Origin of the sequence: Microcoleus sp. AT9b-C3 (genome assembly GCF_036705485.1) — a bacterium.
In the GTDB taxonomy this organism is placed as follows: domain Bacteria; phylum Cyanobacteriota; class Cyanobacteriia; order Cyanobacteriales; family Microcoleaceae; genus Microcoleus.
In genome coordinates this window covers 227,581-283,102 of sequence record NZ_JAUBUR010000003.1, presented here as the reverse complement: position 1 = coordinate 283,102, position 55,522 = coordinate 227,581, and the positions used below count along the sequence as shown (strand labels likewise).

The window sequence follows — 55,522 nt, the reverse complement described above, 5'->3', positions numbered from 1 at the left end:
TCTAGTACGTAACCCCGATCGGCAATTTGCAGTGCTAAATTGGCGTTTTGCTCGACTAAGAGGATTGTAACGCCTGTTGAGCGGAGGTTTTGAATAATTGCAAAAATTTCTTTGACGATCGCAGGTGCTAAGCCTAAACTGGGTTCGTCTAATAATAGCAGCTTCGGGCGACTCATCAGAGCGCGGGCGATCGCCAACATTTGCTGTTCCCCGCCGCTGAGGGTTCCTGCTAGCTGGCGCCGCCTTTCTGCTAGGCGCGGAAATATCTCAAATTGGCGCTCTAAATCTGCTTTTACTGCCGCCGAGTCCGATCGAATATAGGCCCCCAATTCCAAGTTAGTTAACACCGTTTGCTGCGCCAAAACCCGCCGCCCTTCTGGACTGTGGGCGATTCCCAATTTCACAACTTCGTGAGCTTGGCGGCGGCTAATATCGCGTCCGCTATAAATAATTTGTCCTTGTCGCAAATTAACTATTTTAGAAATAGCTCTCAATGTGGTACTTTTGCCCGCACCGTTGGCACCGATGAGACTGACAACCTCGCCCCCATTAATCGTGAGATTAATATTTTGTATGGCTTGAATTCCCCCATAACTTACAGAAACATTTTTGAGTTCTAAGAGGATGTTTTGGGTTGTTTTGGGTGGGCTATGTTGCATTTTTTGTGACTTGATTTTTGATGACCAAACTGTCTCTTTTCCAGCAGTCCTCCAGGGGTTGAAACCTGGCTCATAGCTGAATTCCTGTTAAGAGGGCTGGAAGATTCATTTAAGGCTAACTATTAATTTTACTCGTTCCCCGCCTGAGCCGGGAAACATTTACAATTTCTACGTTTCATCTCCCAAATAAGCCTCAATTACCGCCGGGTCATTCCTCACAACAGCAGGTTCTCCCAAAGCAATAAGCTGACCGAAATGCAAGACGGCAATTCGATCGCACAATCCCATAACTAGCGGTACATGATGCTCGATCAATATTACAGTTAAATTGAATTGTTGGCGCACTTCTCGGATAAATTCGCTTAATTTGTGCTTTTCATTCGGATTCATGCCCGCAGCCGGTTCATCTAACAGCAATATTTGCGGTTCTAGGGCTAAAGCGCGGGCAATTTCTAAGCGCCTCTGGTCGCCGTAGGGCAAGTTTTTGGCTTGTTCGCCCGCGCGATCGCCCAATCCGACTAAATCCAACAATTCTAAGGCTTTCCGCTGGGTTTTGCGTTCCATTGCGTTAGATTCTGGCAAGCCGAAAATCCCCGCCAGCACCGATAAAACGGGATTGTGCGATCGACTGTGGATGTGTCGGGCGATCGCCACGTTGTCCAAAGCAGAAAGTTCCCCAAACAAGCGAATATTTTGAAAAGTTCTGGCAATACCTTTATTGGCAATTTGATAAGGTCGCAGTTTAGAAATATTTTCGTTTTGATAAATTAGATTGCCACTCGAAGCAGGTATCAGTCCAGTCATTAGATTAAATAGAGTTGTCTTGCCCGCGCCGTTAGGGCCGATCAATCCAAATATCTCGTGTTTTTCAACTGTAAAAGATACGTCGTTTACAGCAATTAAACCACCAAAGCGGCGAGTTAACCCTTGTGCTTCTAAGATGGAATTGCTTTTTGAGATGGTAAGGGGTTCGGAAATCACAAAAAACTCTATAAAATCGGCAATATCATTATGCCTCAAATTGGTATTTTAATAAATAGCCTCCCGCCTTTTAATCTTTTACTGATTACCAATTACCCATTATTAATTACTAGGCATCTAGCTGATTCAACGGAAAACCGCTATAATATTACAATTGCCGTACCGCTTCAATCTCCTCAAGCCGTCTCGCCTGGGTAATCTTATGACGATGTACGTACCGGATTCGCAGCCTTCGCAAACAAAAGTCCTCCCTACGATGTATGATTTACCCAGTGAAGACCCGGAGGAACCCGGTTTGCCTGACGAATTCCACGAGTTTCAACCCGAACTGCTGCGTTTAACCTGTCGCCCCGCCAACCACCCGCCAGAACAAATATTTATAGCCACAGACCTCAATCTCTACTACGATTCTAACCATCTCAATTGGTACAAAAGACCTGATTGGTTTGTCGTATTGGGGGTTCCGAGATTCTATCGAGGTGACGAATTGCGCCTCAGCTACGTGATGTGGCAAGAAAATGTCAGTCCTCTGGTAGTAGTAGAACTGCTGTCACCTGGAACTGAAGATGAGGATTTAGGAATTACAGAAGAAGCAGGAAATAAACCGCCTACTAAGTGGCGAGTTTACGAACAGATTTTGCAGATTCCTTACTACTTTGTTTTCACTCGGTACAACAATCATTTGAGAATATTTCGCTTGATTGGCAATCGTTACCGCGAACAAGTTTTAACCGAACCCAGATTCTGGATACCGGAATTAGAATTAGGTATAGGTTTGTGGGAAGGTTGTTATCAAGGTTGTTCGAGATTGTGGCTGCGTTGGTACGATGTCAGTGGCGATTGGGTTCAGACTCCAGAGGAGTTTGAAAGGCAGCGAGCTGAATTAGAAAGTCAGCGGGCAGAATCAGAAAGTCAGCGAGCAAATCGATTAGCCGAGCGCCTCACAGCAATGGGCATTAATCCAGAGGAGCTGTAAAATTAAATAGCAGCATGAAATTGTGCAAGCTGCAAGCGCTGTCGATAAAAACTTATTAACTAAAAATAAATTATGCCTGAATCTACCTCATTGCGCGATCGCTACCTAGCCCTAATCGACAAAATTGTCGAAATCACCCTCAAAGGTCAAATTCGCTCTAAAGAACAAGTTTATCAAATGCTGGTGCAAGACATTAGCACCGGTACTGGGGAAATCTTTGAACGCTGTTTCGGCGAACGCCTTGATGCCGCCGAAAATCAAGTCAGAAATGAAAAAGACGAAATCAAACAAGCAAAGGCAAATCGCACCCTCCGAGCTCTCAAAACCATCCAAGGAGAATGGGAACGCTGGCAGAAAGATAACCGCGTCGATCGCGCAATTGCATCCTCAATCCAACAAATCGTTACCGCCGAATCTAACGCCCGCCTCCTGGCATTATTGCAAGTAATCGATCCGAATAAAGAACATCCGCTGACTCTCGCTCAATTGCAGCAATTGGCCAAATCTCTGCACCAACAAATGCTGCAAACTGCCAATCCCGAAACCGAACAAGATTTGCAGCAAATAACCGCCGGCATCGCCAAAGGTTTGGAATCTTGGCAGCGTTTGGAACCGGAACTTGTGGGCTGGATTTATCAGCCGCAGCAGCTAGGATTTGCCGGTAGTCCCGAACAAAATGGGCCTTGGGCTTTTTGGGCCAAAAAAGTTAACAGTCCCTTTCCCCAAGCTCTTTTGAATACTATTGCGCTAGGTGAATCTGTAGTTCAATTCGCCGCCCAGCAATCGAATTTAGATTTAGGCATATTGGTGGAAGCGGCGATTATTTTGCAGTGCTTGCAGCGGGCGTTGGCGACATGGTTTGACAAGCAAGTTTACGATTCCAAAGTGTCAACAAAAGCTTCAATTTCTACTTACATTACTTTTGCGGTAATTTGGAGTCAGCTAGCTAGTGGGTTTAATAATTCTACCAAGAGCGGTGAGCAGTTGGCCAATGCTTGTTTTCAAGTAACTTTGCAAATTTTGCGCGCTTTTTCTCAGCGAGAATATTTTCCGCTTTACGGGGGAATTTTTGCTTCATTTGATGGTAAAGCCCTGCGACATACTTTGGATTATTTAGACGAACCGCTGCGGCGAGTTGAAGGCACTCAAGCGAAAGCTCGGATTCTGACGCTTTTGGGTTATTCGATGCAGGCGGCTGGGGCCTACGAGCGAGCGCTCTTGCTGCACAAGCAAGCGCTGGAAATTGCCCGTACCGAAGGAGACAAAGCTTGCGAAGTAGCCAATCTCAATCACATCAGCCGTAACTATGTTGCTCAAAAAAATTATCAGGAAGCGATTAATTACAGCCAGCGGGCTTTAATTATGGCACGACAAGCGGGAGAAAGGCAAGGCGAGGCAAATGCTCTGGCTAATTTGGGTTACAGTGAAGTGTTTCAAGCGCGGCAGTTGGAGGAGGTGGAACCGGAGGTTTACGAGAGTGCGATCGGTTATTTGGAACAAGGTTTGTTGCTATCGGAAAAATTGGGAGACAGGCAAAGTCAAGCTTTTTGTTCCAGCAGTCTCGGTATTGCTAAAATCGCCCTAGAAAATGCTGAATCTGCGATCGAATATTTGCTCAAAGGTTGGCAAGCAGCTCAATTCTCAGGGGATTTATATTTGCAAGGTTTGAATTTGGCTTACTTGGCTCAAGCTTATTACAGAATCAACTCACTAGAAAAAGCGATATTTGCGGGCAGTTTGGGGATGTATACTTTGGAGCAAATTGGTGCGATGGAGTGGCGTCAATCGGCTGGTTTGTTGACAATTTTGCGCGGTCAAATGGGGGCGGAATCTTTTAAAGAATCTTTGGCGAAAAGTCGAGCGAATATCATTCCGGCGATCGGTGTTGACGGCTACGATTACATCCCGGAGTTGCTGGAAAAATATCAGCAATCTATTTAAATCTTTGTGCAACAGGCGGGAAAGCCTGTTGCTGAGAGGGTTTAAGGTGTAAGTTCTAACTCACCGAAAATCACCGTTATCAATCAGTCTTTCATGAACGGGCTCTCCTGCCCACCCCACAACCAAATTTAAGTCTTTGTGGAACAGGCAAGATGCCTGTTCCTGGATGTTTTTATGCACCCCAACCTCCAAATAATTAATGCTCAACTATCACCGGTGTGCCAACTGCCACTTTCTCAAATAAAGCCTGTGCGTCTTTATCAAACATTCTGACGCAGCCGTGAGAAGCCGCCCCCCCGATCGACTCTGGATTCGGAGTACCATGAAAACCAATCACATTCTTGCCATCCGTCCAAAACCCCATCCACCTACTCCCTAATGGATTGTCTGGCCCCGCAGGAATAAGTTCTCCTGTCCAAGGATTTTGCCAAACTGGATCTTTGATCATTTGCATAACTTTAAAATTGCCTGTAGGAGTTTCCCAGCCACCTTTTCCCACAGCAACCGGGAAACTGGTTTGCACCTTATTTTGTCGGTAAACATAGACGCGGCGTTCTCGCAATTTCAGGACTAAACGCACTTCCTCAATAGGATTTACCGCAGGCTTTGGTTCCTGGGGAATATAACGAAATGGTTCTCCCAGGGGCGGCAGTTCTGGGGTTCCGAGATTCGGCAATTGTGTCTCGGATGTGGGCCGCTGCGCTGCGATCGCACTATTACTTGAACTAGCCACCACTTCGGCAGTCGCCTGCTGCTGTAGGCCGACCGACAGCGCGGCTGCACTCAAGCTCAGTACAATTAACTTGTCAAACAAAAATTTGCTCTTCACCATTGTTTTATTCGCTAAACTCCTCACCAGCAGTTCCTACAAAGTTCCTATCTAATTATCCGCCAACCGCACCCGATCAGAAAAATTTTGAGATGGCTTTTTGACGGCCACAGCGCTGCACAGTTTTTAGTTGAAACTCCACCACTGATAATTTGTAACTCTACACAAAGCTTAGGCAATAATACTACGAAAAAAACAAGCTTTTTATAAGCGGCTCAGTGGAGTTACGCAATAGAATGTCGTGAGAAAACCCGGTTTATGCGTAAATATTGCCCGAAAATGATTAAATTTCACCTCCGACTAATTTGATTTTTTAGCCATGACCGACTGGCGATTGAGTATTTAAACTATGGCGCTGCTGTATCCGGCAACCACAATCTGTCTTTGGGTAGAGTTCCGCCCAGCAACAGTTAGGTTGGCGGAAAAAAACTGCTAAGGTCGATCGAATAAACTCAATATATCACGGCAACACTCTAGAGATCCAAACCGCTGAACTTGTTGTAAATCGGGAACTTATGATGTAAAATTTAGTCTTTCAATACTTGTTCGATAATCTTTTTTTGAGATTGTCCTAAATTTCCTACTCTGGGGATTAAACTGGATTAGGTATAGAGGTTGGGGCTTCCGTGCAGCGGAAGCAAACCCGACCCTGAATAGCAGTTAATGTGAGGTTTCAATGCGTCTTCAGAAGATCAAATTATTGACAGGTGCAACACTGTCGGTGCTAATTTCGGCGGTCTCAGTGCATCCGGCGATGGCTAACCCTGCAACTCAAATAGCCCAAACGCAGACCACCACAACCGCAAACACTCGAACCATTGTCGGTTTTGTCAAAGATATTGTTGGTGACGTAGTAACTATTCGCGAAGAAAACGCGCCGTACAGGACTCTCAGGATTCAAAGATGCGTCCTGAGAATTATTGGCCTAGTACCGGGAATGAAAGTCAGAGCCACAGTCGCCGGATCTCAGATACAAAATATCGCGGTGATCCCCGATTATAAGGTTGTAGCCACAACGGTTGCTCGTCCCGCAACCCCAGCACCGGCACCGCGTCCGGCTCCCGAACCGCCACCGCGTCCGGCTCCTCGTCCGGCTCCGGCTCCGGCTCCGGTTCCGGCTCCGCGTCCGATTCCGGCTCCGGCTCCCCGTCCGGCTCCTGTGAGAGGGCTTTGGTAGACCTAGGTTATACCATTTTCGATTTTTGATTTTTGATTAGAGAATTGGGAATGACCAAAAGCAATGTGGTCACCAGTCGCGTGATTCATTCGTGGATCGAGAAAAAAGCTCGAATCCGGATCGCAAGCCCTCGGAGTTATCAGTGGCGTCGCTTTCTTCAATCTAAAATCTAAAATCTAAAATCTAAAATCGATTGACTGATCGAGCTCAAGGTTTGGAGCACTAGCCTACACTTGCATTCTTTTTTGCAACTGGTATCAGTAAATGGAATTAAGCCACCGCCGGGGCGGTGGCTTAGCTGTTTAATAGCAGTTAGAATAATAGAATTGTCCCGCAATTGTTGAGAAATCGCTGCTATGTATTACCTGCGTTTCTTGCTGCTAATTCTGCTGTTGCCGATGATTGGGTGCGATCGAGCTACAGATGCGATCGCGCCTGCTGTGGGCGACAACGGCCCAGTGTCGCAAATTCCCTCCCGTGCACCCCTGGCAAATGTTGGGACCAATCAAATTGTACCGACCAAACCGCTGTCGCCGCAGCCAATCCGCATTGTTGCAACTACTTTGCCGCAGCCAGGAGCCAGCGAAAGCGCCTCAAAACCTCCTCAAGTAGTACCGATTCCCGCATCGCCAGTGCTGCAAGTCCCTCCTGGCTTTGTCGTTAACGTTTTTGCTGACAATTTAGACGCTCCCCGATGGCTGGCTTTGACGCCGACAGGCGATGTTTTGGTAACAGAAACCCGGCAGAATCGGATTACACTGTTGCGAGATACCAACCGCGACGGGGTTGCTGAGGTTCGCAAGACTTTTGCAAGTGCCCAAAACGGGTTAAATATTCCCTTTGGCATGGCTTTTGCCGATCGCTATTTTTTCCTCGGAAATACCGCTGAAGTCCGCCGATTTCCCTACACAAAAGGGCAGGAACAATTAACTGGTACTGGTCAAAAAATTGCCGATTTACCGGGCGGCGGCTACAACCAACACTGGACGCGAAATGTTGTCGTTTCCCCCGACAATAGCAAGCTTTTCGTATCAGTTGGCTCGCAGTCTAATGCCGATGTCGAACCGCTGCCGAGGGCGTCTGTTCAAGTGATGAATTTGGACGGCAAGAACCAGCAAATTTTTGCTTCCGGTTTGCGAAATCCGGTGGGATTGGATTTTCACCCAAAAACAAATCAACTCTACACGACGGTCAACGAACGCGACGGTTTGGGAGATGATTTGGTGCCGGATTACTTAACAAGAATTCGTCAAGGCGAGTTTTACGGCTGGCCTTACACTTATTTTAAGCCGAATTTGCTCGACCCGCGCCACTCCAGAAATGGCAATAGCGATCGACCTGATTTGGCGGCTAAAACATTAATGCCAGACGTGCTGTTTCAGGCGCATTCGGCGGCTTTGGGGCTTCAGTTTTACGACGGCAAAACGTTTCCTAAAAGATTTCTCAACGGGGCGTTTGTGGCGTTTCGCGGCAGTTGGAACCGGAACGCAGGAACTGGTTATAAAATCGTGTTTGTACCTTTTAATGCGGCGAACGGACGCCCTCAAGGTTATTATGAGGATTTTCTGACTGGTTTTCTCACAGATCCGTCGGGCCCGACAACTTGGGGGAGGCCTGTTGGTTTGCTGGTTTTACCTGACGGGAGTTTGCTGTTTACTGAGGAAGCGAATAACCGGATTTATCGAGTGCAGTATCGCGGCTGAGGATTGGGCGATTGATAAATTCTTCACCCTGGTATACTTTTTGTTGAATCAAGAATTTATCTTCTTTTCTAATTTCACTATTCAATTTTGATAGTCGTTGGGTTGCGGCGGGTTTTGTAGAGAGATTGTCTGCTGTTGGTTCTGATTGCGGCCTAAAACTGCCTCTACAAGCCTCGAATATATCAGAACGATCGAGATTTTGCGATCGCGCTTTAAAATCCCGAACCGGGTTGTTTGAGAAATTCCGCTTCTTCGGGGGTTGTTTCGCGTCCGAGAATTTCATTGCGGTGGGGAAATCTCCCAAAACGCTCGATTATTTCCAAATGCTGCAGCGCGTATTTAAGGACTGAATCGCTGTCTGGTTCGCCGCTGAGTTGGCGAAATAGTTCGACAGATTTTTGCTGGTTTTCTAAGTTTTCGCTGTGTTGAAAAGGGAGATAAATAAACAATTTTTGTACAGTCAGCAATTCGCGCTCGAATTTATTATTAACAGCGTATTCAGCGGTGGCTAAAGCTTTGCTGTCTGTGGCGAATGCTTGGGGCGTTCCGCGAAACATATTACGCGGAAATTGATCGAGCAGTAGAATTAATGCGAGGCAATTTTCGGGGGAATCTTGCCATGAGTCGAGTTTACCGGATGCGGCGAGTTCGTATTGGGGGAGAAATCGCGATCGCACTTCTGCATCAAAATCCGCATCTTTTTCAAACCATTTCTTGTGGACTTTGCCAAACTCAGGAGAGTGCGATCGACCAAACCAAAAATCTAAAACTTCCTTCATTAGCAATCTAGTATGCGATTGATTGTTGATTAAAGCTTCTGTGTCTGTAGTTGCACAAAATGCGCTATCTGTCCAACTACAAACCCCAGCGATTAATGATTAGCAATGATGACTTAGGAACCTTTGTTGTCCGGTGCTTAAAGTTACAAACTAGCCAACAGTCTGTCCCAAGTTGTGCCTCCCACAACTCCGTCTACAGGAATATGAGCTTGCCGCTGAAATCTTTTCACTGCATCTTCGGTTGTCGGGCCGAAAACGCCATCAATTACGATCGGGTGTCGGGAGAAGTCCCGCGCGTTCAATAACTTTTGCAGTCTCTTCACATCTTCGCCTTTCGAGCCGCATTTTAAAATCCTTTTATGGTGTCTCACTGCTGGTCGATGGCAATCATCAGTGTAGCAAGCTGCGGAACCCGCTGCAGAGTTTGCTCTACTTGTGCCCGTCAAAACTAATAGGGCGAGAACTGCTAGTAAATAATAAAAAGTCTGTGATCCGGCCATACTTTCCCTGTTAATTTTTCAAGCGTTTTTTGCAAGTTTGACCTGCGAAAAACGGGTATCGTCTTCCCGACTCAAGTCGTGGATTATCCAAAAATTTTAGATTAAAGTTCAAACTCCCCGATTCATCTGTGGAGTCAATCTAAAATCTAAAATCTAAAATCTAAAATCGACTGACGATGCTTCTTAGCTCCCAGCTTACAAGAGATAGGACTGTAGGTGTAGAACGTGTTTAAGTTATTAAATTTTCGATCCTTCGTAAGTTACATCGTGCGGACTTCAGTCCTCCGAATTTTGGCGAATAAAGAAGGACTAAAGTCGAGATATTGCAAGCGAGGATTTCCCTGTTTGCAGTTTCACAAAGAGCGAGTCACAGCACAACTGCAAGCAGTATTTAAAGCTAAGAAGAAGCAAAGATTCTGTCCCAAGTTTTGCCTCCCACAACTCCGTCTACATGAAGGTGAGCTTGCCGCTGAAATCGCTTCACAGCTTTTTGAGTTGTCGGGCCGAACACGCCATCAACTACGATCGGGTGTGGGGACAAGCCCCGCGCGTTCAACAACTTTTGCAGTTTCTTCACATCTGCCCCTCTCGATCCGTGTTTTAAAATCCTTTTGTGGTGTCTGACTTCGGGTTCGTGGCAATCATTAGTGGGGCAAATAGTGCTGCCCGCTGTATAGTTTGCTGCATTGGCGCCAGTCAAAACTAATAAGCCCAGAACTGCAAGTAAATAATAAAAAGTCTGCGGCGAAGGCTTAGGCTTAGGCGGAGGCGGAGGCGGGGGAGGGGGCGGTTTTGGCTTGCATTCTAGTGAAATAGTACCAGTACAAACTTGTTCGGACATAATTTCCCTGTTAATTTTTCAAGCGTTTTTTGCAAGTTGGACGATTGTTTGAGGGTGAGAAACCGGGTTTCTGGGATGGGGGCATCCAATCTTGATTGACCTGGTTTCTGGCAACAGTCAACCGACATTCTACAATATAAGTGGCTTTACTGCAAAATCTCCGATCGTACAAGTTAAATTTTGTTGCTCTTTGGTAGCAGCAAAGGTAACAATTACTTCGCAAGCAACTGCAACTGTCAGCATTACCAAGTTTCGCGCCAGCGGGTAATCGCAAACGTCATCATTCGCCGCTGAAGGAACCCGATAGTGTTGGTTCCAAATTATTTCGGAGTAATCGGCAGCTAATCCGACGTGCACGCAGGGAAGGGAGGCACTCGCACAGTAATCCTTGACTGCTTGTCGCCCGACACTGTTATCAAAAGTATCGATGACTGTGGCGCTGTTGGCAAGCAGCCGATCGGCATTTGCGGGTGTCAATTCTTTTGAGTGCGCGTCAATGCTGACTCCCAAAGCGCGGTAGAGGTTGTTGGCGAGAATTTTGGCTTTGAAGGCGCCGATGTCCGATCGATAATAGGGTTGAGTGGAAAGGTTGCGTTCCTCAATGCGATCGCGATCGATGACTTTTAACTGACAAAAGCCCGATCGCGCCAGACTTTCTGTAATATTCGCACCCAAAGCGCCCGCCCCGCACACCGTTACCGGGAAATTTTTGATCTGCGACATCACTGCGGCACTTCTGTAAAGTTGTTCGTGAAAAAATATGCTCATGGTAATCAAGAATTATCGATTTTCGACTACTCCAACCAAGGAATGCAAGTCGAAGTCTTTGTCTAATCCGCTGAGACAAATGCCCGCACTCATAACTGTCAAGTCATTTTTGGCGATCGCAGAAGTGTGGTGTTCTCCCGTTCCGCTAGTCCATTCAACCAGCCAATAATTTTCGCGATCGCAAAAATCCCGCAATTCACCGCCGCCCATTTTTAGCGCCCGCTGCAAGCGTTTTTGGGCCCGCACTTTTGGATCGAAACCTTTAATATTTCGGGACACTAATTCGTAAACTGTTCGCATTTCCGGTGTCATCCCTTTAAAGCGAACTTCGGGAGGCAAAATCAACTTTTTTAACGCTGCTTTTAACTTTTCAGACGGCAGCGGATCGGCGCGTCTGTCAATCTCTTCAAACCACAAACAATGACCGTCCCACCGCGCAACAATCGGCTCAAACTGCGAACCTTCAGTTACTAAATGTACGGGTACGGGTTTCGCAACACCAGTGCGCTGTTTAGCATCAGATTCGTTAACAGGATAAGCCAGCCAAGTTTGCCCTTGCAGCACGCAAGCCAAGTGCAAGCGAACGGGGACGAGCAGTTGCAAATACTCGGCCACTTGCGGCAAACTCGGCTCCTCAATTACTGAAGCAGTTTTTTGATTGAGGGGCGCAAAAATAGCCCATCCTTCAAAGTTGCGTGGCTGCGGTAGAAAAGTATAAATCATTGAGCTAACTCTTATCCGCACGCTTCCCCCGCGCACGCAAGGAGCTAGGAATTTGGTATCGAGTAGGTGCGCTTCTCGGGCAGCGATTTGGCTGAGGATTGTGCGGATATCTGGCACTGAATTGACCTCCATCATCTTACTTTTTGTTACAGAAAACACTTTTAATTTAAGAAATTATAAAGATTTCTCAACACTGTTGACAGAAATTAATCTCCTAATCTAATATTGAGCGAACCTCGCAACTTAACCTGGTAAATATTTTAAGTAAATATGCTGCAAAAGCTTTTTTCTAAGTGGGTTGTAGTCACAGCTTTGACACTTCCTCTTTTTGGCTCAGTCCAGGTAGCTAAAGCTCAGGACACCTATGGAGCTACTGCCTATTCTCCAACTTCTGACGCCACTGGTATTAGTTGGGATCATGCGACAGAGAAAGAAGCACTAAACGCAGCAGTAGCCGTCTGCAATGAAAAAAGCGGAGGTGCTAACGATTGCGAAGCGCTGACCTCTAATAGTAATAATTGTGGAGCGATCGCCGTAGGCAAAGGAGGAGCAGGTGCGGGCTGGGGCGACGATCAAGCCGCAGCAGAAGCTCAAGCTCTCGCAGGTTGCAGCGAACTAGAGGGTGGCAGTTGTAAAGTGCAGCTTTCAGCTTGCAACAACTAATTAAACTGATAAAAATTGGTGGAAGAGGTGTATATGTTGGCTGCTAAAACAACTTAAAAAATAGTAAATGTATGGTGTGCATTGCACACCATACCAAATACAACTCAGCTAAAATTAGGGTACGCAATGCACACCCTACGCAGTTAATCTCCTACTTCGGAAGTAACTGCATCGGGTGGCAGCAAACTTTCTAATCTATCTTTAGACCAATATTCAGTAGGGTAAGCGAGTGCAATAATATCAGAGAGTCGAATCAGCCACGTAACTTGTCCGTAAGCATCGATATGTTCCGCCTGTTCGTTAGGGGGAACTATCACCAAAAGTTCGACAAACTCCCCGAACAAATTAGTCGGGATGCCGCCGAAACTACTATTATTTGTTTTAATCCAAACTTTACTGCCTCGATCGAGAGCTTCTTGGAGTCGCTGGCAGAGCAAACTGGATTTTTTGAGCTGGGATTTTTTGGCTTTCGACTTTTGTCCCATAGTTTTAAGAAGTTAAAGTAGTTGTATTGTGGGTTGCACAGTTCGCTGCACAGTTAGCTGCACAGTTCGCTGCACAGTTCGTTGAGATTTAGCGCGCTCGGAGTTTGGTATAGAAACGGACTGAAGCAAAAAGGGCGATCGCCCCGTCGCTACCCCATCACTCTAGTCTATAAGAAAGCGCTGTACTGCGATCGTAATAACAATTTAATCGCAAAAGGGGGCAATGACACCAGCTCAAAAAAAATGCCACTGTCGCCAAACTCCCAACCCTGGTTGTCATCAGTGATTCCCAATCTAAAATCTAAAATCTAAAATCTAAAATGGTATTACCTGCCGTATCATGTTACACAATCAGTCAACGAGGCCCGTGTTTCCACTGTGCCCAAATGCAGTATAATCGGCGGAATCTTCCCAAATCGTTTAAGTAAAACAATGGACTGGCGAAAGCTCATTCATCCAAACCCCAAAGCTTCAACAAGTCAACCAGCAGCGCCAGAAAGCCGATTATCTGTAGAATTTTTGCTGGGACTCTTTGCTGCAGGATGGACTCAACAGCAGGTGTTGGAGAAATATCCTGCACTCACTGCGGAAAAGTTGCGCGCGGCTTTGGCTGGTGCGGATTCCCAGTTAGTGTCATCCATCGCTAATCCAGAATTACAAGCAATTATCGCTCAAATTAGAGAATAATTTACAATGCTAACACCTGAAGGATTGCGGGCTGTTTTTCGTTTGCTGCTGAATGTCTCCGTATATAAAAGTTCTACTTGACGCGATAATTCCAGGTTTTGATAGCTAAATCTATAAACCATCCTAAATTAAAGTCTGTCTCTTTTTGGTAAATTTCCCACCATTCCCTAGTAGTGCTATCAATAGGTGGAGTAATTCCTTTAAGGAGATACAAAAGTAAGAAAAAAGTATTATTATAACCTAGTGCAGCTTGCGTCAAGTACATATTAGGTTTACACCATTTTAACATTCCATGCCTAGTCATTCCTGAAAATGTATTAGGTTGAGGTTGCTCTTTTAAGTTGATAGTATCTTTTGTACAGACGACCCATTCTATGGAAGAATTTTCCGAAAAAGGGTTGCTTCCTTTTTTCAAAACAAATCCAAATCGAGTAACCGGTGTTTTGATGTTTTTACTAACTGCTGTTGGCAACCAAAGAAATAAAACGATTCCATTAGTAGTGTTAGTTATTTCTGCCATTTTTTTGTGATTCACTCCATCCCCAGTTCCATACAATATTTTTCTGTAAGTGGTACTAACCATTTCTTTTACTTTTGGCTGAGACAAAAGCAAAGTTCGCAACTTCAGAAAATCGGTATGATAGTCTGGTGGGAGCCTACCTACAAAATTGCAAGTAAAAGGAGGTAAACTGCTAATATCTAAATTATGAGAGATTTCTGGCAACCCAAATACAGGGTAAGAAATTTCATAAATTTGACTTAATAGTTTAAATTGACCTGAATTATGATGATTTTGTACAGCAAATTCCCAAAAACAAAAATCTTCTTCAAATTTTGAAGCTTCTTTGTCTGTGTAATTATCAGCGTGAAAACTCGGTGCAATCGCTATCATTTTAACGGGCAAGGAATAGTCAATTTTCTCCTCAAAGCATTTATTGGTGATAATAGCTTTACGATACCGAGTTAACTGCGAAACTAATCCTCGATCTTCTTCATTTTTCAACTCGATAATTATCGGCTGCTTTTCGGATTTGGTACAGCACAATAAATCGCATCGCTGCATTTTTACAGTATGCTGCCTTTTGATTTTAATTAGCGAGGGAAATATTTCATCAAATTTCTCATCTATATAATCTTCCAAATCCATCTCGGATTGAAACCTGATTTCACCACCAATATAAATTAACTTGCGATTAGCAGTTTTTACCCTCTCATTCAACCTTTTACCTTGGGTTGATAGATGTTTTGCTTTGAGGTATGGCACAGTAGCTATCCCATAAAGTGAGCATTGCCCACCAGCATAACTGATGAACAATGCCTAAATTCTATCACTTGTCATCCCTCACAGGCAGCGACGTATCAAGAATTTCCATCAACAATTCCAGCCGCGAAGGACGACTCAACATCGGCACTAAATTCGGTAAAGAGTAATAATCACCCGCAAACGTAAAGGTTTCCACCGATACTTGTTTGTCCTTCAATTGCTTCTGGACATATTCGCACCAAGAACCAACTCGCACAATCACAACATCAGGAATTACCCCCAAACTGCGGCAGTAATTCTGATAAGCATCTGCAAAATAAGGTGCAGCGTTTTCGCCTTCATCTGTTACCAGAATGAATTGTTCGACAACCTGCTTTTTAATTCGCATTGCTTCCACCGCGCAACCGCAACTTGTGCCGCCGCCAGCGCGAATGTGCTTGAAAGCGCCTTCCCAGTCTGTCAATTCGCTGCCGTTTGCTTGCACTGGATACGGCATCGTGTCAAAGGCATAAACGAACAGTGCAGCCTCGGAAATGCCGGAAATCAAAGCAGCGAGACGCTTCCCGACTTCGATCGCACTTTCCATTGAACCCGACTTGTCAATCAACAAACCAGTTGCTTTCGCAATCTTGCCGCGCTTCTTCACCTGTTCGTTTGTCACCGCTTCCAGCTTCGCCGCCGTTGCTGCGTCGAAGTTTGCGCCCGCGCCCGCCACACTCGCTTTGTAAGCAGAAACCCGATCGCACTTGGCCGCTTCATCCAGCTTCGAGTCAATCAACTGCTTGACTTCGGCGTGATCCATCGCACCGCGAGACTGAATCGATTTCAAATTGTTGATGACTTCCTGCGGCGACATCGAGTTAATCAGCGCCGCCAAAACCGTTGGCGTTAGCTGTCTGATCGCACCAACTGCGATCGTATACGGAATCTTGTACTCAACAATCAAATTCGCCTGTTCCGCAGGTGTCGCAGCCTTTGCTAACTGCTTCAAAACGAATGCCAGAGAGTCTTCTGGCGGATTGTCTTTAAACAGAATAGCATTAGCGCGATCGCTCGGCTTGACGTGCAGCGTTGCGTACAAATGCTTCATCGCCTTGCGGTTGCGGAGGGCGGCGCGATCGAAAAACTGCGGATTCTTTTCCCGCGATTTCAGATAGCGAGTGACAGCAGTGCGTGCGCTGCGGGGCATCTTATTCTGGTGCCGCTTCATAAAGTCCACAATCCGCGAAACCTCGTAGGGAGGGAACTCTTGCAGCATCATAAAACCGGCATCTCGGTGTTCCGTCAGCCCCGAAGTCAGCAAATTTCCGGCAAAAACTTCCTTGTGATCGCGCACGTCGCCGTGACGTTGATACCACACTGCTAAATGACCGTAAAAAATGGGGTCTAATTCGATAATTAACTTGTGAATTTCTGCTACTTTTTCTAATTGGCGGTGAGGAGTTGTGAGCAGAGAGTTGAGCATTTCCAAACGCAAATCGCGTTCTGCTGTATTCATATTCATTGGTGTCACCTAATATTTTGCACCTATCGCCTCAGTCCGCCAGGGATTGAAATCCCTGGCTCAAAGCTTAAGTCCTCTTAAGAGGACTGAAATGCGTGTTTAAAAATGTATTTTTTGTGATTAAAAACCCACAAAAACAAATATCTTTAGTCCTCTTCAGAGGACTTTAGCTATTAGACAGGGATTTCAATCCCTGGCGGGCTGTTTCGGATTCGAGGGACTTCAAATCGGGTTCAACCCAGCTATTTCTGGCTTCCCAGGACATCAGGCGATCGCGCGTGTAATAGCGAAATGGTAAAGTGCGTGAAGCGGAGCTATCCCGTAGGGAATCGGCATATTTTGCAATCAAACCGTTAGCCAGATGTACGATCGATCGATTTTGGCTTTCAGCGGCGAGATATTGGCGAACAGTTCGCACCCAAAACAGTGTTAGGGTTTCGTGATATCCGCTGTTTTTTGTAGTTTCAATTCCTTGAACCGAGTTGTAACGTTTAATGCCATTGCGAATCGCATCGATCGCCTCTGACTCCGATTGGCCAAACAGAAAATACCATAAAGCAACGGTTAAATGTGCTTCGTGCGTCCATTGAATTCGCGAGAGGTTACATTCTTGGAAGGCATGAATCAGACTATCTATCTCGTTGGGCGATCGGTAAATTATAGTTTTTTGGGTCATAATTTAAGTCTCCTCACACACCACTTTTATATCTAACTTTTTATAAAGATGAGATGTTCCGCACAAGTTCGCAAAGCGTTTTGACTGTCCGATCGCTCTACCCCTGAGCTACAGCCCCTTAAACGGGGCTGGCAGGATTTGAACCTGCGACAAATCGATTATAATGTGTGTATTCGCTTCACTCGTTAGGGTGCGGAACAAAATTTTTCTAATCTCTAAACTAGAAAGTTTTGACTTGTGATTCTTCTAAATTGCTCAATTATTTTTGCCTTTTATAGCATTAAAAGTCACTCCACGCAAGTTAAGAAAGCCGTTGGCACATACGCAGGAGTTGAACCCGCGACCTTTTCTTTAAAGAGAAATGCTCTACCAGTGAGCTAGTATGTAAGCTTCCTTTGTTGGGGCGCGAAGTAGAACTTTTAAGCGCCGGATAGATATAAAAAATTCAGCTATAAAAGGCAGCGCACAAGTCAGAGAAGCTTTTTTCAGCCTCACGGCAAGTAGGAATTGAACCTACAATTCGATTTTAAGTCGAACGTTTCCAGTTTGTAAGCTTCTTTAGTTGGGGTGCGCTGTCTAATACGTGCTTTCAGTGAATTTCTAGCCGTAAACGGCTTCTGGGCGGACAATTAAATCACCGCTGGGACGGCGATCGAGCACGTAAGACTCGAAGCGCTCGCCCTTGACATCAAAATGCTTTGCCAGACGTTCCTTAATAGCCTTGTCGCTCATTCCTGCCGCGATACCCAGTTGGTTTTCCGCCAAGTCATAGGAACGTCCTTCAAAACGAATGTGAACCATTACCGATACCTCCTAGAGCAATTTTGGATTTGGGATTAGTAGCTTATCTGCTCTCGACTTTGGCTTTTTGTGAGACGCGCGCAAATTGCCAGTATCGGTAAAGATTCACGAAATCTGATAATTTTTACTGAAATAAGCGCCGTTCTAAATGATAAGCTTGTTTGATTTTGCGGATTTCCTCAGACTTTTTAGTTGATTGAAATCTGGCAGATATTGTCTGTTCTGAATCCGCATGAACTTCATTGAAATTAGACTGATTCGGTACAATCTCTGGCTCGGAGTGAGTCAGTTTGTAGCCGAACAGTTTGGTGTAAAGTAACAACATGACAATTCAGTCTCTGTTACAAGACTTTCAAATTGATGTTCCTTGGAATTTCGATCTATATTCAGTTTTCAAGGTTCAGAAGCGGTACGAAAAATACAGGTTTTTGTCTGTCCTGTGCCTTTCTTAGTTTATACTACATAAATACTACAGTTTTGTCAAGAGGCCGGGAAAAGTTTTTTTGTTTTTGGCCCAAACCTGCTTGGAATGGTCAACTGCGGTGTAGGCACGGGGCACTACGCCTACAATCCGGGGTAGGCACGGGCACTATCCCTACAATCCGGGGCAGGCACGGGGACACTGCCCCTACAGTTACTAGGCAGAGCCTAGTAACGCATACCCAGAGGCTCTGCCTCTTCAATCTTGATATCGATTAAACATCCTTAACATAAGAAATGCTGTCGCGAATATTGTGGAAGCCAGCAGACTCGTAAAGATGCAATGCACCTGATGAATTTTCAGCATCGACGCCGAGAATAGCAGTAGCCACACCGGCAGCTTTCAGTCGATGCAAACCAGCCAGCAACATCGCTCGTCCCAATCCAATTTTGCGGAAGCCGCGCCTAGTGCCGAGACAAGCAATCCAGCCTTCATTGCGCCCGGTACGATCGCACTTTTCCACATTAATCTCGCAGTAACAAAAACTGACAAATGTGCCATCATCAGCAACAGCAATCAAGTCTAAATCATTTCTGTAATCGGGTTTAGCTAACTCGTGCTTAAATTTATCCACCGTTAAATCGTGATGATTCCAGTGATCGATAAACGACTGGTTGAACATTTCTACCCAAGCTGCCGCATCCTGTTCGCCGGGGAACTGACGCAGGGTAAAACCTTGTGGGAATTGCGGTTCTGGGATCGGTTCAGAAAGCGATCGCGCCATTCGGAAAAAATAGCGATCGGCCTTGAAACCGCAACTTGTCAGCAGAGAAATGCGATCGCAATCCTCAGCGCGCGCGTAGGTTCGCAGCTTCACGCGCCCGCCCCGCATCGCAGACACCTCGCGCATCCGCACTTCACCCCAGGCGATCGCGGCTGCTTCCACATCGCCTCCGCGCGCCTCCGGGTGAACGCGAAACCACAGCCAACCGTCAATTACTTCCCCAGGCTCAGAAACTGACAACTGAGCAAAACCGATTAATTTTCCCTCCGCATCTTCCCAAAGGCGGATATCCCGGTCTTTGTTGAAAAACGGGGCGTTAAATTCTTGTTGCAGTTCCGATATGGAAGTGCCTTCATCGAGCCGATCGACTTCTTCGCAAGTATTGATTAAATGGGCGATCGCATCTAAATCGCGATCGCCCGCATAGCAGCGCGCCGAGAGATTTGCCATCATAGCTAATCACCATTTCCTGTTGTTATTCAGTTTAAAAATAGCTTGGGCGATCGCACTTTTATCGATCGACTGATCCGATCGGTCGATCGGCATTAAAAATCCCACAACGCAAACACCCCGACGCATCGAACCGTTACAGCAGTTGACTGCACTCGTGAGTTTCGATAAATTCAGGTTCAGGATTTGGGATGGGAGTAGAAGGACTCGAACCTTCGACCTTGAGATTAAGAGTCACCTGCTCTAACCAACTGAGCTATACTCCCGCATCTAACCTAGTATAACACAACCGTTCTGAAAAATAAACTATTTTTGTAAAAATTTGTGGCGATCGCCCAGGGTAAATATTTAACGCAAGTGCGATCGCCCTGATTCCATATTTCATTTAAGCGCGATCGACCTCAAGCACCTCCCCAGAGTTGTGCAAAACCTGTGGCCGACTATCCAACCAAATCTGATACTTGGCCATCTCCAATCTCGACAATTCGCTTGACTCAATCTTGGCGCTCTACTGCATCCACACTGAAAAACTTGCTGTGAATTAATGAGTAAGGTGGACTTTTGTCCACCCTACTGATTCTAATTGGTTCCGAAAGCATCTACTTCAGAATTCGGGAGACGACACCGGCACCGACTGTGCGATTGCCTTCGCGGATGGCAAAACGCATATTTTGTTCGATCGCGATCGGCTGCAACAACTTCACAGTCATATTAACCCGATCGCCCGGAATTACCATGTTGATAGCGCTTCCGTCATCAGCCGTAAAAGATGCGATCGTACCTGTAACATCCGTTGTCCGCACGTAGAATTGAGGGCGATATCCCGCAAAGAAAGGAGTTCGGCGGCCGCCTTCTTTTTCCGACAGCACGTAAACCTCAGAATCGAATTCAGTGTGAGGTTGAATTGAACCGGGTTTAGCAAGCACCATCCCCCGTTCAATTTCGTCTTTTTGGATGCCGCGAAGCAACAAACCCACATTATCTCCAGCCATTCCTTCATCCAGAAGTTGCTGGAACATTTCAACGCCGATAACAGTTATCGTGCGAGTGTTTTGGATTCCCACCAATTCCACAGTATCGCCGACTTTGATTTTACCCCGCTCGATTTTGCCAGTTGCGACAGTTCCCCGACCTTTGATCGAGAACACATCTTCAACAGCCATCAGAAAAGGTTTGTCAATATCGCGATCGGGCGTAGAAATCCAGTCATCTACCGCATCCATCAAATCGTAAATGCCATCGACCCACTCATCCTCGCCGCGCTGAATTTTCGGATTAGCAGTCATCTTTTCCAGCGCTTTCAGTGCCGAACCCGCGACAATTGGAATATCATCGCCCGGAAAACCGTAAGAACTCAGAAGTTCGCGAATTTCTAACTCGACCAACTCCAAAATTTCCGCATCCTCTACCATATCTTTCTTATTCAAAAAGACAACCAGCTTCGGCACTCCCACTTGCCGCGCTAACAAGATATGTTCGCGAGTTTGAGGCATGGAACCATCTGCAGCGGACACGACGAGGATTGCACCATCCATTTGAGCGGCACCCACGATCATGTTTTTCACGTAATCAGCGTGACCCGGACAATCAACGTGAGCATAATGGCGATCGCCAGTTTCATACTCAACGTGAGCCGTATTAATCGTGATTCCCCGCTGTTTTTCTTCCGGTGCAGCATCGATTTCATCGTACTTTTTAGCCTTGGCCCGACCCTGTGCAGCCAGCGTCATTGTAATCGCCGCTGTTAGGGTTGTTTTGCCGTGGTCAACGTGACCGATCGTACCGACATTGACGTGGGGTTTGTTCCGTTCAAATTTGGTGCGAGACATTACATTTGATTCTCCTCTAAGAGTTGTTTTTAGTTTCTAATCAGGAGTTTTGAGTCTTTAGCCTGTTATTAATGACTAAGGACTGATGACTAATGATTAAAAAGGAAAGTGGAGGAGTCGAACCTCTACAGCTTTCGCTGCACCCTGGTATTCCAAACCAGTTGCCGTCCACACAGCCGCACTTTCCAAGTTTTTGATTTTTAACCGCAGATTATTGCAGATAACGCAGATGAACGCAGATAAATGCAGCAGATGCAGTGCAAGAATATGCCTTTCAATCTAAAGTCTAAAATCTCACAGATATCCCTCAATCTAAAATCTAAAATCTAAAATCTAAAATCGATTGAGTGGGTGGTATAGGAGTTGAACCTATCTGATACCGGTTAAAAGCCGGGTGCATAACCGCTTTGCTAACCACCCTTAAAAACTTAGCGTTTGTGTAATTCCTAAAAAATTATTGTGTAGTAAACACTTCAGTCCTTTTTTGCTTGCGGCAATTGCAACGGATAAAGTCCCGATTGCTAATGCTTCACTCGATAATGAAGTAACATGAAACCGTTGCTATAGATTTTGCGATCGGCAAGTTCCAAATTGGTCGGCTCGATTGCACCGGAAAAAAGAGGAATTCCCGCTCCGATAACTAGCGGATTCAACTTGACAATCATCTCGTCAATCTCAGAAAAAAGAGTTGCCGCTAAAGCGCCACCACCGCAAAGCCAGATGTCTTTACCCGTTTCTTTTTTCAATTCCTTAACCAATGCGACAGGATTGTCCGAAACAAGTTGAATATTCTCATCGGGACTGGCTTTCATAGTGCGCGAAAAAACATACTGCTTCAAGCTGGGATAAGGATTAGTTACACCAAAATTTAGCCCTACCTCATAGGTTTTCCGTCCCATCAAAACCGCATCAAACTGTTTGTTCTCTGCACGAATGCCTAGTGCTTCCTGAAAGTGAGCCGGAAAAGTTTCAGGAAAGGAATCGAACAAATCAGCGAAATGCTCTCCTTCCATAGGAAAACAATCAAATGAGCCATCTTCGCGAGCAATAAACCCGTCAACGGTGCAAGCAACGTAATATTTAACTTTTCTCATGTTTCACGTTCATTTTGATAATTTGATATTACAACAATTTTACATCGTACTGTTTGAACCTCTCGTCATGTGTAATGATAGTGTAATCTTCGGCTTGGGCTTGAGAAATAATTAGGCGATCGAAAGGATCTTGATGGTAAAAAGGAAGATTTTGCAATTTCTCGTAATGGAGGAACTTAGTTTCTAGAATTTGAAAGTCGTGGTAGATCAGAAATATTTCTAACTCTGACACAGAAATAGACAAAGACAACTTACCGATGCTGATTTTGATAGTAAGTTCCCACAGACTCGCTTGGCTGATATAGATTTCATTGACAGGATTAGCAATCAGCGCTCGCACATACTCATCAAGCCGATCGTTACCTTCAACAAACCAAATTAGAATGTGAGTATCAATTAGATACTTCATGGCAACATATATTCTTCAAAACCAGGAGGTGTTTCATCAAAATCATCCGCAACGTAAGTAAAAATTCCTTGACCACAGCCAAATTGACGAGGTTTGAGAACAGCAGTCTTTTCGGGTGAATTTTCTTTCAGTTTTTGGATTTTGTTTAAAATTTGAATATCCTTTAATAACAAAATCCACTGAATCAATTCTAATTTGAGAACTTGAATGCTCATGGCTTCTATGTTGAATAACTAGCAAATCTAGACTTATTATAAACCAATCCATCCACCGAGGAGGTACTGCCCCTCCTATCGCCGCGTTATCAGCACGGTGTCTCGCTTTTCGACTTCCGGTGGGTTAAAAGGAAGATGAAGGAATCGAACCCTTACAGTTACCTGTACCCCAGTTTTCAAGACTGGTTGCCAACCATTTAGCGGCATCTTCCAAGGGGTGTCCGACGGGGCTTGAACCCGCTAATAACTAGCTTCACGGGCTAGCGTCTCGACCGCTTCGACTTCAGACACCGGAAGTGGAGTCAAGGAGAATCGAACTCCTGACCTCTTGCGTGCAAAGCAAGCGCTCTACCAATTGAGCTATGACCCCGCGTAAAAGATTCATCTGTCGAGTAAATCTAAAATCTAAAATCTAAAATCGGTGTGGTGGATTGCGATCGGATTTGAACCGATATCTTTCTAACAGCCAGTTAGATGCTTTACCAATTAAGCTACGAACCCCAGACAGCAGGAGCGGTAGGACTTGAACCCACAACATTCGAGGTAGAAGCTCGACACTCTATCCAGTTGAGTTACACTCCCCTATTGTTTGTTAATGCGCGATTCCCTAGGGGATAGCTGCGCTTCACGCACTTTGACGTGCAAGTTATCAGAGCATTGCGTTTTCTCAGTTACTAGAGGGACTCCGCCGATGAGTTATTACACACTCTTTAAAGGATGGCTACCTTTAAGCCAACCTGCCGGGTTCATCGCACTCCTCGTTCTCAAACGCCCGCTGATTTTGACAGCGTTACCTTTCCTCTCGTACTAAAGTATGTAGGCTCCAAAGATTGGGGCACGCAAAGGGCGATCGATCTTACTATAAAAAATTATCCATTCAATGGAATCAACCTCCTTAAATTAAAGCAAAAACAACGAGAGTGGTAGGACTCGAACCCACAACCTCCGCGTCCGAAGCGCGGCGCTCTATCCATTGAGCTACACTCCCATAAATTGGTAGTCCTGACAGGATTTGAACCTGCAACATCTTGCTTGTAAGGCAAACGCTCTACCGTTGAGCTACAGGACTACAAAAGCGGATGATGGGACTCGAACCCATGCGCTGAGAATGGCATACTCAGATGCTAGCCTTTACATCACACCCGCAAACCGATTTTAGATTGGAAATTTGAGGTTTTGGATTGAAAAAACCTCTCGTTTAGCCAAGCGGATAACGAGGCTCGAACTCGTGCCTAGAGTTTGGAAGACTCGAATGCTACCGTTACACCATATCCGCAATTGTGGGGCTGGTGATAGGAATTGAACCTACAACCGACTGATTACAAATCAGTTGCTCTGCCTAATTGAGCTACACCAGCACGCCAAGCAGATGGCGAGATTTGAACTGGCAAGAAAGCTTTACAAAAGCCTCATGTTGCCAATTACATCACACCTGCATTTTTGGTGGCGGGGGCAGGAGTTGAACCTGCTATTAAGAGGCTTATGAGACCTCCAAGCCTACCCAGGCTACTTCACCCGCGATGTCACCAAATACCCCTGACTGGCATCGAACCAGCACTGACTAGATCCTAAATCTAGCGCCTCTACCGATTGGGCTACAGGGGCAAAACCGATTTGAGATTTGAGATTTGAGATTGAATAAAACCTCATACCCCTGACAGGACTCGAACCTGTAAGACGCTCATTCTGAGTAAGCGATGTTTTCCAATTACATCACAGGGGTAAAGTCGGGATGGTTGGATTTGAACCAACGACTCCATGCTCCCAAAGCATGGCTTCTGGCCGCTGAATTACATCCCGTTCATGCTCCTGGTGAGACTCGAACTCACACTCAAAATAAAACAGATTTTAAGTCTGCCGCGTCTGCCAATTCCGCCACAGGAGCAAGTAGAAACTTAGTTAAAAATTTGGTACTCCTGGTGAGATTTGAACTCACACAACACAATTTTTGAAATTGCGGCCTCTGCCAATTGGGCTACAGGAGTGTAATCGATCTGCTTTGGTAATAGCAGAACTGGGAAAGCAGGGATCGAACCTGCATTTTGCCGCTTTCAAAGAGCGGTGCCATACCGATTAGGCGACTTCCCAATAATTGGGTGCCGGGGTAGGCTTTGAACCTACAGAAACTCCTATTTCAGAGATAGGCGACTTTACCAATTTGTCTACCCGGCAATTGAAAAAATGGCTGCCCCAGTAGGACTCGAACCTACAACCTAGCGGTTAACAACCGCTTGCTCTACCATTGAGCTATAAGGCAACGCAATCCCCCAAGTCAGTATCGAACTGACGACCTCCTGCTCTTCAGACAAGCGCTCTACCAACTGAGCTATCGGGGGAAAACGGAGAAGGAGGGATTTGAACCCTCGACGGCTGTTAAACCGCTCTTTCTTAGCAGGAAAGCGCCTTAAGCCACTCGGCCACCTCTCCACAGCGAGAACGGAGGGATTTGAACCCCCAAATCTTCAGTTTCGTAGACTGAGATGTTATCCAGTTACACCACGTTCTCAACATTGCAACTGCATATTAAATGCAGTTACAAATGGGTCGGGCTGGAATTGAACCAGCAACGCTTTAAGCTACTGTTTTACAGACAGCTACCCACGCCAATAGGAGGGCCGACCCAAGATAGAAATTTTGGTAGGTCGTCGAGGAATTGAACCTCGATCCATCCGCTTAAAAGGCGGCTGCAAAACCATTCTGCCAACGACCCACGAGAAGTGCTGACGGGAGTTGAACCCGCAATCACTTGGGTGAAAACCAAGCGGCTTAAACCATTTGCCTACAGCACTATAAATTGGCACAGGAACTGAGATTTGAACTCAGAATGCTGGTTTTGGAGACCAGAGTGTTGCCAGTTACACCATCCCTGCTTGTGGTCGCAGCGGCGGGATTTGTAGCTTGCTTCCGCGAAGCGGTACCCGCATTGACCGAGGTATGAACTTGGCGCTTTACGATTAAGCTACGCTGCAATGTCACTTTCGCTTCGTTCCTTTTCAAAGTTAAAAAAATTAATTAAAAGACTGTTAGTTTAATCTTTTAATTTCTAATTTTTAATTTCTGATTGGGAACAGAGGTTAGGGCGGGATTTGAACCCGCGAAAATCGGTTTTGCAGACCGACGCCTTCAACCACTCGACCACCTAACCTGGGAGTCCCGACGAGGTTTGCACTCGCAATCTTCTCCTTGAGAGGGAGACGGCTTGACTTTTGCCTACGGGACTTTGACCCCCGCCGAAAAACGGATACTTGCTTTCCGACAGGAGGTGTGGATGTTAGACCCTAGTTCCAGTTCCCAGATTCTTCTCCTGTGGAGTAAATCTAAAATCTAAAATCTAAAATCTAAAATCGACTGACGGGAGTAACGAGACTTGAACTCGCAACCTTTCGCTCGACAGGCGATTGCTCTGACCGATTGAGCTATACCCCCGCGAAAATGAACAATTTTCTGTCCTTGAATTACTCAAGTTGGGACGGGGTGGCGATTGATTCCGCGTACTACAACCCGATCGGGCTATTGTTGCCGGAGTCTACACCGCCGATGTCCACAATTATGTGACACGATTAACTTCCTATTCTGTTTTCAATGTTCGTATTGCTTGTGGGGCAAGGCTTTGAATCTATTTCCCCTTCGCCATACATTTATACTACATTGCATAATACAAGACTGTCAAGGGGGTAATACAACTTTTTTTAAAATTGGGTTTTTTAAAGGGGTGCAGATCGCTCCCACCCACCCGCTGCGTTCCCCCAAACCCTTATATATCAAGGTATTTTGCTGCTAAACTGATGGTGTTCCCTAAGGTAAATCTGATGCTGAAACTGTACTACACTCCAATTTCTATGAATTCTCGGCGTGTGTGGGTGGCACTTCTGGAAAAACAGATTGCGTTTGAGCCGATCGCACTTAACCTCGACGGCGACCAATTTAAGCCGGATTTTGTGGCAATTAACCCGTTCCACCGCATACCGGTTTTAGTAGATGAAGACTTGACTTTGGTGGAGTCGCTGGCAATTCTCGATTATCTGGAGGCGAAATACCCCATCCCTCAACTGCTACCGACAGAGGCGAAAGCGTTGGGAATTGTACGGATGGTGGAAATGCTGACGTTAAATGAACTGTTGCCGGCAATGTTTCCATTAACACGTCAAATGCTGGGTGTAGCGGGAGACACTGCACAGAAGTTGGAACAGTCAAAACAGCAGATAGTAACGCTGCTGAGGTTTTTTGAGGGGTTGCTGGCGGACGATCGCACTTATTTTGCTGGGGAACAGTTTACTTTCGCCGAAGTGGTGGCGGGCACTGCGGTGCCTTCCCTGGGGATTTTTGGCATATCTTTTGATGAGTATCCGAAGTTGCAGCAGTGGGCAGATCGACTTGCAGGGCGATCGAGTTGGCAGCAAACCCAGGTATCTCAAGCAGAAATTGTGACCAAAATCCCAATTCTTAAGGATTTACTGGCGGCAAGGCTTTAACAGAGCGATCGAGCTTCAAATAAATATACCGGGCGATTAGAAATCGCTCCTGCACAACAAAGCTAAATATACCGGGCGATTCAAACTTCCTGGACTCAATAAACTCTTAACCCAAGGCTTGCGAGTTTTGTCTGTGCAGGCGCCCATTTAATCCCCGCTGAGACATATTTATAGAAGACTTCGATCGCAACGGCAAGAATTAACACGGACGAAAATGCCGTAGCATGGGCGAGGGCGGGACGCCATCGCCCAAACTCGCACAAAAGATCGATCGCCCTGCGATAATCAGCTTTGAGATATCAAATACTACAAATCAAATCTTGTCTGAATTGCCCTTAACTCCCGTGCCCGCAACCACACAACCCGATCGCCCAAACCTCCATCACTGGCTACACTCCTTGGATACTTGTCCGAGTACCAACAGTTGGGCGATCGCCCGCGCGGCCCAACTCCACCACGGAGATGCAGTATTTACCAAGCAGCAAACCAGCGGGCGCGGCCAACACGGGCGCACCTGGCACGCCCCAAGCGGTGTCTTGACTGTTAGTTTTGTACTCGAAAACCTCAACCCCAATCTGTTGCCGGGGCTCAGTTTAGCAGCGGGTTTAGCAGTGATTTACGCGATCGAAGATTTGGTTCCCGACTGTCGCGATATGCTGCGCCTGAAATGGCCAAACGATGTCTGGATCGATCGCCACAAATTAGCCGGAATTCTCTGCGAAGCTACTTCCGGGAATGTTTTGGGTAAAACTCGCGCGGTTGTCGGAATTGGACTCAACCGCTGCGTAGATTTCGCGGCTGCGGGATTGGATGAAAGGGATCTCGGCAATGCCGTAAGCTTGCATTCTATTGCTAGTAAAGTACCAGATGAACTGTGTTTGCTCGATCGACTGCGGCACTATTTACTCGAACTAGCCGATATGTTTTCTACCACAGACAAAGCAGCCTCCAAGTCCGGTTTAGCGCTACTTTTACCGGAATTGCGCCGCCGCGATGCGTTGATTGGCTGCCCTGTGGCGATCGAACTTTCCTCGGAAACCATCTGCGGAGAAGCTGCCGGCATTGACGGATGCGGCCGCTTGTTAGTATGCTTGGCGGGCGATCGAATACAAGCCTTTACCTCTGGGCGAGTTCGATTAATTTAATAGGAATAAGGAAGTTCGGCAACGGATTGTGTAACGGATGTAACGGATGTCAGGAAGTTCGGCAACGAGCACTGTACAAGATGTAACGGATGTCAGTCCGATGGAAGTAGGAAAAACAAAGAAGGGAAATGCAGTCAGAGCAATATTTTCAGCGAGAAAAAATGTTCTAACCTTCTTGCCAGTTACTATAAATTAAGAGAAAGAAGTCATTAGTCATTAGGGAAAATTCCCAATTAACAATGCCCGATGCCCGATGCCCGATGCCCGATGCCCAATTCCCTATTTTAATTTATCACCTCAAATAGTACCAATCTGCTCAGCCACAGCGGTTGATTGACCTCCACACCTTCGGGACGACCCTTAGTAGAAGCAACTTGTATTCTGTTGCCATTTATCCCTTGTCTAACCAAAATATTTTTCACATTTGTCGCCCTTTCCAGTGCCAACTTTTGATTTTCTACCGGAGTGCTTTTAAAATCGCTGTAGCCAACTATCCTTAAATTCTTCGTGCGATTTTTCTCCATATATTCCTTGACTTTGCTAAGCTTTTCTGCTACATCTTTCGCCTGCAAACTTGCCGAACCTGCACCGAAATACACGCGAACAGGCATTATTATCTTTGGCGGCGGTGGAGTTCCTATTATCACTGTATTTGTTACAGACTTTACCCCCGGAATTTTCTCAAAAGCTTGAGTTATTTTCTGAGCATCTGGCACTTTGCTTACGCTGCCTGCAACGGCGACTTTTCCCTCTGCATAGCGAGCTGAGATATTAATGCTTTCTACTTTATTCAAAAGAGCTGCTGTCCGCTTGACATCGGCTTCGACTAAAACCGGATCGGGAGGAACTTCAACGGCTATAATTTTATTTTCAATTTTTGATTGTGGAGCCGCTTGCTGAGCGATTTTTTCCGCTTTCAATCGCAGATTTTGATTCGGCACTCGTCCCGAAATCTCCAATAATTTATCTTTAACATCGGCCGCTATACGATAAACCGATAACTCGGGAGCAGATTGTAATGCTAAATTGGTATCTGCTTCTAAGCTCGCTTCAACTGCGCTGCGGTATTGATGAATTCCCCAAGGTACCCCAATTAAACCTAACGCTGCCAAACCGATAATTGGTAAAATGGGAAGTTTAGAAGATTTAACTTTTACCTCTGTATCGATTAATTTTTGCAATTTCGAGTTTACTTCTGGTGGTACAGTTGCTGGATCGCCGTTAAATGACCGAATTTGATCTCCGTATTCTTGAACAATATTGTTGAATATCGCTCGCATTTTGTACTTAAACCACTGGCGGGTTTCTCCTTGCATCACTACTGCTAGATAACACGAACCAGCTACTTCCAATACGATCGTAGATGTGCCGTATTCTATTGCATCAATTTCTGCAATATTTCCAGACTGAGATATGCAATCGTTGACAAAAGCCCGAATAGCAGTCAGCATCCCCGCTACCATGTCTGATTCTAGCTGTTCGCGTTCAGACTTCTGCACTGCTGAAATTACTATGCCCGATTCTGTTTGAATTAAAAAAACAGCTTTAACACTCAGCGGTGTTGTTTCTTTTATCAGCAATTCTGCTTCAGAAATTCCCTGGAATTTTGCTTTAATTTTGCGACTAATTTTCTCTGGACTTAAAGATGATTCGAGTTTTTCATTAATCTCCCGCATCATCTCGGCGATGTATTTTAAAATCGTGCTGCCGATGATTGGATAAAGTGCATCCGACATTGCTTCTCGCTTGAGATGAATTTGCTGTTTGATAGCGGTGGCCATTTCCGGCGCGATCGCCATTGCAATTTCATCGGGCGATTCACTGATTCTGTGGCTGATTCCTACAGTCAGAGCAGGCGATATGGCTACTCCCATCGATTGCCTGTTTTCTCGGGTTTTGGTATTAATTACTTCATCAATTATCGGAGCTAGGGTTTCGACAAATGATTTTCTAGACTCATTAATTGTTTGGAGCATCATTTCGGGAAACATGATTTTAATTCGGGCAAGTAATTGTTCCCGATTGCCTCCCCATTCCGCATCAGTAATTTTGCGATCGAGTTCGCCTACTTTATCGTTGAGTTTGTAATTATAACTTACAACTTCATCTAACAAGGGTAAAATAGATTCAATAACAGACTTTTGCAGTTGGGCGTGATGGCTAACCATCAGCTCGTCAATCAAAGGTTTCAGTAAATCGGTAAACAAGTCTGTCGATTCATAAATCCGGTGTTCGATCGCCACAACCTGTTGTTCGATCTTCGCGAGTCTTTGATCGATCCTTTTATTCTGAATGATGGCATCGACAGCGGGGGCGATCGCAGATTCTATCTCTAGCTTTGCTTCCCCGATGTTTCGGGACAGCATTTCTACAATCACTGGCATTATTCTTGCCATCAACCCTTCTATCTCGGCTAAAACTTGCTGCTGAACTTCGACAATCTTACTTTCATTATTTGATATTTGTGCTGCAATACCGCTGTTTTGAATAGCTGTGTGGACACCGGGTGCGATCGCCTCTCTCACCTCTAACTTTGTCTCCTCGATTTTCCGGTTCAGCGACTCAATCATTAACGGCATTAACCTTGCCATTATATCTTCCGGCTGAGTTTTTTGCTGTCGCTGAAGATTATTTAGTCTACTTTCTACATCGCTCAATTTTCCTTGAACATCTCTTTGAAGAATTGCTGATTCTATCAAAGGTTCGATCGTCGCTGCTACTTGTAATTTTGATTCATCGATTTTCTGATTCAGCAAATCAGTTATTGCGGGCATTAGCATCGCCATTATCTCTTCTGGCTTCTGAATTGGCGACTGTTGTGTAGCCAGTCGGCGTTCGATGATGCTCAATACTTTTTCTTCTATTTCTACCCAAGCTATTCTTACCTGTACTGAGGGGGTAACAGCTTCTACAATCTCTGATTTTAATTCACTAATTTTGCGGTTTAGCAATTCGCTAACTACTGGTACTAGCTGCTTGATTAAATCTTCAGGTTGCTGCTGGTAACGCTGCTGAATATTCGCAACTCTATCTTCAATTCTTATTACCTGTTCTTCAAGTCCGTTTTGATTGTGAATTACTTGATTGACTGTCGGTGCGATCGCCGAAGCTACCTCTAACTTAGACTCCTCTACCTTGCGGTTTAGCAGCTCGCCCACCACCAACATCACCCGTTGCATTAACTGTTCTGAACTCGGCAGTTGCTGCTGGTTGAAGTTAGCAATTTTATTTTCCAAATCAGCTATTTTGGTCTGCAGTTCGAGCTGATTAATTTGATCGCTGCTAGCGAGTTCGATCGCATTTTTTAATTCCGACTTCAACCCCTCTAATTCATCTCTCACTAACTCAGGAACTAACGGTTTCAGTAAAGTCATCAACTCTTGGGGTTCAGACATCAGCTTCTCAAAATTTTCTAACCTTTGTTCCACGCTCAAAACATTACTGTAAAATTCCGGTAAATCCCTTTCAAACAACAGTTGCTGCAACCGCTTAAACTCCTCTACTGCTTGTTCTAACTCTTCCTCTGAGGGTCGATAATTTTTTGCTACCTTCGCGGTTATAGATAAATCATGTTCTTGATTACTTGTTTCTCGTCTTTGAGAGGGGATCTCTTCATCGTTAGTTAATACTTCCGGTACAAGACTCGGTGATTCGATCCGAAAAGACAATTGTTTGCGCCGATTTTCCTCATCCTCTAATCGCTGAACAGACTTTTCCGCAAGCGGTAACTTCAGCTCGCTTGATTCTTTTTTTGATTTCTTTAATAACTGGAATTCAGTCAGTATGGTTAGCAATTCCTGAAGTTGCTCTCCAGCTTTAGAACTTGCTATAGTTGCATCAGAAACCTCTTTTTCTGACTGATATATTTTCCCTGAATTGTCATTTGATGCTGCCATACTGCCCTACCCAAACGTGATTTTGATCGACCGAAGGAAATTACCAGCTTGCTTGCCGCCTCACCCCAGCGAAAATCAATAGGAATGACACAATTTTTCCAAGCGTCAGGCGTACTAAAGCTATGGCCCTATTTTAACTGCTGTTCTGCGACTAGCCAACTGAGCCGCTAACTGCAATGCTGCCTTCATGCTGGAGGCATCCGCAACCCCTTGACCTACAATATCAAAAGCTGTGCCGTGATCCGGAGACGTGCGGACAAAAGGCAAGCCAATTGTAGTGTTGACTGCTTTATCGAAAGCCATCAATTTTACTGGAATCAACCCCTGGTCGTGGTACATTGCCAAGTAACCGTCGTGAGCTTCCTTGGCTAAACCGTACCAAACTTTAGCCGGTTTTACCCACAGGGTATCAGGGGGAACTGGCCCGTCTAATTGCACTTGAGGAAAGCGATCGCGCTGCGTTTCCAACCAAGGTATCATCCAGTCTTGCTCTTCATTTCCCAGTTTGCCATTTTCGCCGCTGTGAGGATTTAAGCCAGAAATCGCAATTTTCGGTCTTTCCAGCCCAAAATCTTCCCGCAAACAGTCTATCAGTAATTCTAGTTTTTCACTCAGTAATTCTGGACTCAAAGCATCGGGGACTTGACGGAGGGAAATATGTGTGGTAGCGAGTAAAGTTACCAGCGTCCAGCCACTGTGTGGAGATGTGGCGGCAAATAGCATTCCGAATCGCTGCGATTTCGCTCTTTCTGCGAGGAGTTCTGTTTGTCCGGGATAATTGTAACCGGCCGCCTGCCAGCAAGTTTTGGAAATCGGGCCGGTCACGATGGCGGAGAATTCGCCGGCGAGGGTACGGGCGATCGCACTTTCCATGTAAGCAAAGCTAGCCGCCCCGCTAGCTGCACTCCCGACGCCGGGGACAATTTCGCCCCACTTGCTGTCTGGTTCAATATCAATAATGTTTAATGTTTCGGGATTTGCCGCTTCTGCTGCGGGATTGCTCGATCGCAACTTATCGTAAGTTTGCTGCAAAACTCTCCTAGAACCTATAACCGTTGCCCTCAAACCAGCAGCGGGATCGGCCAATGCCTTGAGAATCACTTCCGGTCCAATTCCCGCCGGATCTCCCAGAGTTACAGCTAGTTGTGATTCCCGATCGAGACTCAAGGCAGTTTTCTCCAACAAAATACAGGAATTTCGGCACTGAAATTTTAGCATTCATGTACCTGGTTGCCCCAAATTATATTATCTTTATTTAATGCGATCGCCCAATGGGACTTATCAAATCATGAATCCTGAAATTTTCAATGCAGCCTTTTTGTCCTTTTCCCTAATTTTCGTGGGTATAGGTGGAGGCTTCCTCCTGCTCAAATTGCAAGGCCGCGAAGAATAAGTTTTTTTCAACCAATCCTTCCCAAGCCTTCTACCTTCTGCCTTCTAGAGTCTACTTTCTGCCGAAAGCAAGCCTTCTGCCGAATATCTCAAGCCTAAAATGAGAAAATTTCAGGTTTTTGTTAAGTTTTTTATATAAACTTAACAAAAACCTGATACCATCTTATAGAAAGTTTAAGATTCATAATTAATCCCTAGATGACTTTATTGATTTTAGGTGCCACCGGCACTCTCGGCCGCCAAATAGCCCGCCGCGCCCTAGACGAGGGCTACCAGGTGCGCTGTTTAGTCAGAAGTTACAGAAAAGCTGCATTTTTGAAAGAATGGGGCGCTGAACTCGTACCGGGAAACCTTTGCCAGCCAGACAGTCTGCCTCCGGCCCTAGAAGGCGTCAGTGCTATTATCGATGCAGCAACAGCCAGTGCAGCCGATTCAGTCAGCATCAAAAGAGTAGACTGGGACGGAAAAGTATCGCTGATCCAAGCAGCTGCAGCAGCAGGCATCAAGCGTTACATATTCTTTTCCTTTCTCGACGCTGAGAAATATCCCCAAGTCCCCTTGTTGGAAATCAAGCGTTGTACCGAACTGTTTTTAGCAGAATCCGGTTTAGACTACACAATCTTGAGACCTTGCGGCTTTTTGCAAGGACTGCTGAGCCTGTATGCAATGCCGATTTTGGACAATCAGGCAGTCTGGCTGCCCAACAAGCCATCCGCCCTTGCCTACATGAACACTCAGGACGTTGCTAAATTTGCCGTCCGGGCTCTTTCGGTTCCTGAAACCGAGAAAAAAAGCTTTCCGGTGGTGGGAAATCGTGCTTGGGATGCTGACGAAATCGTGCGGTTGTGCGAACGGCTGTCAGGGAAGGAAGCCAAAATTACGCGCACCCCAGACATCTTGTTGCAGGCTACTCGTAAATTAGCTACCTTCTTTCAGTGGAGTTGGAACGTAGCTGACAGATTGGCTTTTTCAGAAGTTTTGGCAGCCGGAAAACCCTTGAAAGCTCCGATGGATGATGTTTACAGTGTCTTCGGAATCGACCCTAAAGAAACTACTACTTTGGAGTCTTATCTCGAAGAATACTTTAATCTGATTCTAAAGAAGCTCAAGGAAATAGAGTACGAGCAGCTTAAAACTAAAAAACGGAGTAAACAAAAAATGCCCTTTACATTTTAAAGTGCCGAAAGCTGGGATTATATACAACGACGTTAAACCTGTGGCTTGTCGCATCGCCGCAGAGTTAGAAGACAAGCTGACTGCCCGCGGCTGGGAGGTTTGCTCGGTTTCTGGTTCGGGAGGAATTCTGGGCTATTCTAGCCCCGATCGCCCCCTGTGCCACACTCAGATCGAACAACTCGTCCCCCCCGGTTTTGACAGCGACATGGAGTTTGCAGTGGTTTTGGGCGGCGACGGTACGGTGCTGTCGGCATTTCGCCAAGTCGCTCCAATCGGAGTGCCGCTGCTGACTGTCAATACCGGTCACATGGGCTTTTTAACAGAAACTTACCTGAACTTGCTGCCGCAAGCTTTGGAAAAGGTAATCGCCGGAGAATACGAAATAGAAGAAAGATCGATGCTGGCGGTGCGACTGTTTCGAGAAAACGACTGCCTCTGGGAAGCCCTTTGTCTCAATGAAATGGTGCTGCACCGGGAACCGCTGACTTGTATGTGTCATTTTGAAGTGGCGATCGGTCAGCACGCCTCTATTGACATTGCCGCAGATGGGGTAATTATCTCGACTCCCACGGGATCGACAGCTTACGCCCTTTCAGCCGGCGGCCCTGTCATCATTCCGGGAGTGCCGGTGTTGCAGTTGCTGCCTATTTGCCCGCATTCAATGGCTTCGCGGGCTTTGGTGTTTTCCAACACCGAGCCGATCAAGATTTTGCCGGCGAGTCCCACCCGCCTGGTAATGGTGGTAGACGGGAACGGCGGATGTTATGTTCTGCCCGAAGATTGGGTGCAAGTCGAGCGAGCTCCGTACCCAGCCCGGTTTATTCGGGTGCAATCTTTTGAGTTTTTCCACATTTTGCGGGAAAAATTGGGCTGGGGCTTGCCTCACATTGCTAAACCGAGTTCCGTTGAGTTGCCTTGATACTTGTTGTTGACACTCCCCGACTATCAAGGTACGGGGATTGTTGGCTTAACCAGTTGGCTTGCTCGTAGATATCATATCAAGTCCTAGCTGTAGGAGACTGCAATTCCCGTTCCCGTTTTTCACCGATTGAAGGGATTTTGATTTTTTTATCTGTTGATAAATCGTAGAATAAAGCAGCAATTAGTGTTGGTAATGTAGGGCGACATTTATCCACCGGAATCCTTAATTCTCGATCGAGCTTCCGAATCATCTCCAAAGTCAGGCTGCGTTTACGAGATAACGGTATAGTTGGAGTGTTTTCATTTCTATTCACTCTGCTTAGGACGGATTTCAAATTCTGAACGTGCCCGGAAGAAACAGACATCAAACTCGAAGAAGAAATTAGCTTGCCCCAAAATCAAAGGTACATTGGTTGCTTGTGTCCAGGCAAATGCCAGGTTAAGCGTTGGGAATGAACTAACTCGAGCATTAACAACGACTGCGCGGGCTTCAAATCGAGCCAAATTCCCAGCCAATACGACTGAGAGTGTCTCATTTTCCCAGACTAAGCCCAGTTGTAGCCCTAACTCGTAGGGCAAAACATTAACGCTTGCGCCTGTATCTAGTAAGCCCTCAGCGTTCAAGGATTGACCGTTCAGGCTGAGTGTCAATGGCAGATACGGCATTCGATCGACCATGCCAAGACTGCTGTCAATGATTTTGTAGGGAAATCTCTGAGCGTCAATCATTCTGTTCTTGTTGTTTTGTCGTCAGAAGATTCATTAAAACATTGGCAGCCTCAGAGCAATTGTAAGGCGACCAGACCGGATACTCTCGATCGGCAACAAAAAAGTTTGTTGCATCTTCTTCTTTGATCAGTTCTGTTGCCAGAAACTGCATCAGCCGAAGCTTGTCAATTTTTGAAAGTTCCTGGATCTGTGACATTAGTTCAGCCAATGGCATTTGAGCATCTCCTCGTTTGAGGTTTGGTGAAAAGATTGGATATACTAGCTTGTTGCATGGTGCGCGATCGAAGCGTGTCTATTGATTCTACCAATTTTCTGTAGGTCAAGCTCTCGATCGAGATTCCGAATCATCTCCAAAGTCAGGCAGCGTTTGCGAGATAACGATTGAGTTCAGCGGCGGTTAGTAACCCTGGCATCCCCACCGATTATCGGCGTTGCTGATTTACGGTATGAAAGGCTAAATATGCCAATCATAGAAACCAGTATTCACAACGCTTCGGGATTTTCAATTGATTTTTTTCATACCCTGATTAAGCAACGCCCGATTATCTTTATTCCGCCGTTGCAACGATTTGTTAGGTAGCTGGCAACGTATCATCAGAGCTTTCTCCATTGCCTTGAATTGCTACCCAAGGAAGTTTTGAATACTGAGATTTGATCTTTTCTAACTCATCTAGTGCTTGCAGGAAAAATCTTTTGACAGCCACCACATGGTCTTCTTCAGAAAGAAAATCCTGTAAACTTTTGTCTCGAACTATTCCTGCCCAGTCTTTTGAGCTATCTAAGTTATAACCCCTCCAACCGTACTGTTCGCAAATATCTTTCATCGTTTCAATAATTTCTGCTCGACGCGGTGAATTAGGATCTACTTCAAGTACGAGACGTACTATTGGGTAATCAGTTAAATGTGATGTCTTTAGAATAAAGCCTAGACCACACCACCATCTTCCACTTGGCATTGAGGCAGTCATTAAATACCGCCCATGCCATTGAATCTGGGTAAGAGCTGTAGACTTTTGCTTAATTGCTCCCAGAACTTTCTCAAAGCGCTGACTGACTTCTCCCCACATTGTCTCTTCCATAAGTTTTAGTGATTTTGTGAAATTTGCTAACGCAATCACGTCAATAGAAGAGAACTGATTGTTATGTGCCATGCGATACTCATCCATAAATGTCACAATTTCTTTAACAAGCATTGTATCTGCCTGAGATTTCAAAAATCGATAGAACTGATGCCACCTCAATTGCCTGAACTGAACGGTAGATTGAGAAATATTCTTGAAAATATCTGCTTGATCTTTTGGATCAAAATCACGAGTAATGTACAAAAGAAATTTATGCTGGAACCCTGAAATTCCATGCAAAATCTCGGCATACCTTGAAAGCTGCTCGTAGCCTTCCTGAGAGCCAATCTTACTTTCGATAAAGATGATGCTACGACTTTTAGCATCTACTAGCTCAATTAAGATATCTGGGCGGCTAGCTAAACGATGATCATCAAGAGGCTCAAACTCCCTCTGTGTTGAAACATAGGCATCCAAATAAATATTTATATCCAATAAGTTTAAATTCTTAAGCCAAGAATAGAGAATTTCCTTGTCTGTACTGAAGAGGTAGGCGACCAACTCAGTGAAGAAATCTTCTAGCGGAATACTGCCTGTATTGAGATTTAAGAGCCGACTGAAAAGCGCCACTAACATTCACCTATGTTTTACTCTCAACAAGTGAGTTTACCGTACGGCCCTAGCCAGAGGCTCAAGCTACCTAACTTATAATTGTATCGCATTTGCGGTACAACACTGCATATAGTCGAATAATACCGCCGCTTGAGGATGTATGTCAACCTCTTCTTACTCCCCATCAGAATCTCCTTTCCTCGATCGAGTTCGCCGCACGATTTGACTCAATCAATTAAGCCGTCACACTGAAAAAAGCTATCTTTATTAGATTTTAGATTAGAGAGCATTTAGAGTCGATCGCACACTCTCGGCGATCGGTGCATTATGATAAAGCAAGCAGCGATAAAGTCTCATCTTCATAAAATAACTCGATCGCGTTAAAATTCCGACGCAGCAAATTTTCAATTTGCAATGTCGAACAGTTTCCAAGGCAAAGCCAAATAACTTTCGGTGGATTCCCAAATACTAAGCTCAGGTCGTGCATATCCGCGTCTTTCGAGACAATCATCAAATTATTGTCTTTTGCATAATCCCAAACTATTGGGTCGATCGTTGCTTTCATTCCCACATCTCGAACGTGAAGCGAATTTGGGAAAATATCGCTCAAACGGTTCGGTAACTTGGGCGACAAGTTTTCATCAAAAAGTAATTTCATGCCGATAAGGTGGCGGTCATAAACCGACGCTCGCGGTCAGCAGCATAAGCAATACAGGCTTTTAAATCTTCTCGCGTCAAATCGGGAAAATCGTCGAGAATTTCTGCTTCGGTCATCTCGGAAGCCAGGTACTCAAGCACTTCATAAACCGTAATTCGCAAGCCGCGTACACAAGGCTTACCACCGCGTTTATTTGCTTCGATCGTGATGTGGTTTCGGTAGTTCATAGTTGGAATTTTTGAGAATCTCCTCGTTTGATGTTTGGCGAAAAGATTGGATCTACTAGCTTGTTGCATGGGTGCGCGATCGAATAATTGTATTGCAGTTACGGTACAATACTGGATATAATCGAGTAATACCGCAGCTCGATCGTGTGTGTCAACCGCTTCTTAATTATATTTTAGATTAGAGTCGATCGCACACTCTCGGCGATCGCCAGAACCAAAACATTCATCACAACTTCATCACGCACGAATAACTGTAACGGTTCGCCCCATTGGTGTCAGATGAATTTCAGTATTCAGTCGTTCTTCTAATTCCGGTGCATTCTCGCGACGATCGAATATCACCAACCACCCTTCATCTTGTCCCAATCGAGCCAAATATCCATCTAACTGTTCCAACCCTTTACTCAACGGATCGACTTTCCGAGTTCGCCAAACCTTCAGTTCAATTCCCAACGTTACCTCACCATAACGCAAACATAAATCCATTCTGTCGCGTCCGATCGCATATTCCCGTTCCAACGTTCCCCCACCATTAATCACCCGATGCAGAAACGCCATCAACACTAAATGCGGTGCAATTTCGGGATAAGACGCACTTTTGAGTAACGGTTCGCCATGTTGCAGCCAAAACGCGAGAAACGCTTGCAGGAGTGCATCTGGTAGTAGTTCGCCGCGATCGTTCAACCAACTCGGACGGATAATCGGTAAACTATCTTGCGGCCCTTGCGCCAAAACTCGCGGCAACACTTCTCGATAAATCGGATTGGCGATGACTAAACCCCCGGCTGGATCTCGTTTGAGCAAGCCCAAATCTACGAGGTATTGGCGATCGTCATTAGAAGATTCTGGCAATTCTCGTCCGGCTAGCATCGGCTCGATAATGGCTTTGACTCGGTTTTCTCGCAGTCGTTCCGCCAAGCTATCCAAATGCGTATCTTGCCGTTTTATGAGAATTTCTTTTGCTTCTAAAATATGGTCGGGTGTAATTTCTATAGATTCATCGGTAACTAATTCTTCTACAATTTCCTTAGCTAAAGCATTCACTAACCAAGGTTGTCCCTGAGTGAGTTCAAAAGCTAAGGCTACGGCTTCAGGTGTAAAAACTTGTCCGGTATCTTCGGTATGTTGCGCGTAGAGTTCGGCGACTTCTGAGGCATTAAAATCTCTCAGAGTAATCGATCGCACTTTAATATTAAACGGACTGGATGTATGGAGTCGATCGCTTCCTCCCGCGGCCACTTTGTAATCGCGAACATCCCGCAAACCAATTAAACCCACCGATTGCGGAAACGCTTTCGGGCGATTGGGATAACCATCGCGTAATTGGCGCAGAATAGAAATCAAAGCTTGGTCTTGCAATGCGTCAATTTCGTCGATGAAAATGACCAAAGGACGAGGAGAAGATTGTGTCCACAGGCTGAGTACATCGCCGATTTGCTGTCCCGGTTCCGACGAAGGCCAAGCAGGCGGCTGCAATTCTGGGGGAAGTCGAATCGAAATCGCCCGTCGCCAAGCCCCCAAAATAGCCTCTTCTGCACCGCCGATATCTTGACTGAAGGGTGCGCCGACTTCTACCGACAGCATCACGGCGGTGTATTGTCCGCTGTCGGTGAGTTGTTTGGCTAACGCCAGCATAGCGGTGGTTTTCCCCACTTGCCGGGGTGCATGGATGACGAAATAGTTGCGTTGAGCGATTAACCGTTCTAACCTTGGTAAGCGTACCGTGGGCGACAGTGCGTAATGAATGTCTTCTTGGCAGGGGCCAGCAGTATTGAACCAACGCGGCATAGGTCAACTGGGGCGAATGGGGCTGCTCTCAGTTTAGTGTACTGTTGTTGGAAAGGCGTTCTAGTTGTTAAGCGGGGGTTTGTATCGACTCTCCGGGCCCGATCAAACTCTCTCAGAGCGAAAGTCGTGCTCGATTCTTGATTCATAGAACGGAAGAACCCCACCTGCCAACTGCCAAAGTTTTACTCTTCCACGCGATCGCCCAATCCCGCTAAACGAGTGCGAGACTGCCACCATTTCGGCTGCACTTTGACAAATAACTCCAAATATACTTTGCCCTCAATTAACTTTTGAATCTGTTCTCGCGCCGCACTGCCGATCGACTGTAAGCGGAAACGATATAACTCAAATGAGTGACACTCCAATGTGTGAACTCACACAAGTGTCACTATAAAAAGCGACTGTGAAGCCACCGAAGACAGCAGTTATACCTGAAATATCAAATGAAAACACTCGAATGCACAGAGGATTCCCATCATGTTTACAGAAGAAAAAACTCTCAATAATCAAGCTATCGCTGTCGTCGCCGATACTGCTTCTCAATCAACTCTTGCAGTTGCTGAAGCCTCTGGAATCATGAAACCCACTTTGCGACGCGGTTCTACAGGTCAAGCGGTCAAGGAACTACAACAGCTTCTATTTCATTGGGGATATTATTTCGGTGCGATCGATGGTATTTTCGGCGTCTATGTTGAAAACGCCGTCAAAGGCTATCAACACCGCGTCTTTTTAGCTGAAGATGGGATTGTCGGTTCTCTAACCTGGCAAGCACTATACTCTGGTGCACCTGTGAATATGCCGACTCTGATGATTGGTAGTTCAGGTAATGCTGTCAAAATTGTTCAGAATGTCTTGAAATTGAATGGATACTATTTCGGTTTTGTTGACGGATACTTCGGGGTTATGACCAAAGTAGCGACCATCCAGTTCCAAACGATTAAGGGTTTACCAGCCGATGGAATTGTCGGGCCGAGAACTTGGCACGCTTTGAGCAAGTTACCGCACTAAACAACGGTATATCTCACTTGTATAGGACTTACGTGCTGACTCTAATTGTAGGGTGCGAAACCCGCACCTTACAACTACAGGTAGTGTAGTTTCTCAGTTATTGCGTAAGTTTTGTTAGTTAAGCTTTAATCATTTATGAGGTTAATCAAATGACACATTCTGCTATCCTTGAAGCTCCAGCAAATTCTGCCGAACATGGACAAGATGTGGCTGAATTTTTGCAGGAAGATAATGGACACTACTCGGCAATGCGAGCGATGAGTTTTATTGCACTGATTGCAGCAATTGTGTTTGGCGTCATCACAATAACTAGCAAGAATGCTGATGGCAAATATATTACAACTTCTTTTTTAGTTGCTGCTTTTGCACCAAAAGCTGTTCAAAAATTTGCAGAACGTCCTTAAACAGTTGACAGTTGACAGTTGACAGTTGACAGTTGACAGTTGCGGGCGGAGTTTTTAGGACAATGATTTAAACTGAACTTCTGCCTACGAGGGGAAGTTCAGTTGTAAAATCTCTCAACGATCGCCCTTATTTGCTCTATCAGTTCGCTTTATTCTTCTACCCGATAGCCCAATTCGGCTAAACGGGTGCGAGACTGCCGCCACTTCGGCTGCACCTTGACAAATAGCTCCAAATACACTTTGCCTTCAATTAACTTTTGAATCTGTTCCCGGGCCGCACTGCCGATCGACTTGAGCATACTGCCGCTTTTACCGATTAAAATGCCTTTTTGGGAATCTCGTTCGACGTGAATTGTCGCTAGAATGCGGGTAATTTTTGCTTCTTCTTGAACGATGTCGATCGCAATTGCTACAGAATGCGGCACTTCTTCCCGCGTCAGCAGCAAAATCTGTTCCCGAATCAATTCGCCCATAATAAAGCGTTCCGGCTGGTCAGTCACCAAATCTGGCGGGTAATAATAAGGCCCAACCTCCAAATGTTCGATTAACAATTGTTGCAGCGGCTCGACACCCTCGCCCGTGAGAGCCGAAAATTTCACCACCGGCCACTCAGGATTGACAATTTGCTCGTAAGTGCGATCGATCAACACGGAATCCTCCGGTTGTTCGTCCAACTTATTCATCCCCAAAATCACCGGAACTTTGCAATTGCTGAGAATTTCGACAATATATCGATCGCCCCCTCCCGATTCCACCGAACCATCCACCACAAACAGCACTACATCCACCGACTGAATCGCGGTGCGGGCATTCTGCACCAAAACCTTGCCCAATTGGTGATGTGGCTTGTGAATTCCGGGAGTATCTACAAAAATAATTTGTGCTTCCGGTGTCGTTAGGATGCCCCGCAGCCTGTTACGTGTCGTCTGAGACACCGGGGAAGTAATCGCAATTTTCTGCCCCACCAACTGATTCATCAGCGTTGATTTTCCGACATTCGGGCGTCCGACAATACCCACAAAGCCCGATTTGTAACCCGCCGGAGCTGCGGGAACCCCCATAATGTCCGATACGTCGATAAATTTACTATCTTCCACCAAAATCACCTATTTTCAAGCCCCTTCTCTGTCTATTGTCGCCTGAAAATACTCAAACGCCCATCGATGCACTGTAGCATCTTTCTCGCCCTGGTATAGCGCGCCACACTCAAACCTCGATCGAGCCGCTTTCCCAGTGTTAAAACATGATACGCGATCGGCAAAACTTGATATCTGAGACAAAATTTGATAAAGTTCCAATGACATCGCTCAAAAATGAATCATTCTGGTAAAACCGACTCCCAAATGCTGTAACAGCTTCAGATGTGTAAATATCTAACTCAACTGAAACTATTCTACAGTTTGTCAGGCAAACCAGTTTTAACATTTTTGAAGATGTTTGGTAATAAATTAGGTAAGTTTAACTCAAACTCAAAAGCTCAATATCATCAGGCGCTTTCTTAATAAAAGCTAGTGTCTTTTGAGCCTACCTAAATTAGTGCTAATCGTCATAAAGTTGAGGAGATGAATCGAATGAAATCGAAATTATTTTGGAGTGCCTGCACCCTTTTGGTAGCAAGCTTGCCTGTTCCCGCATTGGCTCAAACAAGCCCTCCCACCAGCCCTCAAGCAGGTATTGACTACAAGGGTGGCTCGAAGAATTACCAGTTGGTACCGGGCAGAATCCAGGACAGAACGTTGCCCAGAGCATTTGACTTTCCAATTATTACCAATGTTGGTACTGACACTAGCATTACCTCGGATTTCCTAATTACCGATCAGTTTCGCGCCCCAGCGGGTCGTACCGAATACACCGGAGCTCTCACCTCCTGGGCAGCATCAATCAGAGAATGTCTCGCCAAACAACCACTCTTGATTCGAGCCAGCACTAAGAACCCGATTCAGATTAATGGTAGAGTAGGCACGATTGTCAGAAACGCAAATAACCGTGCAGTTTGCAAATAAGCCAGCAATATCAAGGTCGCTAAATTGGCCGTAATTGCTGTAAGGGCGGGTTCACCAATATCTCCCATGCAATCATCGATACAGTAAACCCGTCACCGCAGCGATATTGGGGTCAATCGAGGCTAGTTGATATAACTTCCGCTGTCGTTAAAGATAAAAACTAGAGAGTGTTTTTGAACAAAAAGAGCAATAGAAAACCTATTGCTCTTTTTGTTGGCGAAATTTCAATTAATATCTATTAGGGCTTCTATGATATCGGCTGAAACGACATCATATAAGAGGTTTGTAGTGAGGAATGCAAGTCCTTATCAAAGTTTAAGGACTTGCATTCCTCACTGCAAACGACATAATTACGCAGAAACCAGATTTTTTCCCAAAAATCCCGTCGAACCCTAGGGATATGGATTTTAACACCTGGTTTATCAAAGTTTGTCTGCGTAATTCACGATTTAGTAGCGCAAAATTCATGTGTACTCAGTAAAATTTCGCCATAATCAGGAATCCAAGCTAGCCACTGTTCTTCCGAACATTCACACAACAGCCACGCTTCGTCAAAGCTGAATGCGGTTGGCGGATTGAACAATTTAACCCACATAGAAGGAGTCAATTTTGGTGCAGGTACGGCGCAGCCAAATTTTTCCCAGTCGCGGACACTGGCGAAGCTTCCGGGCGTTGGTTGGGATTGCCAAGTACGAATATCTGTTTGCAGTTGCATAATTACTCCTGTCTAGCTAAGAGTCTGCACCAGGGCCCGGCTGAAACAACGCAGAGCGAAGGCGCAGATAAACTTTGATTATGTAGTCTATGTTACGGAATTATCTATGGGAATGTGTAAGGTTGTAGCAAAAATTTACAATCGAGAGGAAAAAACTGGCTCAAAGCTGAAAAGGTCGATCGGTATTGTTCAGCTCGGCAAAAATCGCCTACCATAGCAAAAAACATCTGATTTATTTGAAAAATTCTGACATGAACCAAACTGCCAAATCCCAGTGGAAAACTCTAGACCGCTTTGTAGAAATCAACTCTCATTGGGTAAAACTAATCGCGGAACATCTCGAAACAACCGAAGGAAAAACAGTAGAATATTGGCGAGTAGAAAGAGCAGATTCAGTTGTAATCTTGACAATTCAAGCTGACAAATTGCTGTTTCCCCCACCGATGTATCGCCCCGGTGTAGCAGAAGCAACCCTGGATTTTCCCGGCGGTCGCGTACCAGCCGAAGGCACGCCAGGAGCGACTGTTCCAGCTATACTCAAGAAAGAATTAGGCGTGACAGAAAGTGCGATCGCCCGCATCGAACCGATTAACACCATTGGATGGGCAATAAACAGTTCCTTCTCCAATCAAAAACTCTACGGTTTTGTTGCAGAATTGCACCCTACAGCAACAGTAAGCCCCGAACTTATCGGTGCTGCATATCCTGCCACCCCAGACGGAATTCGCGACTTGCTCAAAAAATTAACTTGCCTCCAATGTCGAGCCTTACTGCTAGAATGGCAAAACCAAGACAATTTTAGATTTTAGATTTTAGATTTTGGATTGTCCCGCGACGCTAGCAATTGATATCATGTCCGGTCGATTACCCCCAATATGGTAGGGGCGGGTTAACCAACAATACTCGCCAATAATTGACAATCTCAAAAACCCGCCCCGGCTTTTATATTACGGTCAATCGATCGGACATGATATGACGATTGATTAAACCCAAATTACCGAAACTAATCATGCCTCTCAATAATGAAGTTGCTGTCGAATGCCTCGACGTTACATATCGTCTAAACCGCAGGCCTTTAGTAGACAAACTCAATTTCAAAGTGCTGCAAGGAGAAGTTTTAGTATTGCTGGGACGCAGCGGGTGTGGCAAAACTACTACCATGAAATTGATTAACAATTTACTAACGCCAAGCAGTGGCGAAGTTCTTGTCATGGGAAAACCGACAACTCAGTGGAACCCAATTCAACTGCGCCGAAAAATTGGTTATGTGATTCAAGAAATTGGTTTGTTTCCCCATTTTACCGTCGAGCAAAACGTCGGTTTAGTGCCAAAATTAGAAGGTTGGGAGGGCGATCGTATTCAATCTCGCGTCCGCCAACTGTTAGAATTAGTCAACCTCGACCCCCAGCACTTCGCCAAACGCTATCCCCATCAGTTATCGGGCGGACAGCGGCAGCGGGTAGGCGTCGCTAGAGCACTGGCGGCTGACCCTCCGATATTGTTAATGGACGAACCGTTTGGTGCTTTAGACCCGATTACTCGTCTGGAATTGCAGCGAGAATTCGGTCAATTGCAGCAGCAACTGGGTAAAACTGTGATTTTTGTGACTCACGGCATTCAAGAAGCTTTTTTGTTAGCTTCTAGAATAGGTTTGATGCAAGATGGACGGTTGATTGAATTGGCATCGCCCGCTGATTTTATGAAATCTCAGCATCCAGAAGCTCGCGCATTTCTTGAATGTTTGCAAGTAGCTAGATTTGAATGATTTTAGCAAAAATTTGATAATATAATTTTAGTAACTAAGCTGATAATCAAACGATGCACAGTCTTTACGAGACAGACTTCTATGCTTGGACGCAAGAACAAGCCAAGTTACTTCGCAAGTGTCAGTGGAGTCAACTTGACTTGCCAAATTTAATTGAGGAGATTGAATCTTGGGGCAAACAGGAACGTCAAGAACTTAGAAATCGTTTGAGCATTTTGCTGGGACATTTGCTGAAGTGGCAATATCAGCCCCAGCAGCGGAGTCGTAGCTGGCTGTCTACAATTCGAGTGCAGCGGCGGGACACTCAGAGACTGATACAGGAGAACCCAAGTCTGAAACCTTACTTGCAAGAAGCTTTCCAAGAAGCTTATCAAAACGGTAGAGATTTGGCAGTAGGAGAAACCGATTTACCTCTCAAAACATTTCCTCAAAATTGCCTTTACAGCTTAGAGGAAATTCTGGATTCTCGCTTCTATCCTGGTGAACCAAGTCCTGAAATAGAAAATGATTTATAAGGTTGACAGCAATCAGCAATAACCAATTACCCAATGATAATTTTTATCAACCGCTATGGTGCTGAGATAATTAAGCGCGCAAGTGAACACTTATATTTAGTAACTGTTGCAATTTTTATCGCTATTATGGTGGGGATTCCCCTCGGGATTTTAGTCACCAGAAAACCCAAATTGAAAAAGCCAATTTTGGGTTTTGCTAATATTATGCAAACAATTCCCAGTTTAGCTTTGTTTGGCTTGCTAATCCCGGTGCCGGTATTGGGTGGAATAGGCGATCGCACGGCAATTATCGCCCTCACTCTGTATTCTTTACTGCCAATTATCCGCAATACTTATACTGGTATTGTGGGCGTCGATCCAGCGATTACGGAAGCCGGAAGAGGCATGGGGATGACTGATATGCAACTGTTATGGCAAGTGGAAATTCCCCTGGCACTGGGCGTGATTCTGGCGGGGGTGCGAGTTGCTGCAGTAATTGCGATCGGACTCGCTACAATCGCCGCTGCAATTGGTGCGGGGGGCTTGGGGGTGTTTATTTTTCGCGGCGTTGCTACCGTCAACAATCAGTTACTTTTGGCTGGGGCAATTCCGGCGGCTTTGATGGCATTAGCTGCAGATTTTGGGCTGGGTTGGGTAGAAGCGCGCCTCTCGAAAAGTACCTTAAAAACTATTAATGAGGACTAAAATCCTGGCTACGTTCCGCCAGCGTTGTCACTATCTGCTAACCAGAAGCATTCGCAGGATTTGCTATCAGATTGCGGATTGCATTTGAGCGTTCAATGTACTCGCGATCGCTCAAAACAGCTTGGCTTCCCTCCAGCGAAATAGCATCTGCCAAATCGATCCAAGAACGACAACCGCCGTATTCAGGAATGTAGGGAATTTCGCGGCTTTCTGTAAGGCGATAAGCCCGCAGCAATAAAATATAAATTGGCTGAGCCTGTTTCCATTTCAGGCGATCGCTGACAAAAGTTTCATTCCAAATATGGTAAGGAAATAGCGCAGTAATTGCGGGTTCCCAAGCTACCAAAAAAACATCAGTAATCTCCGCCCAACTACCAATTCTAATAACTTCAGGATGCCAACCAGATTCAACTGTCTTGACTTGATGTGCAAACTCCGGCTTTAATAAATCCGGCTGTTGGTGTTCAAAAGTTGGATACAGCAAAACCTGTTTGTCAGTGACATTAAACTGTCCGGCTTGCTCGCGAATTCCCCCCTTCCGCAACAGCACAATCGTTTGACCTTGTTCCAAAGCATTAACTGCTACATTCCATTCTTTCAGCGCCCTAGTAGTTGATTTCATGGGAATTTAGTTGGGTTTCAACAATAGTAACAAAAATCGTTACTTTCAAGCAAGTACAGCCATTTCTTCCTGTTAAAATTGGCGTAGTCCTGACTATGCAGGACTACCCTTTATTGCTAAATTCTCACTGCAAAAGATGCTGCTAATTCCCGTTCTGGTTCCATACCAACTGTAGGTGGCATGGAACGATTTGCTACTTGCTCAATTAGTTGTAAATGTTGCGGCAGCATTTTAGCTAAACTGTAGCGTTCGAGGGCGGTTTGACGAGCTTTGATGCGAATTTCTGCCATGCGGGTAGGATGGTCTAAAACTTCATCAATGCGATCGGCTACTTGTTTCGGTGAGAAGTAATCGACTAGCAAACCGTTTTCTCCGTCACGGATAACTTCTCTGACTGGCCCTGTGTCGGAACCTATTACTAAACATCCCGTTGATAGAGATTCAATCATTGACCAAGATAGTACAAAAGGTCTGGTCAAATAAACGTGTACGTCGGATGCTTGAATTACTTTTAAATACAGTCCGTAAGGTAGGGGCCCGACAAAGTGCACTCGCGACAAATCTAGGGGGACTTTTTTGAGCATATAGTCTTTGTAAGACTCGCCGTTGGGTAAAGAACGTCCATAACAAACTCTTTCGGAACCAACGATGACGACGTGACAGTTGGGGCGGCGTTCTTGTACATAGGCGATCGACTCAATGAATTCGGGAAAACCCCGGTAAGGTTCCATTCCCCGCGATACGTAGGTGACAATTTCATCAACGCCCGACAAGTCTAAGTTAGGCAAAATTAGTTTAGCACCGGGGTCTGGTTTGAAGTATTCGGTATCTACGCCGTCGTGGAGTGTGGATAATTTTTGTTGTAATTCTGGCGGAAATTGCGATCGCTGCCAATAAGTTGGTGATAAACCCCAATCGCAAGAGTATAAATCGATCAAAATCGGCGCATTTTTGATTCTAATTCTGGCCATATCGTCAACTGTTAAAGGTTCCGCTGGGTCGAAATCTGCGTCGGAACCAATAGCATGATAAAACCACTCGAAATAACACAAAAGCGGGGTATTTGGAAAAGCTTCTTTGACAAACAATGTCGGCCCCCAACCGGAATGTCCGCAGATAATATCGGGTACAAAACCATCGGCTTTGAGTTGTTCTGCCATTCTAAATACGGCTTGTCCGTAGATGACGGCACTTTCTAAAGGGCGGACGTATTGGTGAGTCTGCGCGTGGGGTTCCCGGCTGGGGGTAAATGCTGCTTTGCGAACGCCGGGAATGTTCCACTCTGGGCGCTCGTTTTTAGTGCCGAAAACAATTTGATTTTTGGGATCGGCGCCTAAAGCCGTGATAATGTGGCGGTATTGGGCGGGGAAGTTGGGATGGAGAAATAATGCTTTCATTGTCAGTTGTCTGTTGACTGTTGACTGTTGACTGTTGACTGTTGTCTGTTGTCTGTTGACTGATAACAATCTAAAATCTAAAATCGATTGACTGTTGACTGTTGACTGTTGACTGTTGACTGATAACAATCTAAAATCTAAAATCTAAAATCTAAAATCGATTGACTGTTGACTGTTGTTAGTTGGAATAAAATATTTTGATTCAGCTAAAAAGCTTTGGTTTTATTCATTGGGGGTTGGTGCTTTGCAGATCCAGACGCAATCTCGCGGTACTGAAAATGTATTTTTCAGGATGATTTCATAGTTTAAATGATGGAGAAATTTTTCCATAATTGTATCAGTCATAACTGAAAATGCAGTGCCGTCTCGGTGCCCTAGCAAGTTTTTGTCCCACTCGCTGGCGAATTTTTGCCACCCTAATTCGCTAAAAATATTTGTGTGGTGAAACACGCAAATTCGATCGCCCCGCAGCAGTTTGGGAATTCGAGTCAGGTAGTTGAATATATCTACCGGCTCTACGTGTACCATTGTATCGTAACAAAAGCAGACATCGGCTGAACCGGGAGCGATGCCGTCTAATGTTAAACCGTCGAGTTTGACGTAAGAAACGCGATCGTCTCCCAAGCGCGATCGCGCCGCTTGCAACATTTGACTGGAAATGTCGGCACAAATTAGTCGATCGCAATATTTCAGCAGCAGCGAACCGGTTTTTCCGCCGCCGATACCAATTTCTAAAACCGTATGTTCTTTTTTGATGTACGGTGCAATAAATTGCTGTTCTATTAGCGCTTCGTATTCGGCTAAGGAGTTGGCGGCACCGGCAGCTTTACCTATCCATTCATCGCCAATATGGGCAAGTTCGGCATTAGTTTTTTGCCACTGTTGGGCGTAACTGTCCCAGGCCCTTTCATAATCTACTCTTGGGCGATCGGTCATTTTTTCATCGTTCATTTTTGATTATTTTATAGTATTGATGGCTCAATGTTCAATATGTTCCGCAATTCTTGGCAAATTATATTTAATCCTGCCAAAAGTCTACGAGGTGAGTTACTGCCCTTCACTGGGGCGGAGGCTGGCACTGTAAGATGACTAATGACGGCTGAAATATGCTTCGCAGAAAATCTCTGCATAAGCTTGAGTCATTTCCTCAAAAGTATTAAGTGAATCCAAGACATATTTAGCGTTTTCAGCTAACTGCTGGCGCAAAGATTTATCCTCCAGTAAACTTATCAAAGCTGCCACTAATTCGTCCGGGCGATCGGGCGTATAAAACAAACCATTAATTCCAGGCCTCACTTGTTCTCTAATCCCAAAAACAGGCGTTGTAACAATTGGCAAATCGCAGGCCATCGCCTCCAAAATCACTCTGGGAAAACTTTCGACGCGAGAAGTGCAAACAAAAATATCAGCCGCTTTGTAATATTTTCCCGTCTCCCCAGTTTCCGGGACTACTGTCACCCTTTGGCGCAAATCTTCGGGTAATTCCCCCACCAACTCGGCTAATTTATTACTGTAAATACTGGGGCGATCGCCCACAATAAAACACCTAATTGTATTGTGCCATTTTTCAGGTAAAAGTGAAAGTGCCTTAACTAAATCCTGCTGTCCTTTGCGTTCGCATACCGTTCCCAGCAGCAAAATTACCACATTTTCCGCTGCAACACCTAAAGTTTTTCTAGCCAATTCAGAATTCTCCGAATTTTCCAGTTTGCTCAAATCTAAGCCGTTGTGAATCACGCTAAAATTGTGGTGGCTGTTGAGAGGCAAATACCTATCCCGCGTTGCATCCGCCACAAAAATTACCTTGTAAGGATAGCGAAAACACTCTAAAGCTCTCGCCGCAATCTCCGAACCAAACCTGTTAAAATAAGTTTGCCAAGGTTCGCTTTCGTGCACGTTCCACACCACAGGAATTCCGATTTTGTGCGCCGCATCAACTACAAAAAAGTTTTCTAAAGTATTGGCATAAATTGTCTCTACTTTTAAACTGGCAATTTCTGTGCTAAAACTGCGGATGGCTTCATCATAAGCATCGCGCTGATAGATGTGTTCGAGAGGATTGTCGCGCACAATTACTTCAATTCCCTGCTGTTGGTAAGCTTGACGCAGGGGCCCGTCTGTTACGCAAAGTACGATCGGCTTAATCACACCGTCAGCCGCCAATTTCACCGCAATTTCGTACTGATGCAGCGGCGCCCCAGTAAAATCCAGCGAATTGCTGCACATCAAAACTTTGATAGGATGGATAGAACTGTTTGCTACTGATAACAAACCACAATCAGCCAATTCTAATTCTTCCTTATTCCTGACATCCGTTACATCCGTTACATCCGTTACAAAATCCGTTGCCGAACCTTCTTCCTTCATAAAAACCCGTCGGGGTTGAATATGAAAATACTCATCTTCTAAAGACAAGTGAGGACTGTAAAAACTGTCATTTTTCCCCGCATACTTGCGTCTAAAAGCCGCCACTTCTTGAGGATTGTCGGTAAAACCCCTAGAAGTTCCCTCTTTGTGCAACAACTCGGCATCGGGACAATATACGCACCGATAACCGCGTTCTAACAATCGGTATCCGTAATCTGCATCATTGTAAGCAACAGCAAAATTCTCCTCATCAAAACCGCCCAATTCTAAGAACAATTGACGCGGAGTAATCGTGCAAGCGGCTGTTACCGCAGAGTAATTTCGCGTTACCATTGCCTGAGAAAGATAGCCTCGATTATTCTTGTCCATCAGCTTAAAAGCGTGACCCGCCAAACCGTGATGCAGCCCGTGAATTACGCCCGCGTGCTGAATTCTGCCGTCGGGATATAACAGCCGCGCGCCGACTGCACCCACAGCGGGAATTTGAGCGTATCCCACCATTTGACTCAGCCAGCGGGGGTTAATTACTTCAGTATCGTTGTTCAAAAACAACACATATTCGCTGTCAACTTGTTCGACAGCGCGGTTGTTAATTGCTGCAAAACTAAACTTGCCCCCAGGATTTTTTATATGCAAAACTTGGCAATTTAATTGCTTTAAATATTCCAGAGTTTTCGGGTCGTCGCTTTCGTTGTCGATAACGGCAACTTGATAATTTTTGTATGTTGTAGTTTCTAGAGAATCCAGACATGATTTCAGCAATTGGAGCTGATTTTTAGTAGGAATAATTACCGTTACTGACGGGCCGTTATCCGGGAAATCCTGGGCAAATATGCCCAAATTTTCTTTAATAGCCCATGCGTGCTGAGCGACATTACCGTTAATTTTGCGGCGGTTTAGTGCGTCTTGAATAGCTTTTTGACCTGCGGAAAAACTGGCGGGTTTCGCGGCCCCAGATATGGCTGTAGAACCGGGTGCGGTTCGCCAGTGATACAGCACTAGCGGCAGGTGGGCGACGTGGCGAGAAATTTCGGTGGCTCTCAAGGCAAAATCGTAATCTTGCGAGCCTTCAAAACCTATCCGTAAACCGCCTATTTCTTCAAAAATGTGTTTTCTGACAGCGCACAAATGACCGAGATACATATAGGAAAGCAGCAGTTCCGGCGACCATTCCGGTTTGAATTGCGGGGCAAATCGGCGACCTTTGGTGTCGATTTTGTCGTCGTCGGAATAGAGAAAATCGGTGGCTGGATGGGTGGCAAAATATAGGGCGACTTCGCCTAATGCGTCGGGAGTTAGTTCGTCGTCGTTGTCTAAAAACAGGATGATGTCGCCTGTTGCGAGGGCGGCGGCGCTGTTGGTGGCTGCGCTGATGTTGCCGTTTTCTGTACGAAATGTGATGCGGATACGATCGTCCTTTTGAACCCAGCCTTTCAAATTTTCAGCAACAGTGAAATCGGTGCTGCAATCGTCGGCAATGCAGAGTTCCCAGTTGGCATAAACTTGATTGATTACGCTGTCGATCGCACTTTCGAGAAAATCTATCTGCGGGTTGTAAACTGGCATTACTACCGAAATTTTTGGCAGGGGTTCCCGGCACGATTTTAACCGAGAAATCAAGTAATCGCGCGCGCGATCGTTCCACTGATTCACCTCCAGCCAAGCGTCATATCTATCAATAGGTTGAGGCACCACAAAACCCGCAGGTGGTAGTAAATCTCCCGGCGCAGTAAACTGTTTTTGCTGCCGATAAATCTTCCCCAACTGGCGGAGCACTTTCACAATTTCCCAGGGCAAGGGCACAATTCTCCCAAGACGCTGTTTTCTCTCCCTCGCCCGCTGCTGAATGGCGGCTGTCAACCTTGATAACTCCTCAAACTTATCTGCACTTCGCTGCCAGATATGGTAGCGCCGCACAGTCAATTTTTTAGGCGCTTGAAAAGACAAAATTTCCCCGGTTTCTAACTCAGCTTGCAGAGAAACGTGCCATTCCCCTGGCGGCAAATCCACAAGGGCCTCAAAACCGCTTTCCGAACTGTTAACCCAGTCAGGAAACACTTCGCCGACATCTTTTCGCCGTAAACCGTAGGCGCATTCTACAGAAGTATCGCCGCACAATAAGCTTAATTTAGCAATTTTGCGATCGTGGTGGCAGCACCAACCTGCAAACAAAATTTGACCCTGACGCTGTTCCCACACTACTGGTACATCTAACGATGCTTGAATCGTGGAAACTAACAACGGATAAGCTGCCAACAAATGCCATTTACCTCGATCGTCTTGCGCTTCCAGTAGCACTTCGTGTCGTCCGGCAGACGCTTCCAATTGAATTGTAAAACCTGATTTCTTCGCAGCGGAAATATTAGAGTGTGCTAGCGCTATATCACTTCTATCTATGCCGTAAACCCCTGCAAAACTCTGGTCTTTAATTCTGGCGCGAACTGCTGTAGTCTCTCTTTTTTGGTGAAAAACCCAGCCGACAATTAGCAGGTTGGAATCACAAACTTGCCAAGTAGTGGGTTGATCTAACGAAAAAATAAATTTAGGGAACAAGTCGCGGATTTTGCGCTGAACTTCCCACAACTTTTCTCTCACTTGCCACCATATTGAAGACTTGATTATAGCAATTTCTGCACGAAAAATTTCATTTTCCTGGCGGGAGTTTTCTAATCTTTCCTGAGTTTGACTTTGTGCTGTTTCTAGCTGAATTAACTCAGCTAACTTTTGCTGCAATATAAATTCAGTCTCTTCAAATTGTACCTGAGTTTGCCCTAATTCTGCTTCTAATTCTAACACTTTCGCTAAA

The 55,522-nt window shown here is 45.5% G+C and carries 52 protein-coding genes, 34 tRNA genes and 1 pseudogene (1 of these 87 cut by a window edge); 18 read left to right on the top strand and 69 right to left on the bottom strand.

The window, feature by feature from the left end; all coding sequences use genetic code 11:
* Positions 1-659 carry the 5' portion of an ABC transporter ATP-binding protein gene (locus QUB77_RS04895; RefSeq protein ID WP_333169982.1) on the bottom strand. The gene continues 79 nt to the left of window position 1, outside the view, so only the first 659 of its 738 coding nucleotides appear in the window; the start codon lies at positions 657-659; its stop codon lies off the left edge, out of view.
* A 168-nt stretch (positions 660-827) separates the two neighbouring features.
* Positions 828-1,640 (bottom strand): ABC transporter ATP-binding protein, encoded by an 813-nt coding sequence (locus QUB77_RS04890; protein WP_333170255.1) that lies wholly within the window; start codon positions 1,638-1,640, stop codon positions 828-830.
* Between the two features lie 202 nt (positions 1,641-1,842).
* On the opposite strand from QUB77_RS04890, the gene QUB77_RS04885 reads away from it, so the two are divergent.
* Positions 1,843-2,616 carry a Uma2 family endonuclease gene (locus QUB77_RS04885; protein ID WP_333169983.1) on the top strand — a complete coding sequence of 258 codons (774 nt, stop codon included), beginning with the start codon at positions 1,843-1,845 and terminating at the stop codon, positions 2,614-2,616.
* A 72-nt stretch (positions 2,617-2,688) separates the two neighbouring features.
* Positions 2,689-4,557 carry a tetratricopeptide repeat protein gene (locus QUB77_RS04880; RefSeq protein ID WP_333169984.1) on the top strand — a complete coding sequence of 623 codons (1,869 nt, stop codon included), beginning with the start codon at positions 2,689-2,691 and terminating at the stop codon, positions 4,555-4,557.
* 196 nt (positions 4,558-4,753) lie between these two features.
* Here the strand turns inward: QUB77_RS04880 and QUB77_RS04875 are convergent, their stop codons facing one another.
* Positions 4,754-5,389, bottom strand: coding sequence for a L,D-transpeptidase (locus QUB77_RS04875; protein WP_333169985.1), 636 nt, complete (start codon positions 5,387-5,389; stop codon positions 4,754-4,756).
* Between the two features lie 673 nt (positions 5,390-6,062).
* On the opposite strand from QUB77_RS04875, the gene QUB77_RS04870 reads away from it, so the two are divergent.
* Complete coding sequence (locus tag QUB77_RS04870) at positions 6,063-6,563, top strand: autotransporter (protein WP_333169986.1); 501 nt, start codon at positions 6,063-6,065, stop codon at positions 6,561-6,563.
* Positions 6,564-6,919: 356 nt separating this feature from the next.
* Entirely contained in the window at positions 6,920-8,266 is a 1,347-nt protein-coding gene (locus QUB77_RS04865) for a PQQ-dependent sugar dehydrogenase (RefSeq protein WP_333169987.1), read from the top strand.
* 212 nt (positions 8,267-8,478) lie between these two features.
* On the opposite strand, the gene QUB77_RS04860 is transcribed toward QUB77_RS04865, so the two are convergent.
* The 5 genes from QUB77_RS04860 to QUB77_RS04840 form a co-directional block, all read right to left on the bottom strand.
* Positions 8,479-9,045, bottom strand: coding sequence for a DUF924 family protein (locus tag QUB77_RS04860; RefSeq protein ID WP_333169989.1), 567 nt, complete (start codon positions 9,043-9,045; stop codon positions 8,479-8,481).
* A gap of 143 nt (positions 9,046-9,188) precedes the next feature.
* Positions 9,189-9,545, bottom strand: coding sequence for a peptidoglycan-binding domain-containing protein (locus tag QUB77_RS04855; RefSeq protein WP_333169990.1), 357 nt, complete (start codon positions 9,543-9,545; stop codon positions 9,189-9,191).
* 397 nt (positions 9,546-9,942) lie between these two features.
* On the bottom strand, positions 9,943-10,386 hold the full coding sequence (locus QUB77_RS04850; RefSeq protein ID WP_333169992.1) for a peptidoglycan-binding domain-containing protein: 444 nt from the start codon (positions 10,384-10,386) through the stop codon (positions 9,943-9,945).
* A 129-nt stretch (positions 10,387-10,515) separates the two neighbouring features.
* Positions 10,516-11,154 (bottom strand): ThiF family adenylyltransferase, encoded by a 639-nt coding sequence (locus tag QUB77_RS04845; RefSeq protein ID WP_333169993.1) that lies wholly within the window; start codon positions 11,152-11,154, stop codon positions 10,516-10,518.
* A 12-nt stretch (positions 11,155-11,166) separates the two neighbouring features.
* Positions 11,167-12,012 carry a hypothetical protein gene (locus tag QUB77_RS04840; RefSeq protein WP_333169995.1) on the bottom strand — a complete coding sequence of 282 codons (846 nt, stop codon included), beginning with the start codon at positions 12,010-12,012 and terminating at the stop codon, positions 11,167-11,169.
* A 135-nt stretch (positions 12,013-12,147) separates the two neighbouring features.
* Between QUB77_RS04840 and QUB77_RS04835 the strand changes: the two genes are divergently transcribed.
* Entirely contained in the window at positions 12,148-12,540 is a 393-nt protein-coding gene (locus QUB77_RS04835) for a DUF4189 domain-containing protein (RefSeq protein WP_333169997.1), read from the top strand.
* A 143-nt stretch (positions 12,541-12,683) separates the two neighbouring features.
* On the opposite strand, the gene QUB77_RS04830 is transcribed toward QUB77_RS04835, so the two are convergent.
* Positions 12,684-13,025 carry a hypothetical protein gene (locus QUB77_RS04830; RefSeq protein WP_333169998.1) on the bottom strand — a complete coding sequence of 114 codons (342 nt, stop codon included), beginning with the start codon at positions 13,023-13,025 and terminating at the stop codon, positions 12,684-12,686.
* A 432-nt stretch (positions 13,026-13,457) separates the two neighbouring features.
* On the opposite strand from QUB77_RS04830, the gene QUB77_RS04825 reads away from it, so the two are divergent.
* Complete coding sequence (locus QUB77_RS04825) at positions 13,458-13,712, top strand: DUF433 domain-containing protein (protein WP_333170000.1); 255 nt, start codon at positions 13,458-13,460, stop codon at positions 13,710-13,712.
* A gap of 73 nt (positions 13,713-13,785) precedes the next feature.
* Here QUB77_RS04825 and QUB77_RS04820 read toward each other — a convergent pair whose 3' ends face one another.
* From QUB77_RS04820 to QUB77_RS04605, 44 genes are all read right to left on the bottom strand, one after another.
* Positions 13,786-14,976 (bottom strand): hypothetical protein, encoded by a 1,191-nt coding sequence (locus tag QUB77_RS04820; protein ID WP_333170002.1) that lies wholly within the window; start codon positions 14,974-14,976, stop codon positions 13,786-13,788.
* Between the two features lie 64 nt (positions 14,977-15,040).
* Positions 15,041-16,480: a hypothetical protein gene (locus tag QUB77_RS04815; RefSeq protein WP_333170256.1), complete on the bottom strand. Its 1,440-nt coding sequence runs from the start codon at positions 16,478-16,480 to the stop codon at positions 15,041-15,043.
* A 166-nt stretch (positions 16,481-16,646) separates the two neighbouring features.
* Positions 16,647-17,156 (bottom strand): hypothetical protein, encoded by a 510-nt coding sequence (locus tag QUB77_RS04810; protein WP_333170003.1) that lies wholly within the window; start codon positions 17,154-17,156, stop codon positions 16,647-16,649.
* 314 nt (positions 17,157-17,470) lie between these two features.
* Positions 17,471-17,542, bottom strand: a tRNA-OTHER gene (locus QUB77_RS04805).
* A 214-nt stretch (positions 17,543-17,756) separates the two neighbouring features.
* Positions 17,757-17,957 (bottom strand): hypothetical protein, encoded by a 201-nt coding sequence (locus tag QUB77_RS04800; protein ID WP_333039015.1) that lies wholly within the window; start codon positions 17,955-17,957, stop codon positions 17,757-17,759.
* Between the two features lie 124 nt (positions 17,958-18,081).
* The gene (locus QUB77_RS04795) at positions 18,082-18,282 is read right to left on the bottom strand and encodes a radical SAM protein (protein WP_333170004.1); all 201 of its coding nucleotides are present in this window, start codon (positions 18,280-18,282) and stop codon (positions 18,082-18,084) included.
* 370 nt (positions 18,283-18,652) lie between these two features.
* A complete protein-coding gene (locus QUB77_RS04790; protein WP_333170006.1) occupies positions 18,653-19,615 on the bottom strand; it encodes a GNAT family N-acetyltransferase in 963 nt (320 codons plus the stop codon).
* Between the two features lie 189 nt (positions 19,616-19,804).
* Positions 19,805-19,878 (bottom strand) — tRNA-Lys (locus QUB77_RS04785).
* A gap of 333 nt (positions 19,879-20,211) precedes the next feature.
* Positions 20,212-21,441 (bottom strand): elongation factor Tu, encoded by a 1,230-nt coding sequence (gene tuf / locus QUB77_RS04780; RefSeq protein WP_333170008.1) that lies wholly within the window; start codon positions 21,439-21,441, stop codon positions 20,212-20,214.
* A gap of 102 nt (positions 21,442-21,543) precedes the next feature.
* Positions 21,544-21,628: transfer RNA gene (locus QUB77_RS04775), tRNA-Ser, on the bottom strand.
* A gap of 161 nt (positions 21,629-21,789) precedes the next feature.
* Positions 21,790-21,861, bottom strand: a tRNA-Lys gene (locus QUB77_RS04770).
* Between the two features lie 101 nt (positions 21,862-21,962).
* Positions 21,963-22,535 carry a dihydrofolate reductase family protein gene (locus tag QUB77_RS04765; RefSeq protein ID WP_333170009.1) on the bottom strand — a complete coding sequence of 191 codons (573 nt, stop codon included), beginning with the start codon at positions 22,533-22,535 and terminating at the stop codon, positions 21,963-21,965.
* Positions 22,536-22,563: 28 nt separating this feature from the next.
* Positions 22,564-22,944 carry a type II toxin-antitoxin system VapC family toxin gene (locus tag QUB77_RS04760; RefSeq protein ID WP_333170010.1) on the bottom strand — a complete coding sequence of 127 codons (381 nt, stop codon included), beginning with the start codon at positions 22,942-22,944 and terminating at the stop codon, positions 22,564-22,566.
* On the bottom strand, positions 22,941-23,159 hold the full coding sequence (locus QUB77_RS04755; RefSeq protein ID WP_333170011.1) for a hypothetical protein: 219 nt from the start codon (positions 23,157-23,159) through the stop codon (positions 22,941-22,943). Before QUB77_RS04755 ends, QUB77_RS04760 begins: the two co-directional genes overlap by 4 nt.
* A 129-nt stretch (positions 23,160-23,288) precedes the next feature.
* Positions 23,289-23,371, bottom strand: a tRNA-Ser gene (locus QUB77_RS04750).
* A gap of 4 nt (positions 23,372-23,375) precedes the next feature.
* Positions 23,376-23,450, bottom strand: a tRNA-His gene (locus QUB77_RS04745).
* 6 nt (positions 23,451-23,456) lie between these two features.
* Positions 23,457-23,529 (bottom strand) — tRNA-Ala (locus tag QUB77_RS04740).
* A gap of 54 nt (positions 23,530-23,583) precedes the next feature.
* Positions 23,584-23,660 (bottom strand) — tRNA-Ala (locus QUB77_RS04735).
* A gap of 7 nt (positions 23,661-23,667) precedes the next feature.
* A tRNA-Arg gene (locus tag QUB77_RS04730) sits at positions 23,668-23,741 on the bottom strand.
* Positions 23,742-24,074: 333 nt separating this feature from the next.
* A tRNA-Arg gene (locus QUB77_RS04725) sits at positions 24,075-24,147 on the bottom strand.
* Between the two features lie 6 nt (positions 24,148-24,153).
* A tRNA-Val gene (locus QUB77_RS04720) sits at positions 24,154-24,228 on the bottom strand.
* A gap of 5 nt (positions 24,229-24,233) precedes the next feature.
* Positions 24,234-24,305, bottom strand: a tRNA-Gly gene (locus QUB77_RS04715).
* A gap of 59 nt (positions 24,306-24,364) precedes the next feature.
* Positions 24,365-24,435: transfer RNA gene (locus QUB77_RS04710), tRNA-Gly, on the bottom strand.
* Positions 24,436-24,440: 5 nt separating this feature from the next.
* A tRNA-Thr gene (locus QUB77_RS04705) sits at positions 24,441-24,517 on the bottom strand.
* A 6-nt stretch (positions 24,518-24,523) separates the two neighbouring features.
* Positions 24,524-24,595, bottom strand: a tRNA-Thr gene (locus QUB77_RS04700).
* A gap of 95 nt (positions 24,596-24,690) precedes the next feature.
* Positions 24,691-24,764, bottom strand: a tRNA-Leu gene (locus QUB77_RS04695).
* Between the two features lie 44 nt (positions 24,765-24,808).
* A tRNA-Leu gene (locus QUB77_RS04690) sits at positions 24,809-24,882 on the bottom strand.
* 4 nt (positions 24,883-24,886) lie between these two features.
* A tRNA-Pro gene (locus tag QUB77_RS04685) sits at positions 24,887-24,959 on the bottom strand.
* Positions 24,960-24,963: 4 nt separating this feature from the next.
* Positions 24,964-25,044: transfer RNA gene (locus tag QUB77_RS04680), tRNA-Leu, on the bottom strand.
* Positions 25,045-25,067: 23 nt separating this feature from the next.
* Positions 25,068-25,144, bottom strand: a tRNA-Leu gene (locus QUB77_RS04675).
* A 29-nt stretch (positions 25,145-25,173) separates the two neighbouring features.
* A tRNA-Gln gene (locus QUB77_RS04670) sits at positions 25,174-25,247 on the bottom strand.
* A gap of 5 nt (positions 25,248-25,252) precedes the next feature.
* Positions 25,253-25,331 (bottom strand) — tRNA-Gln (locus tag QUB77_RS04665).
* A 10-nt stretch (positions 25,332-25,341) separates the two neighbouring features.
* Positions 25,342-25,416: transfer RNA gene (locus QUB77_RS04660), tRNA-Asn, on the bottom strand.
* 6 nt (positions 25,417-25,422) lie between these two features.
* A tRNA-Phe gene (locus tag QUB77_RS04655) sits at positions 25,423-25,495 on the bottom strand.
* Positions 25,496-25,499: 4 nt separating this feature from the next.
* Positions 25,500-25,586: transfer RNA gene (locus QUB77_RS04650), tRNA-Ser, on the bottom strand.
* A 4-nt stretch (positions 25,587-25,590) separates the two neighbouring features.
* Positions 25,591-25,665, bottom strand: a tRNA-Arg gene (locus QUB77_RS04645).
* Positions 25,666-25,699: 34 nt separating this feature from the next.
* Positions 25,700-25,781: transfer RNA gene (locus tag QUB77_RS04640), tRNA-Tyr, on the bottom strand.
* A gap of 13 nt (positions 25,782-25,794) precedes the next feature.
* Positions 25,795-25,869: transfer RNA gene (locus tag QUB77_RS04635), tRNA-Lys, on the bottom strand.
* Between the two features lie 5 nt (positions 25,870-25,874).
* Positions 25,875-25,948: transfer RNA gene (locus QUB77_RS04630), tRNA-Glu, on the bottom strand.
* A gap of 6 nt (positions 25,949-25,954) precedes the next feature.
* Positions 25,955-26,029, bottom strand: a tRNA-Trp gene (locus QUB77_RS04625).
* A 3-nt stretch (positions 26,030-26,032) separates the two neighbouring features.
* Positions 26,033-26,128: transfer RNA gene (locus QUB77_RS04620), tRNA-Ile, on the bottom strand.
* A 102-nt stretch (positions 26,129-26,230) separates the two neighbouring features.
* Positions 26,231-26,304, bottom strand: a tRNA-Cys gene (locus QUB77_RS04615).
* A tRNA-Glu gene (locus tag QUB77_RS04610) sits at positions 26,305-26,379 on the bottom strand.
* A gap of 132 nt (positions 26,380-26,511) precedes the next feature.
* A tRNA-Asp gene (locus tag QUB77_RS04605) sits at positions 26,512-26,585 on the bottom strand.
* Positions 26,586-26,968: 383 nt separating this feature from the next.
* Between QUB77_RS04605 and QUB77_RS04600 the strand changes: the two genes are divergently transcribed.
* Together QUB77_RS04600 and QUB77_RS04595 are read left to right on the top strand one after the other, a co-directional pair.
* On the top strand, positions 26,969-27,631 hold the full coding sequence (locus QUB77_RS04600; protein ID WP_333170013.1) for a glutathione S-transferase family protein: 663 nt from the start codon (positions 26,969-26,971) through the stop codon (positions 27,629-27,631).
* A 224-nt stretch (positions 27,632-27,855) separates the two neighbouring features.
* Positions 27,856-28,776 carry a biotin--[acetyl-CoA-carboxylase] ligase gene (locus QUB77_RS04595; RefSeq protein WP_333170014.1) on the top strand — a complete coding sequence of 307 codons (921 nt, stop codon included), beginning with the start codon at positions 27,856-27,858 and terminating at the stop codon, positions 28,774-28,776.
* A gap of 284 nt (positions 28,777-29,060) precedes the next feature.
* Here the strand turns inward: QUB77_RS04595 and QUB77_RS04590 are convergent, their stop codons facing one another.
* Both QUB77_RS04590 and pdxA read right to left on the bottom strand, forming a co-directional pair.
* The gene (locus QUB77_RS04590; RefSeq protein ID WP_333170016.1) at positions 29,061-32,672 is read right to left on the bottom strand and encodes an OmpA family protein; all 3,612 of its coding nucleotides are present in this window, start codon (positions 32,670-32,672) and stop codon (positions 29,061-29,063) included.
* Between the two features lie 120 nt (positions 32,673-32,792).
* Entirely contained in the window at positions 32,793-33,890 is a 1,098-nt protein-coding gene (gene pdxA, locus QUB77_RS04585; RefSeq protein WP_333170018.1) for a 4-hydroxythreonine-4-phosphate dehydrogenase PdxA, read from the bottom strand.
* Between the two features lie 40 nt (positions 33,891-33,930).
* Here pdxA and petM point away from each other — a divergent pair, with 40 nt between their 5' ends.
* The 3 genes from petM (at position 33,931) to QUB77_RS04570 (ending at position 36,159) form a co-directional block, all read left to right on the top strand.
* Complete coding sequence (gene petM / locus QUB77_RS04580) at positions 33,931-34,065, top strand: cytochrome b6-f complex subunit PetM (protein ID WP_015174328.1); 135 nt, start codon at positions 33,931-33,933, stop codon at positions 34,063-34,065.
* 197 nt (positions 34,066-34,262) lie between these two features.
* Positions 34,263-35,240, top strand: coding sequence for an NmrA family NAD(P)-binding protein (locus QUB77_RS04575; protein ID WP_333137515.1), 978 nt, complete (start codon positions 34,263-34,265; stop codon positions 35,238-35,240).
* Position 35,241: 1 nt separating this feature from the next.
* A complete protein-coding gene (locus QUB77_RS04570) occupies positions 35,242-36,159 on the top strand; it encodes an NAD(+) kinase (protein ID WP_333170020.1) in 918 nt (305 codons plus the stop codon).
* Positions 36,160-36,238: 79 nt separating this feature from the next.
* On the opposite strand, the gene QUB77_RS04565 is transcribed toward QUB77_RS04570, so the two are convergent.
* From QUB77_RS04565 to QUB77_RS04530, 8 genes and pseudogenes are all read right to left on the bottom strand, one after another.
* Complete coding sequence (locus QUB77_RS04565; protein ID WP_333170021.1) at positions 36,239-36,475, bottom strand: hypothetical protein; 237 nt, start codon at positions 36,473-36,475, stop codon at positions 36,239-36,241.
* The gene (locus QUB77_RS04560) at positions 36,468-36,890 is read right to left on the bottom strand and encodes an aspartyl protease family protein (protein ID WP_332954395.1); all 423 of its coding nucleotides are present in this window, start codon (positions 36,888-36,890) and stop codon (positions 36,468-36,470) included. Before QUB77_RS04560 ends, QUB77_RS04565 begins: the two co-directional genes overlap by 8 nt.
* The gene (locus QUB77_RS04555) at positions 36,883-37,104 is read right to left on the bottom strand and encodes a hypothetical protein (RefSeq protein WP_332954397.1); all 222 of its coding nucleotides are present in this window, start codon (positions 37,102-37,104) and stop codon (positions 36,883-36,885) included. The genes QUB77_RS04560 and QUB77_RS04555 overlap by 8 nt, the downstream gene beginning before the upstream one ends.
* A 358-nt stretch (positions 37,105-37,462) precedes the next feature.
* Positions 37,463-38,587, bottom strand: a complete 1,125-nt coding sequence (locus tag QUB77_RS04550) for a PD-(D/E)XK nuclease family protein (protein WP_333170022.1) — start codon at positions 38,585-38,587, stop codon at positions 37,463-37,465.
* Positions 38,588-38,888: 301 nt separating this feature from the next.
* Positions 38,889-39,221, bottom strand: coding sequence for a DUF5615 family PIN-like protein (locus QUB77_RS04545; RefSeq protein WP_333092911.1), 333 nt, complete (start codon positions 39,219-39,221; stop codon positions 38,889-38,891).
* Complete coding sequence (locus QUB77_RS04540) at positions 39,218-39,448, bottom strand: DUF433 domain-containing protein (protein WP_006634608.1); 231 nt, start codon at positions 39,446-39,448, stop codon at positions 39,218-39,220. Before QUB77_RS04540 ends, QUB77_RS04545 begins: the two co-directional genes overlap by 4 nt.
* Positions 39,449-39,685: 237 nt before the next feature.
* Positions 39,686-41,236, bottom strand: a complete 1,551-nt coding sequence (locus QUB77_RS04535) for an ATP-binding protein (RefSeq protein WP_333170024.1) — start codon at positions 41,234-41,236, stop codon at positions 39,686-39,688.
* Between the two features lie 182 nt (positions 41,237-41,418).
* A pseudogene (locus tag QUB77_RS04530) lies at positions 41,419-41,565 on the bottom strand (GTPase Era); the annotation flags it as partial.
* Positions 41,566-41,713: 148 nt separating this feature from the next.
* Between QUB77_RS04530 and QUB77_RS04525 the strand changes: the two are divergent.
* Together QUB77_RS04525 and QUB77_RS04520 are read left to right on the top strand one after the other, a co-directional pair.
* A complete protein-coding gene (locus QUB77_RS04525) occupies positions 41,714-42,244 on the top strand; it encodes a peptidoglycan-binding protein (protein ID WP_333170026.1) in 531 nt (176 codons plus the stop codon).
* A 149-nt stretch (positions 42,245-42,393) separates the two neighbouring features.
* Positions 42,394-42,648 carry a hypothetical protein gene (locus QUB77_RS04520; RefSeq protein ID WP_333170028.1) on the top strand — a complete coding sequence of 85 codons (255 nt, stop codon included), beginning with the start codon at positions 42,394-42,396 and terminating at the stop codon, positions 42,646-42,648.
* A gap of 149 nt (positions 42,649-42,797) precedes the next feature.
* On the opposite strand, the gene era is transcribed toward QUB77_RS04520, so the two are convergent.
* Entirely contained in the window at positions 42,798-43,709 is a 912-nt protein-coding gene (gene era, locus QUB77_RS04515; protein ID WP_199292477.1) for a GTPase Era, read from the bottom strand.
* A 510-nt stretch (positions 43,710-44,219) separates the two neighbouring features.
* Between era and QUB77_RS04510 the strand changes: the two genes are divergently transcribed.
* Entirely contained in the window at positions 44,220-44,651 is a 432-nt protein-coding gene (locus QUB77_RS04510) for a hypothetical protein (protein ID WP_333170029.1), read from the top strand.
* 442 nt (positions 44,652-45,093) lie between these two features.
* On the opposite strand, the gene QUB77_RS04505 is transcribed toward QUB77_RS04510, so the two are convergent.
* Positions 45,094-45,366, bottom strand: a complete 273-nt coding sequence (locus QUB77_RS04505) for a hypothetical protein (protein WP_333170030.1) — start codon at positions 45,364-45,366, stop codon at positions 45,094-45,096.
* A 251-nt stretch (positions 45,367-45,617) separates the two neighbouring features.
* Between QUB77_RS04505 and QUB77_RS04500 the strand changes: the two genes are divergently transcribed.
* From QUB77_RS04500 to QUB77_RS04485, 4 genes are all read left to right on the top strand, one after another.
* Positions 45,618-46,175: an NUDIX hydrolase gene (locus tag QUB77_RS04500; protein WP_333170031.1), complete on the top strand. Its 558-nt coding sequence runs from the start codon at positions 45,618-45,620 to the stop codon at positions 46,173-46,175.
* 200 nt (positions 46,176-46,375) lie between these two features.
* Entirely contained in the window at positions 46,376-47,131 is a 756-nt protein-coding gene (locus QUB77_RS04495) for an ATP-binding cassette domain-containing protein (protein ID WP_333170033.1), read from the top strand.
* A gap of 53 nt (positions 47,132-47,184) precedes the next feature.
* Positions 47,185-47,646, top strand: coding sequence for a DUF29 domain-containing protein (locus QUB77_RS04490; protein ID WP_333170034.1), 462 nt, complete (start codon positions 47,185-47,187; stop codon positions 47,644-47,646).
* 33 nt (positions 47,647-47,679) lie between these two features.
* A complete protein-coding gene (locus QUB77_RS04485) occupies positions 47,680-48,330 on the top strand; it encodes an ABC transporter permease (protein ID WP_333170035.1) in 651 nt (216 codons plus the stop codon).
* Between the two features lie 37 nt (positions 48,331-48,367).
* On the opposite strand, the gene QUB77_RS04480 is transcribed toward QUB77_RS04485, so the two are convergent.
* The 4 genes from QUB77_RS04480 to QUB77_RS04465 form a co-directional block, all read right to left on the bottom strand.
* Positions 48,368-48,952, bottom strand: a complete 585-nt coding sequence (locus QUB77_RS04480; RefSeq protein ID WP_333170036.1) for a DUF1802 family protein — start codon at positions 48,950-48,952, stop codon at positions 48,368-48,370.
* Between the two features lie 116 nt (positions 48,953-49,068).
* Entirely contained in the window at positions 49,069-50,349 is a 1,281-nt protein-coding gene (locus tag QUB77_RS04475) for a glycosyltransferase family 4 protein (protein ID WP_333170257.1), read from the bottom strand.
* 222 nt (positions 50,350-50,571) lie between these two features.
* The gene (locus tag QUB77_RS04470) at positions 50,572-51,300 is read right to left on the bottom strand and encodes a class I SAM-dependent methyltransferase (RefSeq protein WP_333170037.1); all 729 of its coding nucleotides are present in this window, start codon (positions 51,298-51,300) and stop codon (positions 50,572-50,574) included.
* A 138-nt stretch (positions 51,301-51,438) separates the two neighbouring features.
* On the bottom strand, positions 51,439-55,522 hold a 4,084-nt coding region (locus QUB77_RS04465; protein ID WP_333170038.1), incomplete at its 5' end, for a glycosyltransferase.

What these genes read in the sequence shown, in the direction of transcription:
- QUB77_RS04600 (WP_333170013.1), top strand. Translation starts at nt 26,969, where the DNA reads ATGCTGAAACTGTACTACACTCCAATTTCTATGAATTCTCGGCGTGTG.
- QUB77_RS04880 (WP_333169984.1), top strand. Translation starts at nt 2,689, where the DNA reads ATGCCTGAATCTACCTCATTGCGCGATCGCTACCTAGCCCTAATCGAC.
- QUB77_RS04755 (WP_333170011.1), bottom strand. Translation starts at nt 23,159, where the DNA reads ATGAGCATTCAAGTTCTCAAATTAGAATTGATTCAGTGGATTTTGTTA.
- QUB77_RS04525 (WP_333170026.1), top strand. Translation starts at nt 41,714, where the DNA reads ATGTTTACAGAAGAAAAAACTCTCAATAATCAAGCTATCGCTGTCGTC.
- QUB77_RS04865 (WP_333169987.1), top strand. Translation starts at nt 6,920, where the DNA reads ATGTATTACCTGCGTTTCTTGCTGCTAATTCTGCTGTTGCCGATGATT.
- QUB77_RS04495 (WP_333170033.1), top strand. Translation starts at nt 46,376, where the DNA reads ATGCCTCTCAATAATGAAGTTGCTGTCGAATGCCTCGACGTTACATAT.
- QUB77_RS04500 (WP_333170031.1), top strand. Translation starts at nt 45,618, where the DNA reads ATGAACCAAACTGCCAAATCCCAGTGGAAAACTCTAGACCGCTTTGTA.
- QUB77_RS04475 (WP_333170257.1), bottom strand. Translation starts at nt 50,349, where the DNA reads ATGAAAGCATTATTTCTCCATCCCAACTTCCCCGCCCAATACCGCCAC.
- QUB77_RS04860 (WP_333169989.1), bottom strand. Translation starts at nt 9,045, where the DNA reads ATGAAGGAAGTTTTAGATTTTTGGTTTGGTCGATCGCACTCTCCTGAG.
- QUB77_RS04535 (WP_333170024.1), bottom strand. Translation starts at nt 41,236, where the DNA reads ATGCCGCGTTGGTTCAATACTGCTGGCCCCTGCCAAGAAGACATTCAT.
- tuf (WP_333170008.1), bottom strand. Translation starts at nt 21,441, where the DNA reads ATGTCTCGCACCAAATTTGAACGGAACAAACCCCACGTCAATGTCGGT.
- QUB77_RS04790 (WP_333170006.1), bottom strand. Translation starts at nt 19,615, where the DNA reads ATGATGGCAAATCTCTCGGCGCGCTGCTATGCGGGCGATCGCGATTTA.
- QUB77_RS04845 (WP_333169993.1), bottom strand. Translation starts at nt 11,154, where the DNA reads ATGAGCATATTTTTTCACGAACAACTTTACAGAAGTGCCGCAGTGATG.
- QUB77_RS04850 (WP_333169992.1), bottom strand. Translation starts at nt 10,386, where the DNA reads ATGTCCGAACAAGTTTGTACTGGTACTATTTCACTAGAATGCAAGCCA.
- QUB77_RS04810 (WP_333170003.1), bottom strand. Translation starts at nt 17,156, where the DNA reads ATGACCCAAAAAACTATAATTTACCGATCGCCCAACGAGATAGATAGT.
- QUB77_RS04540 (WP_006634608.1), bottom strand. Translation starts at nt 39,448, where the DNA reads ATGAACTACCGAAACCACATCACGATCGAAGCAAATAAACGCGGTGGT.
- QUB77_RS04545 (WP_333092911.1), bottom strand. Translation starts at nt 39,221, where the DNA reads ATGAAATTACTTTTTGATGAAAACTTGTCGCCCAAGTTACCGAACCGT.
- QUB77_RS04870 (WP_333169986.1), top strand. Translation starts at nt 6,063, where the DNA reads ATGCGTCTTCAGAAGATCAAATTATTGACAGGTGCAACACTGTCGGTG.
- QUB77_RS04560 (WP_332954395.1), bottom strand. Translation starts at nt 36,890, where the DNA reads ATGATTGACGCTCAGAGATTTCCCTACAAAATCATTGACAGCAGTCTT.
- QUB77_RS04885 (WP_333169983.1), top strand. Translation starts at nt 1,843, where the DNA reads ATGACGATGTACGTACCGGATTCGCAGCCTTCGCAAACAAAAGTCCTC.
- QUB77_RS04590 (WP_333170016.1), bottom strand. Translation starts at nt 32,672, where the DNA reads ATGGCAGCATCAAATGACAATTCAGGGAAAATATATCAGTCAGAAAAA.
- QUB77_RS04825 (WP_333170000.1), top strand. Translation starts at nt 13,458, where the DNA reads ATGGACTGGCGAAAGCTCATTCATCCAAACCCCAAAGCTTCAACAAGT.
- QUB77_RS04555 (WP_332954397.1), bottom strand. Translation starts at nt 37,104, where the DNA reads ATGCCATTGGCTGAACTAATGTCACAGATCCAGGAACTTTCAAAAATT.
- QUB77_RS04840 (WP_333169995.1), bottom strand. Translation starts at nt 12,012, where the DNA reads ATGATGGAGGTCAATTCAGTGCCAGATATCCGCACAATCCTCAGCCAA.
- QUB77_RS04505 (WP_333170030.1), bottom strand. Translation starts at nt 45,366, where the DNA reads ATGCAACTGCAAACAGATATTCGTACTTGGCAATCCCAACCAACGCCC.
- QUB77_RS04490 (WP_333170034.1), top strand. Translation starts at nt 47,185, where the DNA reads ATGCACAGTCTTTACGAGACAGACTTCTATGCTTGGACGCAAGAACAA.
- QUB77_RS04470 (WP_333170037.1), bottom strand. Translation starts at nt 51,300, where the DNA reads ATGAACGATGAAAAAATGACCGATCGCCCAAGAGTAGATTATGAAAGG.
- QUB77_RS04795 (WP_333170004.1), bottom strand. Translation starts at nt 18,282, where the DNA reads ATGTTGTTACTTTACACCAAACTGTTCGGCTACAAACTGACTCACTCC.
- QUB77_RS04815 (WP_333170256.1), bottom strand. Translation starts at nt 16,480, where the DNA reads ATGAATATGAATACAGCAGAACGCGATTTGCGTTTGGAAATGCTCAAC.
- QUB77_RS04855 (WP_333169990.1), bottom strand. Translation starts at nt 9,545, where the DNA reads ATGGCCGGATCACAGACTTTTTATTATTTACTAGCAGTTCTCGCCCTA.
- QUB77_RS04510 (WP_333170029.1), top strand. Translation starts at nt 44,220, where the DNA reads ATGAAATCGAAATTATTTTGGAGTGCCTGCACCCTTTTGGTAGCAAGC.
- QUB77_RS04835 (WP_333169997.1), top strand. Translation starts at nt 12,148, where the DNA reads ATGCTGCAAAAGCTTTTTTCTAAGTGGGTTGTAGTCACAGCTTTGACA.
- QUB77_RS04800 (WP_333039015.1), bottom strand. Translation starts at nt 17,957, where the DNA reads ATGGTTCACATTCGTTTTGAAGGACGTTCCTATGACTTGGCGGAAAAC.
- QUB77_RS04480 (WP_333170036.1), bottom strand. Translation starts at nt 48,952, where the DNA reads ATGAAATCAACTACTAGGGCGCTGAAAGAATGGAATGTAGCAGTTAAT.
- QUB77_RS04875 (WP_333169985.1), bottom strand. Translation starts at nt 5,389, where the DNA reads ATGGTGAAGAGCAAATTTTTGTTTGACAAGTTAATTGTACTGAGCTTG.
- QUB77_RS04520 (WP_333170028.1), top strand. Translation starts at nt 42,394, where the DNA reads ATGACACATTCTGCTATCCTTGAAGCTCCAGCAAATTCTGCCGAACAT.
- QUB77_RS04575 (WP_333137515.1), top strand. Translation starts at nt 34,263, where the DNA reads ATGACTTTATTGATTTTAGGTGCCACCGGCACTCTCGGCCGCCAAATA.
- QUB77_RS04485 (WP_333170035.1), top strand. Translation starts at nt 47,680, where the DNA reads ATGATAATTTTTATCAACCGCTATGGTGCTGAGATAATTAAGCGCGCA.
- era (WP_199292477.1), bottom strand. Translation starts at nt 43,709, where the DNA reads ATGGGGGTTCCCGCAGCTCCGGCGGGTTACAAATCGGGCTTTGTGGGT.
- pdxA (WP_333170018.1), bottom strand. Translation starts at nt 33,890, where the DNA reads ATGCTAAAATTTCAGTGCCGAAATTCCTGTATTTTGTTGGAGAAAACT.
- QUB77_RS04595 (WP_333170014.1), top strand. Translation starts at nt 27,856, where the DNA reads ATGGGCGAGGGCGGGACGCCATCGCCCAAACTCGCACAAAAGATCGAT.
- petM (WP_015174328.1), top strand. Translation starts at nt 33,931, where the DNA reads ATGCGATCGCCCAATGGGACTTATCAAATCATGAATCCTGAAATTTTC.
- QUB77_RS04760 (WP_333170010.1), bottom strand. Translation starts at nt 22,944, where the DNA reads ATGAAGTATCTAATTGATACTCACATTCTAATTTGGTTTGTTGAAGGT.
- QUB77_RS04550 (WP_333170022.1), bottom strand. Translation starts at nt 38,587, where the DNA reads ATGTTAGTGGCGCTTTTCAGTCGGCTCTTAAATCTCAATACAGGCAGT.
- QUB77_RS04765 (WP_333170009.1), bottom strand. Translation starts at nt 22,535, where the DNA reads ATGAGAAAAGTTAAATATTACGTTGCTTGCACCGTTGACGGGTTTATT.
- QUB77_RS04830 (WP_333169998.1), bottom strand. Translation starts at nt 13,025, where the DNA reads ATGGGACAAAAGTCGAAAGCCAAAAAATCCCAGCTCAAAAAATCCAGT.